Origin of the sequence: Nonomuraea helvata, from assembly GCF_039535785.1 — a bacterium.
GTDB lineage: Bacteria > Actinomycetota > Actinomycetes > Streptosporangiales > Streptosporangiaceae > Nonomuraea > Nonomuraea helvata.
The window spans coordinates 2,070,457-2,126,065 of the sequence record NZ_BAAAXV010000009.1 but is presented as its reverse complement, the minus strand read 5'-3'; the positions used below and the strand labels follow the sequence as shown (position 1 = coordinate 2,126,065).

General features: G+C 68.2%; 57 protein-coding genes (2 of these 57 running past the window's edge). 36 read left to right on the top strand and 21 right to left on the bottom strand.

Going from position 1 to position 55,609, the window contains the following annotated elements; translation table 11 throughout:
• Positions 1–184, bottom strand: partial view of a YdcF family protein gene (locus tag ABD830_RS43310; protein WP_345000465.1) — the 5' portion only. The gene continues 485 nt to the left of window position 1, outside the view; 184 of the gene's 669 nt are visible here — the first part of the coding sequence; its start codon is at positions 182–184; the stop codon falls past the left edge of the window.
• A 214-nt stretch (positions 185–398) separates the two neighbouring features.
• Here ABD830_RS43310 and ABD830_RS43305 point away from each other — a divergent pair, with 214 nt between their 5' ends.
• The 18 genes from ABD830_RS43305 to ABD830_RS43220 all read left to right on the top strand — a co-directional run bounded on the left by ABD830_RS43305 (position 399) and on the right by ABD830_RS43220 (position 18,250).
• Positions 399–653 carry a hypothetical protein gene (locus ABD830_RS43305; RefSeq protein WP_345000463.1) on the top strand — a complete coding sequence of 85 codons (255 nt, stop codon included), beginning with the start codon at positions 399–401 and terminating at the stop codon, positions 651–653.
• Complete coding sequence (locus ABD830_RS43300) at positions 650–1,174, top strand: DUF6879 family protein (protein ID WP_345000461.1); 525 nt, start codon at positions 650–652, stop codon at positions 1,172–1,174. The genes ABD830_RS43305 and ABD830_RS43300 overlap by 4 nt, the downstream gene beginning before the upstream one ends.
• A gap of 23 nt (positions 1,175–1,197) precedes the next feature.
• A complete protein-coding gene (locus tag ABD830_RS43295; RefSeq protein ID WP_345000459.1) occupies positions 1,198–2,076 on the top strand; it encodes a helix-turn-helix domain-containing protein in 879 nt (292 codons plus the stop codon).
• A 126-nt stretch (positions 2,077–2,202) separates the two neighbouring features.
• A complete protein-coding gene (locus ABD830_RS43290; protein ID WP_345000457.1) occupies positions 2,203–3,369 on the top strand; it encodes a radical SAM family protein in 1,167 nt (388 codons plus the stop codon).
• Positions 3,362–3,982 carry a 3'-5' exonuclease gene (locus tag ABD830_RS43285; RefSeq protein ID WP_345000455.1) on the top strand — a complete coding sequence of 207 codons (621 nt, stop codon included), beginning with the start codon at positions 3,362–3,364 and terminating at the stop codon, positions 3,980–3,982. The genes ABD830_RS43290 and ABD830_RS43285 overlap by 8 nt, the downstream gene beginning before the upstream one ends.
• The gene (tmk, locus tag ABD830_RS43280) at positions 3,957–4,625 is read left to right on the top strand and encodes a dTMP kinase (protein WP_345000453.1); all 669 of its coding nucleotides are present in this window, start codon (positions 3,957–3,959) and stop codon (positions 4,623–4,625) included. Before ABD830_RS43285 ends, tmk begins: the two co-directional genes overlap by 26 nt.
• Before the next feature lie 46 nt (positions 4,626–4,671).
• Complete coding sequence (locus ABD830_RS43275) at positions 4,672–5,532, top strand: SAM-dependent methyltransferase (protein WP_345000451.1); 861 nt, start codon at positions 4,672–4,674, stop codon at positions 5,530–5,532.
• Entirely contained in the window at positions 5,529–5,861 is a 333-nt protein-coding gene (locus ABD830_RS43270; RefSeq protein ID WP_345000449.1) for a hypothetical protein, read from the top strand. The genes ABD830_RS43275 and ABD830_RS43270 overlap by 4 nt, the downstream gene beginning before the upstream one ends.
• 491 nt (positions 5,862–6,352) lie before the next feature.
• Positions 6,353–6,703: a hypothetical protein gene (locus tag ABD830_RS43265; protein ID WP_345000448.1), complete on the top strand. Its 351-nt coding sequence runs from the start codon at positions 6,353–6,355 to the stop codon at positions 6,701–6,703.
• Between the two features lie 72 nt (positions 6,704–6,775).
• Entirely contained in the window at positions 6,776–8,047 is a 1,272-nt protein-coding gene (gene fxlM / locus ABD830_RS43260; RefSeq protein WP_345000446.1) for a methyltransferase, FxLD system, read from the top strand.
• A gap of 11 nt (positions 8,048–8,058) precedes the next feature.
• Positions 8,059–8,232 carry an FxLD family lanthipeptide gene (locus tag ABD830_RS43255; RefSeq protein ID WP_345000444.1) on the top strand — a complete coding sequence of 58 codons (174 nt, stop codon included), beginning with the start codon at positions 8,059–8,061 and terminating at the stop codon, positions 8,230–8,232.
• Between the two features lie 74 nt (positions 8,233–8,306).
• The gene (locus ABD830_RS43250) at positions 8,307–11,357 is read left to right on the top strand and encodes a lantibiotic dehydratase (protein ID WP_345000442.1); all 3,051 of its coding nucleotides are present in this window, start codon (positions 8,307–8,309) and stop codon (positions 11,355–11,357) included.
• Positions 11,354–12,493: a lanthionine synthetase C family protein gene (locus ABD830_RS43245; RefSeq protein WP_345000440.1), complete on the top strand. Its 1,140-nt coding sequence runs from the start codon at positions 11,354–11,356 to the stop codon at positions 12,491–12,493. Before ABD830_RS43250 ends, ABD830_RS43245 begins: the two co-directional genes overlap by 4 nt.
• Positions 12,475–13,440: a thiopeptide-type bacteriocin biosynthesis protein gene (locus ABD830_RS43240; protein ID WP_345000438.1), complete on the top strand. Its 966-nt coding sequence runs from the start codon at positions 12,475–12,477 to the stop codon at positions 13,438–13,440. Before ABD830_RS43245 ends, ABD830_RS43240 begins: the two co-directional genes overlap by 19 nt.
• Entirely contained in the window at positions 13,437–14,579 is a 1,143-nt protein-coding gene (locus ABD830_RS43235; protein ID WP_345000435.1) for a hypothetical protein, read from the top strand. Before ABD830_RS43240 ends, ABD830_RS43235 begins: the two co-directional genes overlap by 4 nt.
• A 153-nt stretch (positions 14,580–14,732) precedes the next feature.
• On the top strand, positions 14,733–16,133 hold the full coding sequence (gene fxlM / locus ABD830_RS43230) for a methyltransferase, FxLD system (RefSeq protein ID WP_345000433.1): 1,401 nt from the start codon (positions 14,733–14,735) through the stop codon (positions 16,131–16,133).
• Positions 16,134–16,300: 167 nt separating this feature from the next.
• Positions 16,301–16,804, top strand: a complete 504-nt coding sequence (locus tag ABD830_RS43225) for a P-loop NTPase family protein (RefSeq protein WP_345000431.1) — start codon at positions 16,301–16,303, stop codon at positions 16,802–16,804.
• 204 nt (positions 16,805–17,008) lie between these two features.
• Entirely contained in the window at positions 17,009–18,250 is a 1,242-nt protein-coding gene (locus ABD830_RS43220; RefSeq protein WP_345000429.1) for an MFS transporter, read from the top strand.
• A gap of 1,059 nt (positions 18,251–19,309) precedes the next feature.
• Here ABD830_RS43220 and ABD830_RS43215 read toward each other — a convergent pair.
• The 5 genes from ABD830_RS43215 to ABD830_RS43195 all read right to left on the bottom strand — a co-directional run bounded on the left by ABD830_RS43215 (position 19,310) and on the right by ABD830_RS43195 (position 24,953).
• On the bottom strand, positions 19,310–19,567 hold the full coding sequence (locus tag ABD830_RS43215; protein WP_345000427.1) for a hypothetical protein: 258 nt from the start codon (positions 19,565–19,567) through the stop codon (positions 19,310–19,312).
• Between the two features lie 147 nt (positions 19,568–19,714).
• Complete coding sequence (locus ABD830_RS43210; protein WP_345000425.1) at positions 19,715–21,883, bottom strand: FtsK/SpoIIIE domain-containing protein; 2,169 nt, start codon at positions 21,881–21,883, stop codon at positions 19,715–19,717.
• Entirely contained in the window at positions 21,880–22,179 is a 300-nt protein-coding gene (locus ABD830_RS43205) for a hypothetical protein (protein WP_345000423.1), read from the bottom strand. Before ABD830_RS43205 ends, ABD830_RS43210 begins: the two co-directional genes overlap by 4 nt.
• Positions 22,179–23,066: a DUF2637 domain-containing protein gene (locus ABD830_RS43200; protein WP_345000421.1), complete on the bottom strand. Its 888-nt coding sequence runs from the start codon at positions 23,064–23,066 to the stop codon at positions 22,179–22,181. Before ABD830_RS43200 ends, ABD830_RS43205 begins: the two co-directional genes overlap by 1 nt.
• Before the next feature lie 558 nt (positions 23,067–23,624).
• Positions 23,625–24,953, bottom strand: coding sequence for a recombinase family protein (locus ABD830_RS43195; protein ID WP_345000419.1), 1,329 nt, complete (start codon positions 24,951–24,953; stop codon positions 23,625–23,627).
• Between the two features lie 475 nt (positions 24,954–25,428).
• Here ABD830_RS43195 and ABD830_RS43190 point away from each other — a divergent pair, with 475 nt between their 5' ends.
• Positions 25,429–26,130, top strand: coding sequence for a DUF433 domain-containing protein (locus tag ABD830_RS43190; RefSeq protein ID WP_345000417.1), 702 nt, complete (start codon positions 25,429–25,431; stop codon positions 26,128–26,130).
• Positions 26,105–26,521, top strand: a complete 417-nt coding sequence (locus ABD830_RS43185; protein ID WP_345000415.1) for a PIN-like domain-containing protein — start codon at positions 26,105–26,107, stop codon at positions 26,519–26,521. The genes ABD830_RS43190 and ABD830_RS43185 overlap by 26 nt, the downstream gene beginning before the upstream one ends.
• A 113-nt stretch (positions 26,522–26,634) precedes the next feature.
• Here ABD830_RS43185 and ABD830_RS43180 read toward each other — a convergent pair whose 3' ends face one another.
• The 6 genes from ABD830_RS43180 to ABD830_RS43155 form a co-directional block, all read right to left on the bottom strand.
• Positions 26,635–27,798, bottom strand: coding sequence for a Wadjet anti-phage system protein JetD domain-containing protein (locus ABD830_RS43180; protein WP_345000413.1), 1,164 nt, complete (start codon positions 27,796–27,798; stop codon positions 26,635–26,637).
• Positions 27,795–31,172, bottom strand: a complete 3,378-nt coding sequence (locus ABD830_RS43175) for an ATP-binding protein (protein ID WP_345000411.1) — start codon at positions 31,170–31,172, stop codon at positions 27,795–27,797. Before ABD830_RS43175 ends, ABD830_RS43180 begins: the two co-directional genes overlap by 4 nt.
• Positions 31,169–31,750 (bottom strand): DUF4194 domain-containing protein, encoded by a 582-nt coding sequence (locus ABD830_RS43170; protein WP_345000409.1) that lies wholly within the window; start codon positions 31,748–31,750, stop codon positions 31,169–31,171. The genes ABD830_RS43175 and ABD830_RS43170 overlap by 4 nt, the downstream gene beginning before the upstream one ends.
• Complete coding sequence (locus ABD830_RS43165) at positions 31,747–33,192, bottom strand: DUF3375 domain-containing protein (protein ID WP_345000407.1); 1,446 nt, start codon at positions 33,190–33,192, stop codon at positions 31,747–31,749. Before ABD830_RS43165 ends, ABD830_RS43170 begins: the two co-directional genes overlap by 4 nt.
• Before the next feature lie 252 nt (positions 33,193–33,444).
• Entirely contained in the window at positions 33,445–34,113 is a 669-nt protein-coding gene (locus tag ABD830_RS43160; protein ID WP_345000405.1) for a DUF2637 domain-containing protein, read from the bottom strand.
• 18 nt (positions 34,114–34,131) lie between these two features.
• Positions 34,132–34,464 carry a hypothetical protein gene (locus ABD830_RS43155; RefSeq protein ID WP_345000403.1) on the bottom strand — a complete coding sequence of 111 codons (333 nt, stop codon included), beginning with the start codon at positions 34,462–34,464 and terminating at the stop codon, positions 34,132–34,134.
• Between the two features lie 170 nt (positions 34,465–34,634).
• On the opposite strand from ABD830_RS43155, the gene ABD830_RS43150 reads away from it, so the two are divergent.
• The 4 genes from ABD830_RS43150 to ABD830_RS43135 all read left to right on the top strand — a co-directional run bounded on the left by ABD830_RS43150 (position 34,635) and on the right by ABD830_RS43135 (position 38,471).
• Positions 34,635–35,030: a transposase gene (locus tag ABD830_RS43150; RefSeq protein ID WP_345000401.1), complete on the top strand. Its 396-nt coding sequence runs from the start codon at positions 34,635–34,637 to the stop codon at positions 35,028–35,030.
• A gap of 203 nt (positions 35,031–35,233) precedes the next feature.
• Positions 35,234–35,560: a PadR family transcriptional regulator gene (locus ABD830_RS43145; protein ID WP_345000399.1), complete on the top strand. Its 327-nt coding sequence runs from the start codon at positions 35,234–35,236 to the stop codon at positions 35,558–35,560.
• Positions 35,557–36,369, top strand: coding sequence for a hypothetical protein (locus ABD830_RS43140; protein ID WP_345000397.1), 813 nt, complete (start codon positions 35,557–35,559; stop codon positions 36,367–36,369). Before ABD830_RS43145 ends, ABD830_RS43140 begins: the two co-directional genes overlap by 4 nt.
• A gap of 32 nt (positions 36,370–36,401) precedes the next feature.
• Entirely contained in the window at positions 36,402–38,471 is a 2,070-nt protein-coding gene (locus ABD830_RS43135; protein ID WP_345000395.1) for an alpha/beta hydrolase family protein, read from the top strand.
• A 97-nt stretch (positions 38,472–38,568) separates the two neighbouring features.
• On the opposite strand, the gene ABD830_RS43130 is transcribed toward ABD830_RS43135, so the two are convergent.
• Positions 38,569–39,315, bottom strand: coding sequence for a TetR/AcrR family transcriptional regulator (locus ABD830_RS43130; protein ID WP_345000393.1), 747 nt, complete (start codon positions 39,313–39,315; stop codon positions 38,569–38,571).
• Positions 39,316–39,444: 129 nt separating this feature from the next.
• Here ABD830_RS43130 and ABD830_RS43125 point away from each other — a divergent pair, with 129 nt between their 5' ends.
• Positions 39,445–40,008, top strand: a complete 564-nt coding sequence (locus ABD830_RS43125; RefSeq protein ID WP_192783973.1) for a dihydrofolate reductase family protein — start codon at positions 39,445–39,447, stop codon at positions 40,006–40,008.
• Between the two features lie 48 nt (positions 40,009–40,056).
• Here ABD830_RS43125 and ABD830_RS43120 read toward each other — a convergent pair whose 3' ends face one another.
• The 5 genes from ABD830_RS43120 to ABD830_RS43100 all read right to left on the bottom strand — a co-directional run bounded on the left by ABD830_RS43120 (position 40,057) and on the right by ABD830_RS43100 (position 43,527).
• Positions 40,057–40,341 carry a helix-turn-helix transcriptional regulator gene (locus tag ABD830_RS43120; RefSeq protein ID WP_345000390.1) on the bottom strand — a complete coding sequence of 95 codons (285 nt, stop codon included), beginning with the start codon at positions 40,339–40,341 and terminating at the stop codon, positions 40,057–40,059.
• A gap of 492 nt (positions 40,342–40,833) precedes the next feature.
• Positions 40,834–41,421 carry a hypothetical protein gene (locus ABD830_RS43115; RefSeq protein WP_345000388.1) on the bottom strand — a complete coding sequence of 196 codons (588 nt, stop codon included), beginning with the start codon at positions 41,419–41,421 and terminating at the stop codon, positions 40,834–40,836.
• A gap of 292 nt (positions 41,422–41,713) precedes the next feature.
• The gene (locus tag ABD830_RS43110; protein WP_345000387.1) at positions 41,714–42,175 is read right to left on the bottom strand and encodes a pyridoxamine 5'-phosphate oxidase family protein; all 462 of its coding nucleotides are present in this window, start codon (positions 42,173–42,175) and stop codon (positions 41,714–41,716) included.
• A gap of 256 nt (positions 42,176–42,431) precedes the next feature.
• A complete protein-coding gene (locus ABD830_RS43105; RefSeq protein WP_345000385.1) occupies positions 42,432–42,887 on the bottom strand; it encodes a DoxX family protein in 456 nt (151 codons plus the stop codon).
• Between the two features lie 175 nt (positions 42,888–43,062).
• Positions 43,063–43,527 carry a carboxymuconolactone decarboxylase family protein gene (locus ABD830_RS43100; RefSeq protein ID WP_345000383.1) on the bottom strand — a complete coding sequence of 155 codons (465 nt, stop codon included), beginning with the start codon at positions 43,525–43,527 and terminating at the stop codon, positions 43,063–43,065.
• 256 nt (positions 43,528–43,783) lie between these two features.
• On the opposite strand from ABD830_RS43100, the gene ABD830_RS43095 reads away from it, so the two are divergent.
• The 3 genes from ABD830_RS43095 to ABD830_RS43085 all read left to right on the top strand — a co-directional run bounded on the left by ABD830_RS43095 (position 43,784) and on the right by ABD830_RS43085 (position 45,510).
• The gene (locus tag ABD830_RS43095) at positions 43,784–44,200 is read left to right on the top strand and encodes a LysR family transcriptional regulator (RefSeq protein WP_345000381.1); all 417 of its coding nucleotides are present in this window, start codon (positions 43,784–43,786) and stop codon (positions 44,198–44,200) included.
• On the top strand, positions 44,197–44,352 hold the full coding sequence (locus tag ABD830_RS43090; RefSeq protein WP_345000379.1) for a hypothetical protein: 156 nt from the start codon (positions 44,197–44,199) through the stop codon (positions 44,350–44,352). Before ABD830_RS43095 ends, ABD830_RS43090 begins: the two co-directional genes overlap by 4 nt.
• Before the next feature lie 270 nt (positions 44,353–44,622).
• Positions 44,623–45,510: a sigma-70 family RNA polymerase sigma factor gene (locus ABD830_RS43085; RefSeq protein WP_345000377.1), complete on the top strand. Its 888-nt coding sequence runs from the start codon at positions 44,623–44,625 to the stop codon at positions 45,508–45,510.
• Between the two features lie 599 nt (positions 45,511–46,109).
• Here the strand turns inward: ABD830_RS43085 and ABD830_RS43080 are convergent.
• Positions 46,110–47,114 (bottom strand): hypothetical protein, encoded by a 1,005-nt coding sequence (locus ABD830_RS43080; RefSeq protein WP_345000375.1) that lies wholly within the window; start codon positions 47,112–47,114, stop codon positions 46,110–46,112.
• Between the two features lie 276 nt (positions 47,115–47,390).
• Complete coding sequence (locus tag ABD830_RS43075; protein WP_345000373.1) at positions 47,391–48,665, bottom strand: ArgE/DapE family deacylase; 1,275 nt, start codon at positions 48,663–48,665, stop codon at positions 47,391–47,393.
• Between the two features lie 170 nt (positions 48,666–48,835).
• Between ABD830_RS43075 and ABD830_RS43070 the strand changes: the two genes are divergently transcribed.
• Together ABD830_RS43070 and ABD830_RS43065 are read left to right on the top strand one after the other, a co-directional pair.
• Positions 48,836–49,273, top strand: a complete 438-nt coding sequence (locus tag ABD830_RS43070) for an Lrp/AsnC family transcriptional regulator (RefSeq protein WP_345000371.1) — start codon at positions 48,836–48,838, stop codon at positions 49,271–49,273.
• A gap of 211 nt (positions 49,274–49,484) precedes the next feature.
• On the top strand, positions 49,485–49,688 hold the full coding sequence (locus ABD830_RS43065) for a hypothetical protein (protein WP_345000368.1): 204 nt from the start codon (positions 49,485–49,487) through the stop codon (positions 49,686–49,688).
• A gap of 431 nt (positions 49,689–50,119) precedes the next feature.
• On the opposite strand, the gene ABD830_RS54495 is transcribed toward ABD830_RS43065, so the two are convergent.
• Positions 50,120–50,353, bottom strand: coding sequence for a CocE/NonD family hydrolase C-terminal non-catalytic domain-containing protein (locus tag ABD830_RS54495; protein WP_378521128.1), 234 nt, complete (start codon positions 50,351–50,353; stop codon positions 50,120–50,122).
• A 410-nt stretch (positions 50,354–50,763) separates the two neighbouring features.
• On the opposite strand from ABD830_RS54495, the gene ABD830_RS43060 reads away from it, so the two are divergent.
• The 6 genes in view from ABD830_RS43060 to ABD830_RS43035 are tightly spaced (at most 23 nt apart) and all read left to right on the top strand, a layout consistent with a single transcriptional unit that may run on beyond the window.
• Positions 50,764–51,441 (top strand): response regulator transcription factor, encoded by a 678-nt coding sequence (locus tag ABD830_RS43060; protein WP_345000366.1) that lies wholly within the window; start codon positions 50,764–50,766, stop codon positions 51,439–51,441.
• Complete coding sequence (locus tag ABD830_RS43055; protein ID WP_345000364.1) at positions 51,438–52,844, top strand: sensor histidine kinase; 1,407 nt, start codon at positions 51,438–51,440, stop codon at positions 52,842–52,844. The genes ABD830_RS43060 and ABD830_RS43055 overlap by 4 nt, the downstream gene beginning before the upstream one ends.
• A gap of 23 nt (positions 52,845–52,867) precedes the next feature.
• Positions 52,868–53,395: a hypothetical protein gene (locus ABD830_RS43050; protein ID WP_345000362.1), complete on the top strand. Its 528-nt coding sequence runs from the start codon at positions 52,868–52,870 to the stop codon at positions 53,393–53,395.
• Positions 53,392–54,483: a peptidoglycan-binding protein gene (locus ABD830_RS43045; protein ID WP_345000360.1), complete on the top strand. Its 1,092-nt coding sequence runs from the start codon at positions 53,392–53,394 to the stop codon at positions 54,481–54,483. Before ABD830_RS43050 ends, ABD830_RS43045 begins: the two co-directional genes overlap by 4 nt.
• Entirely contained in the window at positions 54,483–55,169 is a 687-nt protein-coding gene (locus ABD830_RS43040; RefSeq protein WP_345002241.1) for an ABC transporter ATP-binding protein, read from the top strand. The genes ABD830_RS43045 and ABD830_RS43040 overlap by 1 nt, the downstream gene beginning before the upstream one ends.
• On the top strand, positions 55,166–55,609 hold the beginning of the coding sequence (locus ABD830_RS43035) for an ABC transporter permease (protein ID WP_378521122.1). 753 nt of this gene lie beyond the right edge of the window; only the first 444 of its 1,197 coding nucleotides appear in the window; the start codon lies at positions 55,166–55,168; the stop codon falls past the right edge of the window. Before ABD830_RS43040 ends, ABD830_RS43035 begins: the two co-directional genes overlap by 4 nt.

The following is a 55,609-nucleotide window of genomic DNA, read 5'->3' as shown; positions in this document are numbered from 1 at the left end:
CGAGCCGCGGGAACCATCCTGCGAGGTACAGCTCGGCCGCCGCTCGCGCGACCCCCAGATCGTGGCTGCCCAGGCCAATGGCCACATCGCACCGGCGCAGGTCGTGGTGCATCTGGTGGTAGTCCCAGATGGTACGGGCGTGCCGCCACTGCTCGCCGGTAATGGCCTGCTGCTCGACGCTCACTCGGTGACTCCCTGCCTGTACTGGTGGGCGGTTATGTCATTGATCAACCAGTGCCGTGCGCCGCCATCATGACTCGCCTGGTGGTTGGAGTTGACTTCCCGGATGGCCATGTACGACGCCCCAGAGCGATCACGTCTGAAGGGTTGACGGCTACGTCGAGGCCGTAGTCCCCTCATGGTGAATGTTCTCGAATTCTTCTCCACCGGAGGTAGGTATGAGGGTGATGTTCCTCGGTTCGACCTCGCAGAACGGCGGCTCGCCCACACTGTGGGCAACAGACCGGGGCAGCCTCGTGGTGCGCGGCTACCGCATCACTGACCCGCAGGCACTCGTCGATCTGGGGGAGGTGCCTTCCGGTGAGGCCGACATCGAGATCCCGCTGGAGCTGCTGAGCTTCTACCAGGCCCCCGCCGCCTACGACGCCGCCACGACCCCGGCGGCCGGCGGAAGCGCCGAGGAGGGGCGTTGACCCTGGTTTCCGGCGACGCGTTCGGGGATCTGTTCAGGTCGTTCGAGCACACCGCGTTCCGGCTGGAGCCGAGGGAGCGCTACAACTCCCCTGGCGAGCACGAGCCGCTCCGCCGATTCCTCGCCGGTGAGCCCGACGACCTGGTGTGGAATCGGCCCTGGCTCGACCTCATGGCCGAACACGCGGCCAAGGGCAAGTTCGTCCATCGCGTGCGGGTCGTCTCCGTCCCGTTGTCGGACTACTCCCGCTTCGGCTTGTGGTGTGCGGAGTTCGCCATCCAGGCCGGCGAGGACATCCGCTATCTGAACCGGGCGCAGGCGGCCGGTCTGCCGGAGCTCGACTATTGGCTGTTCGACTCCAAGCGGGCCGCTCGGCTGAAGTTCGACGAGGATGACGTACTGCTTGGCGCCGAGATCGTCACCGACCCGGCCACCGTGGTCGAACTGGCGGCAGCGCGTGACGACGCCTGGCATCGGGCGGTCACGCGCGAACAGTTCCTCGCCGACCTGGCACGGGAGTAGGACGGCTGAGTAGAAAAGGGGGCGTGACCAGCGTCCAGCAAGCCCGAGAGGCGCTCGGCAACAAGCTGCGCAGCCTGCGCGCGTCCGCGGGCCTGACCGGCCGTGAGCTCGCCGAGCGTCTCTCCTGGCCTGCCTCGAAGATCTCGAAACTGGAGACGGGGAAGCAGACCCCCACCGAGGCCGACGTCATCGGCTGGGTCGGCGCGACGACCGGCGACGAGCAGGACAGCGCCTCGGTGCTCGCCATGCTGCGCACGATGGAGTCTGCGCACGCGGAGTGGCAGCGCCTCCTGAGCGGGGGCACCCGGCATCACCAGGGCACCTGGGCCGACATGGAACGGCGCGCTGCTCGTCTCCGGGTCTTCGAGCCCGCCTTCGTTCCCGGGCTGCTCCAGACAGCGGGATACGCCCGTCACCGGCTGGCTCAGGCCATCACGGTATTCGGCATCACGAACGACATCGACGACGCCGTTCGCGCCCGGCTGGCCCGTCAGGAGATCCTCTACGACCCGCGGAAGCGCTTCCACTTCGTGATCACCGAAGCAGTCCTCCGGTACAGGCTGTGCCCGCCAGAGCTGATGCTGCCCCAGCTCGATCGGCTGGTGGCCGCCTCCACGCTGCCCAACGTGCGGCTCGGCGTCATCCCGTTCGGCACGCCGTTCGTCATCGCCCCCGGGTGCGGCTTCTGGATCTTCGATGACCGTCAGGTGCTCGTGGAGATCTTCTCGGCCGAGTTGACGTTGACCCAAGCCCAAGAGATCGACCTGCACGAGAAGGTCTTCGGGGCGATGGCCTCCGTCGCGGCCTACGGCGCCAGCGCCCGCGCCGTCATCACCTCGGTGATGGAGGAACTCCGTTCGGCGCTACCCGACGACGATGACGAAAGCGCCGCGACGGCGTAGCTCGATGTTTCGCCTCGTGCCCACCGGCTGGTCAGATTCGAGAAATCTCTAGAACTTTCCTCGCCCTTCTCCTCGCGCCCATGTCACGCTGACAGCGCCATCGACGGTCCTGACCTGGAGATTGTCGTGAGTTCAGCGTTCGTTCCGCTCCTCCCCAAGGAAGCCGTTGCCGCGCTCCCGCAGCGGGCCCGTGAGGTCGTCGAGTACCGGAAGTCGGGGTTGTCCCTCAATCACGTGCAGGGCTGCCCGCTCGGCTGCGCGTACTGCATCCGGCACACCTACGGCCTGTGGGACGCGGACCGGCCGCGGGCGTTGATGAGCGACGATGAGGCGGTCGAGCAACTCGTCAGCCATCGGTACTTCCGGCCGCACGACACCCCGTTGCAGGTGTTCAACCGGGCCACCGACCCGTTCCTGCCGGGCGTGCGGAGCCACCTGTTCGCAGTGCTGGAGGACCTCGACCGGCGCGGGCTCACGAACCCCGTGCTGGTGATCACCCGCGGTCACGTGGACGTCCGCGACTGCGAGCAGCTCAACGCCTTGAAGCACGTGAAGGTGACGCTGCTGTTCACGTACTCGGGGATCGACGACAAGCGGATCGAGCCGCACCCCTCGGGCATCGCCGTGCGCTCCATGCGGCTTGCCACGACGTACGGGCCACGCCGCTATCGGACCATCTTCTACTGGCGGCCCCTGGTGCCCGGCGTGAACGACACCGCGGCCCACCTGGCGCGGGCCGCGGGTCTGTCCAAATGGGCAGACGCCACCGTGTTCACCGGCTTGTTCTACCGGGACGAGATCGCCGACTACTACCGGGCCAACGGCCTGCCCGAGCCGTATCAGGAGACCACGCGCCGCAAGATCGTCCCTGAGACGCTGGAGGAACGCATCCTCGCGGCATTCGCCCGCCGTCCATCGAATGCGCCGCCGCTGTTCCGCAAGACTTCGTGCGCCGTCTCGTACGCCCACGGGCTGCCGGACTACAACGGCCACTACGGCATCAACGAGTTGTGCGACATCTGCCCGGCCGCCCAGCTCGACCGGTGCGCCCAGGTTCATCGAGCGCCGACCGTGAGCCAACTTCAGGAGGCCGCCGCAGTCCTGCCCGAAGCGGCCGGCATGCGCGTCATCAAGGTCACGGAGCGGGCGGCGCAGGTCGAGGGGCTGCCGTCCGAGCAGCCGCGCTATTACCTCCAGCACCGGTTCGGCTTCCAGGTCCATGACGCCGCACACCCGCATCGGCAGCGACGGCATGGCCGAGCCGAGATCGGATGGGAGAACGCGAATGGCTGACATCGACGGTCAGGCCCCATGGACGGAGTTCCGCTACGCGGTCGCGGACGTCGAAGGCAACGGTCAGCAGCCTCCAGATCTCGTTGAGCTGGCCATCGTCCTGATCGACCAGGGCACGGTGGGAGAACCGCTGACGTGGCTGGTGAAGCCTCCGAGGCCGATCACACCGCTGGCCCGCCGCATCCACGGCATTTCCAACCAGCAGGTGGCGTCTGACCCGCCTGCCGCCGAGTACGCCGCAGACATCATGGCGGTCTTCGAGGGTGCCATCTTCGTGGCGCACAACGCTCACGTGGATCTCAGCGTGCTGGCCCGGGAACTGCCCGGCTTCCAGCCTGCCCAGGTCATCGACACCCTGAAGCTGGCTCGCCGCCTTGCGCCCGGGCTCCCCTCGTACAAGCTGGGCACGCTCGCGAAGGAACTCAAGCTCACCGCGAACGTGGCCGCCAGTCTGAAACCCCACCGGGCGGCCTACGACGCTCTCGTCTGTGCCCGCCTCCTCGCGCACCTCGCTGCCGACGCGGGCCCGCTGCCGCTGGCCGCCCTCCTGACCGAAGCGGAAATGACCTCCTGCGAAGGATTGACCGATGACGCAGCTCAGACCCTTTTCTGATCACCGACGCGGCCTGTTCATCAGCATCGACGGGCCCTCCGGCGCCGGGAAGTCGACCATCGTCGCGCACCTGTCACAACTGCTGGTGGCCGATGGCGAGCACGTCCACACCACCGCCGAACCGTCCAACGGAGTCCTCGGCAAGATCGCCCGCGAGATGACCGAGACCATCACCGGCCCCGCACTGGCCTGCCTGTACGCCGCAGACCGCTACCACCACCTTGAGACCGAGATCAAACCCCACTTGGACGCCGGCGAAATCGTCCTCTGCGACAGATACGTACCGTCCGCCCTGGTCATGCAGCGCTTCGACGGAGTGGACCCGACATTCCTGTGGGGCCTGAACTCCCTGGCCGACCGGCCGGACTTAGCTGTGGTCCTCGAAGGCGCACCCGAACTGATCGCAACACGGCTGGCGGAACGAGGAGCGCACAACCGGTTCCAGCTCACCCCCAGCTCCAGCCATGCCGAGGCCCACTTCTACCGGCAGGCATGCGAGCGGCTCATCCAGGCCGGATACGACGTCCTACGCATCGATATCAACTCGGACGACGCGCACCAGATCGCGGTCACGATCAGGAACCGGCTCAAAGACTTCTTCGCCGTGCCCGACGACCAGCCACTGAGGACCGCCGCATGGTGACACCTCGAACCCCAATCCGCCCCTTCCCCTCTGAAGGTCTCAACTTATGGACTCCCGCCGCGCAACCCAGGTGACCTCGACCGGACCAGGAATCCCCGGCGATGCCCCGTCGATCGCCCGTGTCTACGACGCCGTGACCAAGGGGAAGGACAACCGGGCCAGCGATCGGGACGTGGTCAAGGCGATGACGAAGATTGCCCCGGAGCTTCCGGAGGCGGCCCGCGCGAACCTGGAGTTCGTCCCCCGCGGGGTTGAGGCAGTCTCCGAGCTGGGGGTTACGCAGTGGCTGAACCTCGGCTGTGGCCTACCGCAGGTGGGCGAGGAAACCACGCTGGAGACGGCCCGCCGCATTCACTCGAACGCCCGGGTGGCGTACGTGGACAACGATCCCTCCGTCGCCATCTTCGGGCGGGCGCTGCTCGCGGTGGAGGGCGCGACGGTGCTGGAGGCGGACGCGCGGGACGTGGACACAGTGCTTGCACACGTTCGCGGTTTCCTCGACCTTCGCCGGCCTGTGGGGATCGTGGCCACGGCGCTGGCGCACTTCTGGCCGGACGAGCAGAAGCCGGGAGACATCCTGCGCCGGTACATGGCAGCGTTCCCCGGCGGCTACCTCGTTTTCAGCCACGCCCGGGACGACCTCCTGACCGCTGACGAGCGTGATCGGCTTCTCACTGCGTACAAGCGGACCGCTGACATCTACCCGCGCCCGTTCGACACGATCCGAAGCATGTTCCTCGATGGTCTGCCCCTGCTGGAGCCCGGCCTTGTGGAGGCGTCGACGTGGCGGTCCACCGACCCAATCGCGCGCGACGTCGGCAGAGCCCACTTCCTCGCCGCGGTGGCAGCTTTCGGCTCGTGCGCCGAGCAGACGGTCAAGGAGAAGGAACCCGAGGGGGCGGCATGAGGCACCGCCGCTTCGCAGACCTCGACGACCAGCGCATCGACGACGAGCCCAAGTACCTCGACGACGAGGAGGGCGCCCGGTGCGCTGCCGCGCTGCAGGCCGAGTACGGCACAGTCGTATTCGTGCTGTGGGAGGTCGGGGGCAGGCACCTGACCGCGTGGTACCAGGGCCCCACGCCGAAGGGCCTCTACGTCAAAGGCCGCACCAAGCAGGACCTGCGCGAGCGCGTCTCGGCGATGCTCGGCGAGCTGCGGCTCGCCACGTCGATCCCCATGCAGCACCCCATCGTCAACGACATACTTCCCGGCCTCCGAAGGGGGCGCGGGTGACAAGACGAGACGCGGCCAGGCAGGCGAGCCCGCGCGCAGGCGGGAACGTCATGCCGCGTCTTGGCGTGGCCGGTCCCGGACGGCTCGTCCATGGCCGGCCCCGCACTCCGGCGCGGACCCAAGTCCGGAATCCGAGCACCCGTCGCGGTCCGCACCGCCTACAACTCGCAGTCCCACGGTGGAGCCCCTGGCCGCCGTGGGCTGCGAGCTCCACCGCCCGGCCGTCATCCCTTGTATGCGCCGCACCCCCTGGCGCGGCCGGGACCGAGGGAGGCGGATCTAGGCAGCCGTCTGCCCGCCTCCCTCACACCCTCTGGGCTTGTGACGCCCGAACCCCGCACGCGAAGGGCCTGACATGGACGCCGGTATCGCATGCGCTGCCATCCTCACCCTCGACATCGTCAGGAGGAGCCAGCGCCCGCCGCCCGCTGAGGACGGCGCGGACCACTCTCCCGTTACTGCTCACCCCACGGCAGAAGACAGTCAGACCCGTGTGGAGAGTGCAGACGATGGCCAGAGCCCGCCAACCGAAGACGGTTGAGCCGGAGCAGAACGAGCAGGAGGAACCCGCGTTCCCGTGGGAGCCATACAGGACGGTCGGCAGCCTGCTGCGCATCTCACACACCTCGTGCTGCGGCCTGTACGAGTGGGGGTCCGAGGGCGGCCTGTTCTTCGTGCTGCGCCGCACCGGCGACCGCTACGAGGAAACCGGACGCGGCCTCTACCGCTCAGCCCTGGACGTCTACATCGCTCTCGCCGAAGCGCACCAAGACCAGCACCTGAGCCGGGGGGAGACGCCGGAGCCCGACACCTTCCTCAAACGGAAGGGACGGCGTGGCTAACACACCCAGCAGCCCACCGACAGCCACCATCGACCGGTTGCCCATCACGACCAAGAAGAGGGGACTCCATCTGTGACCACCGACAACGACGTCCAGGACGCCGCCGCCCTGCGTGACGCCATGACCACCGCCGTGGCAACCACGTGCGCGGAGTGGGGCTTCCCGCTCCCGGTGCAGGTCGAGGCCGCGTTCCGTACGGTTCCCCGGCACCTCTTCGCCCCCGAGGTATCTCCGGAGAAGGCGTACGCGCTGGACATCGTCGAGGTCAAGCGCAGCGAGCACGGCGTGCTGACCTCCACGATGTCCGCGCCCGAGACCCAGGCCGTGCAGTTGGTGCAGGCTGACATCAGCCCGGGGATGCGCGTGCTGGAAATCGGCTCAGGTGGTTACTTCGCCTCCCTGATCTCGGAGCTGGTTGGCCCGACCGGTCAGGTCACGTCCATGGACATCGACGCCGACGTGATCAGCCGGGCCCGCGCTTGCCTGGACGCGGCCGGCTATGAGCGAGTGCGGGTCGCCACCGGCGACGCCGAGTACGGCTTGAAAGCCGATGCCCCCTACGACCGCATCATGGTCACTGTCGGCGCGTGGGATATCCCTCCGGCCTGGCGTCAGCAACTCGCCCCGCGCGGCAGGATCGTCGTCCCCCTGCGGATGAAGGGCATCAGCCGGTCGCTCGCCCTGGAACCTGCGAACGACCACCTCGTCGCCGTGTCGCAGGTGCTCTCCGGCTTCGTCTGGATGCAGGGCGCCGGCGCCAATGACGGTCACCTGTGGCTGCTGCGCGGGAAGAAGGTTGGGCTGCGCTTCGACGACGGGAGTCTGGAGCGGCCCAGCGCTCTCGATGGCGTCCTGGACAGCGAGCCCGCCGCAGCCTGGTCCGGGGTGACCGTCCAGAGGTCGGAACCGTTCCCGGACCTGGCGCTGTGGATGGCGACCGCGTTCCCTGGCTTCTGCCACCTGGTCGTGGACACCAGTGACGGTGACCCCGGAGTCGCGGTCGAGCCGGGTGGACGCCAGTTCCCGTTCGCCGCAGTCGATGACGACAGCGACTCCTTCGCCTACCTGTCGGTCCGCCCGGCGGGCGAGGGCGTCGTCGAAATGGGCGCGCACGGTTACGGGCCTCACGGGTCTCAGATCGCCGAGGCCATCGCGGAACAGGTGCGGGTGTGGAACCGCGACTACCGCAACGGCCCCAGCCCCGACTTCGCCGTCTGGCCGATCGGCACCCCTGAGACGGCGTTGCCTGAGGGCGCGCTGGTCATCGACAAGCGCCACACGAAGATCACGATCTCCTGGCCCGACGTAGCTGCTCGGAGCCAGGTAGCCCCACCCACCCAGTGAAGGAGGAAGCAGTGTCCATCGACACCATCGAGGCAGCCAACGGGTTGCTTGCCGACGAGTTCGAGCTCGACATGCGCGTGATCGAGGCAAGCATGCCGATGCCCGTGCTGGCGTGCGACACCAGCGACGGCTGTAACCCCTCGTGCGCGAGTTCCTGCGCCACCGCCGTCGCCGACCCGTTCTGACGACGGAGTAACCCCCCGCTGTCGGCGCCTGCCCTGGGCGGCGCCGACAGCCCCACCCCCTGAGGCGGAGGATCATGAGATCAGCACCGTTCTTCCGGCCCTCCGGCCCAGTACTGGCCCGGGTGAGCACCTACCCGGACGGGTTGGAAGCGCCCGACCACCTCAACCATGCGGACGTCCAGGCGGAAGCCGATCGGCGGTGGCTGACCCAGATCTGGGCGCGTCCCGACGTCCGGGCAGCCGTGCGCCTGGCCAGCCCGTCCCTCGCCGGCCAGCTCGACATCGTCACCTCTGAGGAGGCGAGTGCCGATCGGCTACGGCGGCTCACGCTGACGGTGGCGTCCTATCTGCTGCGTTGGCAGCGCCGGCCGGTCCCGTTCGGGTTGTTCGCCGGGATCGCACCGGTACGCGTCGGAGACGCTGCGAAGCCCTGCTTCGGCTCGGACCATCGGGTGGTGGTGCGCGCTGACGGTCAGTGGCTCGCCACGCTCGTTGACCGGCTGGAGAGGCATCCCGAGCTCTTGGCCCGTCTGCCGGTGATGGTCAACAACACATGCTTCGTGCGTGGCGACCGGGTCATCCTCCCCGACCGTCCCAGCGTCGGGCAGCCAGGCCCGCTGACCGAAATCTCGATCCGCCACACCCGGCCCGTACGGCTCGCGCTGAAGACGGCAAGCGCGCCGGTCCCGTTCGGACACCTCGCCGAGCAGCTTCACGCGGCGTCCCCCATCACCACGCTCAGCACGATCGCCACCATGCTGGCCAACCTCGTCACGCAAGGATTTCTGCTAACCGCCTTACGCCCGCCCTCGACCGTCGTCGATGGCCTGCCGCATGTGATCGCCCAACTGCACGCCGTCGGCGACGGCCTTGCCGATATCGCGGACTTGCTGAGGGATCTCGAAGGCATTCAGAACGAGCTCACCCGCCCTCCAGAGGGGGATCCGCTGGCGCACGCCGACATGGCCGCCGTCGCGGAACGGATGCTCTCCGTCTGCGGCGGCACCGATACCGTACTGGCCGCCGACACCGCGGTGGACGGGCGGATCAGCCTGCCGCGCACGGTGCTGGACGAGGCAGCCGCAGCCGCGTCGATGCTGCTGCGCCTGACCACGCGCCCGTTCGGGCCAGAGGTCTGGCGGGACTTCCACCTCGCGTTCCGCACCCGATACGGACCCGGCGCTCTCGTGCCGGTACGAGGACTGATCGCAGACTCAGGGCTCGGGCTTCCCGCCGGATTCCTCGGCGCGGCGCGGGAGCGGCCTCTCCGGCATCTGAGCGAGCGCGACAGCACGCTGCTGGCGCTCGTCCAGCAGGCCGCAGTGGACGGCCGCCCAGAGATCACGCTGACCGAGCCGCTGATCAGGCAGTTGACGGTCGGCGACCCCGCCGAGATGGTCGTCCCGCAGCGCGCTGAGTTGCCCTTCCAGGTGGACGCGGAATCGGCGGACGCGCTCGCACGGGGCGCATTCACCTTGTGGGTCACCGGCGCACCGAGGACCAGCAGCAGCATGGCCGGCCGATTCGCCCACCTGCTACCGCAGGAGGAGCGCGACCTACTGGCGGCCTCCTTCGCGCCTGATGATGACGCGGTCGCGGCGCAGCTGTCCTTCCCGCCCCGCCGCAGGCACAACGAAAACGTCGTCCGCGTCCCGCAACTCCTGCCCGAGATGATCTGTCTGGCCGAGCATCCCGCCACCGGCACCGTCCCGATCAGCGTGGACGACCTCGCGGCGACCGCCGACGCGACCCAGATGTACCTGATCCAGCTTTCGACCGGCCGCCGCGTCGTGCCCTGGGCATTACACGCGCTGGAGGCGTCGCTACACACCCCGCCGCTGGCGCGGTTCCTCGCCGGAGTCCCGCGCGCCCGCCACGCCGTCTACGGGCTGTTCGACTGGGGCGCGGCCCGCAGGCTGCCGCACCTGCCGCGCCTGCGCTATGGCCGTACAGTGCTGGCCCCGGCCCGCTGGGTCCTCAACGCTTCCGACCTGGGCACGCCGCGCGACCCCGCAACGGTGTGGGAGAAGCACCTCGAAGCGTGGCGTGACCGATGGTGCGTCCCCTCCTGCGTCGTGCTGTACCAGGAAGAAGCCCGGCTCCCGCTCGACCTCGACACTCGTCTGGACCAGATCCTGCTGCGCAACCGCCTCGGCCGCGCGGGGCAGATCGAACTCCGCGAACACCCCACCGGGGACTGGACCGGCCGGGCGTGTGAGTTCCTCGCCACGCTGACCGCCGCACCATCTACCCGCCGCCCTGCCCCGCCCGCAGTCCTGGAGCGGCCCACCGCGATGCTGATGCCCGGCGCCGGCAGCATGATCCACGCGCAGCTGCACGGCCACCCCGCCCGCTACGACGAGATCCTGACCGGCCACCTGCCCCGCCTCCTGGAGGCCCTCGACCTCGATGGCTGGTGGTTCCGCCGCCACCGCGACACCCTCCGACCCGACAGCACCCAAGAGCTGTGGCTCTACCTCCAGCTCGCCCACCCCGACCAGTACGGCGCAGCCGCCGCCCACCTGGCCGATTTCGCGGCCAACCTGCAAGCGCGCGGACTGATCGCCCACCTGTCGCTCGCCGCCTACCAGCCGCAGACCGGCCGATACGGACCCGGGACGGCCATAGCGGCCGCGCACCGGGTGGCCGCCACCGACTCCGCTGCAGCGCTGACCCAAATCACGATGACCACGCTCGCCGGGCTTCCCGGCCAGGCGATCGCCGCGGCGTCGATGGCCGATCTCGCCGCCGGCCTCGCCGCGTCCGAAGAGGGGTACGGGTGGCTGGTCAACCAGCTCGACCGCACGTTCGGGGAGCTCGACCGTACGCTGCGGGACACGACGCTGCGCCTGGCCGACCCCGCCGACCGGTATCAGGTCCTGCGCGGCCACCCAGGCGGCGCGGCGATGGCCGACGCATGGGCGGCGCGGCGGGCCGCGCTGAACGCCTACCGCGCCCAGCTCGGCCGCCACCACCGCCTGCCCATCACCGTGCTGCGGTCCCTGCTGCACGACCATCACGTGCGCGCCCTCGGCGTCGACCCCGACGTCGAGGCCGTCACCAACCGTCTGGCCCGCGCCGCCGCAATGCGCCGCCTGGCCCTCATCGAACGGATTGCGCCATGAGCACGCCACCCAATGCACCGGCGCAGTCGCTGGCCAGGGGTGTTGCCGGAGCGGCGCTGCTGCACATCGAACGCGCCCACACGGGAGCGCAGTCATGGCGCGGTGTGCACACCTGGATTCAGGCTGCCACCCGCGACGACATCAGCGCGGGCGACGACGCCGGACTCTACTTCGGCGCCCCGGCCATCAGCTTCATCCTGCACGCGGCCCAGGTCGGCCATGCCCACCGCTATGACACCGCCGCTATCGACGGCTCTGTCATCCGGCTCGCTGAACGGAGGCTGACGCACGCGACCGCCCGCATCGATCGGGGCGAGGCGGCGACGTTCGCGGAATACGACGTGTTCTATGGCCTGACCGGGATCGCCGCGCTGCTCCTCCGCTACATTCCGGACGCCGACGTCCTGCCCTCGATCCTGTCCCACCTGGTACGGCTGACCCAGACTGCCGACGACGGGCTGCCCGGTTGGTGGGTCTGCCACGGCCCCGCTCCAGCCTCACCCACCCCGGGCGGGCACGCCAACTTCGGCATGGCCCACGGCATCACGGGCGTGCTCGCCCTGCTCTCCATGGCGTCGCGCGACGGCATCGCCGTGGACGGGCAGGCCGACGCCATCCAGCGCGTCTGTGACTGGCTGGACCAGTGGCGCCAGGACGGCGAGACCGGACCGTGGTGGCCGCAGTGGATCACCCGCTCGGAGCTGGAGACCGGCCGCGTCCTGCAGAAGGAACCGCTGCGCCCCTCATGGTGCTACAGCACTCCAGGAATCGCCCGAGCTCTCCAGTTGGCCGGCATCGCCCTCCACGACACAGCCCGCCAGCACATGGCCGAGCACGCCATGGCCGCCTGCCTCGCCGATCCCACCCAACTCGGGCACCTCACCGAACCGGGGCTCTGCCACGGCGTCGCCGGCGTCTACCAGACCGCCTGGCGCGCTTCCCGCGACGCCCTCGGCCCCGGGATCACCGCCCGCCTTCCCACGCTGGCCATCCTGCTCAACAAGCACGACGTAGCAGAGCGGTACTACGACGGCAGCCTGCTCGACGGATCCGCGGGCCTCGCTCTGGCCGTGCACACCTCCGCGTACGACACACCCCCGCACTCGGGATGGGACACATGCCTACTGATCACCTGACCGCTGACCCGCCAAACCGGCTAACCGATGCCGTGCTGGCGGTTCTGTCCGGCACCCCCGTAGCCGTGGCCTCGGCAGCGATCGACGCACAGCCCGGCGACCTCACCGACGCGATCGAGGTCTACCAGACGGCTGGACGCGAGGCGCTGGAGGCCCGCGGCGCCGGCCATGCTTGGTACCAGGTCAACGCGGATTTCCCCGACACAGCCGATGCCGCAGCCGCTGCCATCGGCCGGCAACTGGACCGTCTTCACGCACTGGTCGGCGCCTGGTGGTTCATCCGCAAGCAGCCCGGCCTGCGGCTACGGCTACGCCCACGCTCCGACACCACCGCCATGAGAGCGGCAGTCAACGCCGCACTGAACGACCTCGCCACCTCTGGGGTGATCACATGCTGGCGGTCGGCCATCTACGAGCCGGAAACCGCCGCGTTCGGTGGCCCCACCGGCATGGACATCGCCCATGACCTGTTCTGTGCCGACAGCCGCCACATCGTCACCTACCTGCGGCAATCGGCGCCGGACGCGGGGCGCAAGGAGGTGTCGATGCTGCTCCTCGGCACCATGCTGAGCACCTGCCTGGACCGTTTCGAACGCGGCGACGTCTGGCACCGCGTCGCCGAACTACGGCCTCTGCCCACTCCCCCGTCTCCCGGCCAGTTGGAGGCGCTGGCTGACAAGATCCGCCCTCTGGTCGCCTCTCCTCTCAGCCCCATCGCCCCTGCCGGGCCGCTCGCCTTCGCCGCACCCTGGGCGGACGACTTCCGCCAGGCTGGGCAATCCCTGTACGGAGCCGCCACCGCAGGACACCTCACCCGGGGCATCCGCCACATCTTCGTCCACCACGTGATCTTCCACTGGAACCGACTCGGCCTGCCCCCAACCACACAGGGCGTACTCAGCCGCGCAGCCTGCGAAGCGCTCCTCCCCGCCGGAAGCCGGCCATGACGGCAGCCGACATGGCCCAGCTCACCCGCTGGTTCCCGCTGGTCGACCGGCCGCGGCCCACGTACCCGCCCCTCACCGAGCGGGTGGCCGAGGTCCGTACCCTCGCCCGCGACGTCGAGGACGCCGCCGACCCGCTTCTCGGCGCGGCCCGAGCGCTCAATCGGGCCGCTCTGATCGCCAGCGACTGCGGCCTGCCCGAACTGGCGCGGGAACTGTGCTGGCGGCAGATCGCCCCGTATCGCAACGCTGGCCACCTCACCGTCCGACAAGCCATGCACATGCTCGAACCCGTGGTGAACCTGGCACGGCTGCGCATCCGGGCAGGCGACGCCGAGACGGCTTGGGCCTCACTCAGCACCCTCTACCACGCCCTGAAGACCAACACTCATGCCGTCATCGAGGGCCGGTCACTGCCGACCCAGGACCTGACCGGCAGCCCAGAGGAGCATCAGGAGCTGCGCATCTGGGCGTATCGCGTCTACCTGTCCGAAGGCACCCGCGCCCTCGTACGCCTCGACCGATGGCAGGAAGCGCTCGCCCACGTCGAACAGAACAAGGGGATCGGCCTGCACCTGCTGGACGGCCGCCAGGTCAAGATCGTGAACTCCTGCCTCGACGGGAATGCGGACGCCGCCCTGGCCGTGCTGGACGGCAGCACGATCACGCAACCGTGGGAAACCCAGGTTTCCGCGTGCCTGGAGGTGCTGTGCCGCCTCGTGGACAACCCGCACGCCGACCGGGAGGCCGCCCTGATGATCGAACGGTACCTCGCCGGTAGTCCCGAGCCTGGACACGCCGTCTTCCGCGCCCGCCTGGGCCTGGCCGTCGTCGACCTCACCACCTGCGCCGCTCCCGCCAGGGTCCATCCGGCGTACACCCGCCTCGTGGAAGACGCCCTCGACTCAGCGGACGGCTACGTGGCGCGAGAAGTACTCGCCCACGACGGGTGTCGATCGTTCCTCGACCACGTCGACGAGAAAGCGCTCACCTCCGCAGCAGAGTCCGCCGGGCTCGGGATCGGCTCCATCCCGGACCAGCTCATGGCCGATCTCCTCGCGGCCGTGGAGAGAAGCGAGACGGCGATAGAGCGCGTCCTGGACACGCCCACCAGGGTCGCCAGCGAGCACGCCCCGACGTAGGAGCCAACTTCCCCGGCCGTGTTTGCGAACTCCGCGCCAACCACGGCAGCCGCCCCGGTTTCGGCCCCGGTGCTGGCGGCGCGGCTGTGGGACGGCGACGCTGATCGTCGTCCCACGGCCGCTTTCCTCTCGGCCGACGCTGAAGGGCACGCCATGGACCTCCCCCTCACTCCTGACGGCGGCTTCTACGGCTGGGTACCGACCGAAGGTTCACCGCGCTGGCGTTGGGTGGCCTGGCTGGGCTGCCGCGTCGCCTTCGGAGACGACGAGCTGGCCGCCGTGTCTACCAGCCAGTCCGCACCAGCAACCCCTACCTTCAAGCAGATGGAGACGACCATCACTACGACCACCGACCCCGCCGAGCTGCGCAACGCCATGGTGGACAAGTTCACCGACTCCGGCCACCTGCGCACCCCCGCGATCATCGACGCTTTCCGGGAGATCGAGCGCCACCGGTTCATCCCGGACGCCGAGGTCGAGGCCGCTTACGTCGATGACGCCGTGTCGATCAAGCGCGACCAGGACGGAGAGATGATCTCCTGTATCTCTGCGCCGTCCATCGTCGCCATCCAACTGGAGCAATTGGGCGCACAGGCCGGCCACAAGATCCTGGAGGCCGGGGCAGCCACCGGCTACAACGCCGCCCTCCTCGCGCGGCTCGTGACCCCCGGCGGCCACGTATGGACCGTGGACGTGGACACCGACCTCGTCAACACCGCCAGCACGCATCTGGAGGACGCCGGCGCGTCGAACGTGACCGTGCTCCTAGCCGATGGCGCGGCCGGGCTCCCCGAGTATGCCCCGTTCGACCGGATCCAGTTCACCGTGGGCGCCGGCGACATCCCCCTCCCCGTGCTGGAGCAGCTCGCCCCGGGCGGCCGCCTGGTCATCCCGATGCGGATCCGCGGCAGCATCTCCCGCTCCTTCGCGTGGGAGCGCGACGGCGAGACTTGGAAGACCGTCTCCTGCGAGATGGCCACGTTCGTCCCGCTGCGCAAAGGCATCTGCGACGACGTCCGCACCCTGGTCCCCATGGCCGGGGAGGGCAACGTCCGGCTGGAGACCTACAGCGAGCAGTTCGTGGACCGGGAGGCGATGCGGACCGTCCTGGACGAGCCCTCCCATAAGCTCTACACCGGTGTGAAGTTCCGGCAGGGGTCGCCCTTCGAGTGGGTCTACCTGTGGCTGGCGTGCGTCCTGCCCAACGGCCTGTCCCGCATGCCCGGCCAGCGACCCGGGTTCACCCCGCACTTCGGATGGGGTTCCATGGCCGCGCTCGACGGCGACAGCCTGGCCTACCTGACCGTCCGCGAGGGCGACGACGCGGACGGCCGATTCTGGGAGATCGGCGTCATCGGCCACGGCCCGCGCGCCGCCTCCCACGCCGAGCAGGTCGTCGCCGCGATCCAGGAGTGGGACCGCAACCACGGCAACGACGCCCCCGCCCCCGGCTTCCGGATGGCCACAGCCACCCACCGCGATCTGCTGAAGGCCGCCGACCCTCGCTTCGTCATCGACAAGCCCAACAGCCGACTCGTCATCGACTGGCCGTAGAACGGGAGCAGCGTGATGAACCCTGCGATCGCCCGCCATATCCCCCTGGTCTGCCAGTCCGGCCGCGAAGGCCGATTCGACTTCGACGCCGCCGCCCTGGTCGCCTCGTGAACGACACGATGCAACCCCGCCTCGACGCCTCCCCCAGCTCGGTAACCTCGTACGACATGCACAGGATCGCCATCATCGGCTGTGGCGGCAGCGGCAAGACCACTGTGGGACGTCGGATCGCCGCTCTCGTCGACGCCCCCCTGACGCACCTCGACGCCGTCTACTACGACGCCGACTGGAATCCGCTGCCGCCGGAGGAGTTCGCCGCCATCCAGGAGAAGCTCGTCGCCGAGCCCCAATGGGTGATCGATGGCAACTTCGCCTCGACCCTGCACATCCGGCTGGCGAACGCCGACACTGTGATCTTCCTCGATATCTCCCCGCTCGTGTGCCTGTGGGGCATTCTCCAGCGCCGCCTGCGCTACCGCGGCGGTCAGCACGCCGAACAGGGCGTGTACGACCGCATCCACTGGGGCTTCATCCGCTACATCCTCGGCTACCGACGCCAGATGCGGCCCAAAGTCCGCGCCCTCATCGCCGAGCACGCTACCCATGCCCGCGTCATCACCTTGACCAGTCGCCGAGCCGCTCGCCGCTTCCTGGCTCCCAACGCCCCCTGACTGCGGCTTTTACGACTGGGTGCCGCAGCCCGGTGGCTCGCCACGCTGGCCGTGGGTGGCGTTGACGCTCCAGCGTCCGGTCCTTCAGAGGTACGGCCGAGTTGGCCCCCACCGGCAGTTCGACCTCGACGGAGTAGGAGAGGTCAAGCAGCGCCCGAGTGCCCGATGGCCGAACAGCGACGAAGTCGAGGGAGTGGCGTACTCATGATGCATGAACGGCTGAGAGCTCCTGTCGAGCTCCTACGAACCAATCCTGGCTATCGCCGCTATGCCCTAGCGAGGATCTCCTCGACGATCGGCACCACCGTCGCGCCGCTGGGCCTGGCGTTCGCCATCATCGAGTCCGGGGGCGGTGCTGCTGCCCTCGGGTTGGTACTAATGGGTGGCCTGTTCGTGTTCATCGCGGTCACCCCGGCCGCTGGGGTTCTGGCCGATAGGCTGCCGCGCCTGTCCATCATTGTGACCTGCCAGATCGTCTGCGGAGTATGCCAGCTCATCGCCGGTTTCCTGGTGCTGGGCGGTGCGGCGTCGGTCTGGTCGCTTGCCGGGCTGGAGATGCTCGTCGGCGCCGCCGGAGCCTTCTTCCAGCCAGCAGCCAAGGGTCTGGTCCCGCAGCTCGTCCCGCCAGGGCCGATGCTGGTCCAGGCCAACGCCCTGCTCCAGATCGCCAACAACGCCGTGGCCATCATCGGGCCAGGGCTGGCGGGCCTGGTGATCGCGCTCAGCAGTCCCGGCATCATCATCGCCTGGGACGGCATCACCTTCCTTGCCTCCGCCGCAGTGTTTCTCACCCTGCGCCTGCCGCCTTCCCCGCAACGGGAACGGCGGCGATTCCTGGCCGATCTGGTCGAGGGCTGGACCGCGTTCCAGAGCCGCCGCTGGCTATGGGCTCTGACCATGTTGAGCTCGTTGACGTCGGCGTGCTGGGCGGCCGGTGTGAGCGTGCTCGGCCCCATCTACGCCACCCGCTACCTCGACGGAGCCGTGAGCTGGGGCCTGGTCACCTCGGCGATCGGGATCGGACTGGCATGCGGATCGATCACCTCGATCCTCTTCCCCCCGGCCCGCATCGGCCTGCTGATGTGCGCTACCCCGATACCCGAAGCGCTGCTCATGGTCGGCATGGCCACCAACGCTCCGCTGTTGGTACTCGCTGGCGCAGGCGCCTTGACCGGCGCGGCCGGAACACTCCAGTTGATCGCCTGGACCTCCTACCTACAGGAGGCCATCCCCACCGAGCAACTCAGCCGCATCGTGGCCACGAACGCCCTGATCGCCACCCTGCTGGTGCCCGTCGCGTACGCGGTGGCCGGCCCTGCCGCCGAGCTGATCGGCGTGCGGGGGGTCCTCGGGGGATGCGCCGTGATCGTGCTCGGCGGTGCCGCGCTCGCCGCCTGCTCACGCGACGTCCGGCAACTGATCACGGGCCGCATGAACCGTGCCTAGCTCTGCCACCACCCTGGAGCTACCTCGGCCGTGGTCGCGAGCCGCCAGGCATGTAGGCCGCAACGGTGCCGGCCAACGCCCAGCCCGGTAGCACCGAGGGGGAACGGCCGGCGCCGTCATCCGTCACATCCATACCGGAGGTACAGCCGCAGCGCGACGACCACCTCCTAGTCGTCACAAGCGGTCAGCAGGATGACTCGGGTGCAGAGCGGGCACGTCGTCGCCCGTTGGAACATCGCCGCAGTTCTCCACGATGGCACCGTGCCCGAGCAGCGTGGCGGGCGTCTTGGCCCGAGCAACGCGTGCGAGCGCTACCGACCCATCAGCTGTGTCGCAAATCACATTAGTCGAAGTGGTCTGCGGATAACCCCTGATCCGACCGCGAGGTCCCGCGCCCGTCCGCGCCCGTCCGCGCCCAGCCAACACAGCCAACACAGCCAACGCCGAGGGCGATCTCTATAAATCGCCAATGTCTCCCCGCCGCAGGACCGCACGTCTAAGCTCTTGCCTGTCCGCTTCGCACGCGGTCCCAGCAGCAGTCCATCGGGGGGTCGGCTGCTCGATGGCGCCGACCCTGGCACACCATCAACCAGAAAGAAAGGGACAGCGTGCGCAAACGGAAGCAAAAAACCGACCAGTCCAGGTGGATGGAGTGGGCGCAGCTCGCGGTGCGGGCCCTGCTCATCCTCGTAGACCTGGTGGTCAACAGGATCAGGTAACCGCGTCGGTTACCTGATCCCGCAGATGGGTGACCCCCGTCAACGGCCGGTAACCTACGGCGGGGGCGCCTACTTGACAGTGAGGAACGGACCTCCCCATGCTCTCTGCATCGTAGCCGCGGCTGCTGCCAGTCAGGGCTCAGTTTTGGCCAAGTTTCAATACTCGCCCCGATACTGAGAGCGAAAGTCCCCCAGCGCTCTTGCCGCCCCCCGAATCACATGCCTGCACGTCAAGGGCCTGGTCGCGAGCCCTGAAGACTCCACTTCCGCTATCTCCATGGGGCTGCATGGTGTGTGCCGCGACTCGTCGCGAGCCCGAGTTTTGGCCGAGTTTCGATATTCAGCCGAAACTAGTCTCACGTTCGCGTTCGGCCGCCTGCTCGGCACGTTTGAGCGTCCCGGCGGCGTCGGTCTCGCTCTGCTCGGCGCTCGCGCGTGCTGGGCGGCCCGGGACGTCGCAGGCCGCCTTCCCCCGGGTGGTGCGCACCCTATCGGCGTCCGCCGTCTTGGCCTGCTCGGCTTCGCCGCAGGTGGCTTCGACGTCGGCCTCTTCCCGCTCGGCGACGACGGCATCCCGCCGCTTGCCGACGTTTCTCATCGCGCAGTCCTAGCGGATGCAGCCGCGAAGTCTAGCGGCTCAGCTAGCGGAGAAACCCAGTCATGACCTGCGGCCTAGCGTTCTAGCGGCCCCACGCGAACGCCCCTGGAACGGGGTCCAGGGGCGTTCAGTGAGGTGATCGGGATGCTAGGGCTGGGCCTTCCGCTTGCCGTACGCCTCGGCGATGTCGGACCGGTTGAAGCCCTTGCGGTTGCGGCCCTTACCGGCGGCGTCTCGGCCCCATGTGTCCTCCGTGCGGACGTCGTACTCCTTCAAGCGGGCGGTCAATGTGGCGGTCTTGGCGTCGTCTTCCAGGTCCACCCACTGGCCGTAGGCGTCCGGCCGGAACTCGGCCAGTCGGTCCACGACCGTACTGTTCCAGACCTTGTCCTCCTTGGCCGTGGTCACGGTCAGGATGTCGGCCAGCAGGTCGTAGGAGACTCGCTGGGGCCCTTGCTGGCCGATCGCCTGCCCAGACAGCGTCCCGGCCGCCTGGCGGAGCTGGTGGGCGCGCTCGGCGATCAGCTCGGAGGTCGGTCCGTCCAGGTAGGCCGAGCGGACGATGGTCGGGTCCTCGGCGATGCCGACAGCCCAGGAGATGCCTTTGTCGTTGAGGGTGAACATGGTGGCCTTGACCCCGGCCTGGTGCATTCCGGTGCCGAGGATCATGTCGTTCTCCTGCCAGCCCATCACCCGCAGGCAGATGCGGATGCCGGCGTTCGCGCTGATGGCCTTGGGCAGGCTGTCCTTGTCCGGGCGCTGGGTGGCCAGGATGAGGATGATGCCGAGGGCGGGGCCGCGCTTGATGATCGCGGTGGCGTATTTGGCTGCCTCCTCTCCGTACTCATCGTCGGCGAACAGCTCTTGGCACTCGTCGATCGCGACCACCATCGGGTGCAGGCCGAGGTCACGCCGCGCGGCCAGCTCCGGGGTGACCTTGAACTCGGGCGCCTGATAACGCGGAAGGCCGTCGATGACCTCCGCGCGCCGGTCCAGCTCTGCATACACCTCGGCCAGCGAGGCGACGCACGCCGCCTTGGCCGCGTCGGTGGCGCCCTTGGCGTAGTGATGGGCCACCTTCTCCAGTGCCGACAGGTCACCCGTGCCCTTCAGCTCGAACAGCCGCAGCTCGGCCAGCGGGTCGAGCGCGCAGGCCAGCAGTAGCACCCGCAGCGCGAACGTCTTGCCGTAGCGCGGCATGGAGCCGATGAGCACGTTGGCGAACATGAGCAGGATCGAGATCGGCCGGCCGCGCTGGTCGTTGCCGTACGGGACGGGCTCGAACAGGCTGACCTGCCCGGACTTGGCCAGCGGCCAGGCGGGCTGGGTGGCTTTGCGCATCTCCTGATCGCCGACCCACAGCACCAGGCGGCCGGGGTGTTCCTCCGACACCGGCTCGGGCCACACACACCCGAGGGCGCGGCGCAGGCCGGAGGCGAGCTTGTCGCGCTTCTCCAGTACCTCCGCCACGGTCACGCCGAGCGGGAGATCGACCTCGGCCCGCCAGCCGGGACCGTCGCGCATGATCGGGGCGGGGAAGGTGATGCCGCGCCCGTTCTTGCCGAGTGCCTGGTTGATGGCCGAGATGCCGAGTGAGCCGAGCGCGTCCAGCACTTGGTCACTGGTCAGCTTGCGCACGCGGGTAGGGACGACCGCCCGGTCCAGCAGCGGCTGATCGGCAGGCGTTCCGAGTACGCCCGCGCCAGCGATGAGCACGCCGAGGATCGCCCAGTGAACCCAGGTGGGCGCGACCACGGCGACGAAGATGCCGACCAAGACCGCCGTCATCGCGCCGACGAGGAGCGTCCACAGGCGTGCCTTGACCCGGTCGTCACGCTGCCTCGACAGGGCCAGGTACTCCGCGGCCTCCTTCGTGGCCGCCGCCCGCCGCACCGGACGGCCTTCCAGGTCGAACAGCCAACTCGCCAGCGCCACCAGCAGTCGCCAGGCGCCGGCCGGGGAACGCCCCGCGAGCTTGGTGGCGTACTTCGGGGCACGCAGCGCGTGGTAGGCGAGCACGTAGCCAGCGTGCTCGGCCTGCCACTTCAACACTTGCACGGCGTCGGCCCGCGACCGCAGCCACAGCGGGACCAGCGGCTGCCGCTCCTGGCGGCGCGCGGCCAGCTCGGCGAGCAAGTCTGTCGGTTCGGGCCGGTGCGCCTGATCGACGAGAACCACGGTGCCCTCAAGGACGCCGTCGCCCTCCTCCTGGGCCTCCGGGGCGACCTTCTCAGGCGTGGACTCGGCGGCGACGCGCACGTCCTCGTCCTGGAAAGCGATCACCATGCCGTCGTGCAGCTCTTCCGTGGCAGTCATGCCCGCACCTCCGTCCGCGTGACCAGCGAGCCGAGGATCTCGGCGTGCACAGCGAGCGCCTCGACGACGACTCGCGTCCCAGCCACCGCGTGCCCGACAAGGCGGCACAGATCGGCCAGGATGAGCAGCACGACCACCACGGCGACACGCACCGCCGTGAAAGCCGTGCGCCCCCATCCGGCGCGCCGCATGGCCGCCCACATCTGCCCGGCACTCCGGGCGTCCGCGTCCGCCTCTCGCGTGACGCACAGCAGGAACACGAACACGCCCATGGCGGGAATCAGGAAGCTTGTCATCACGCCGCCTCCGCCTGGCTCGTGCCGGTCGGCTGCACGCCGCTCAGCGATGGCGGAGCTACCTCGGAGCCCGGCGCCTCGACCTCCTTGGCTTCGGGCGCCTGCGCACGCTCCTTGTCCACCTCGGCGATGATGTCCTCGGCCTCGCGCTGTTCCAGCCCCCACCGGTTCATCAGAGGGCGGCGGCCGATGCGCTGCTTGCCCTCGCTGAGGCTGTCAAGGTAGGACAGCCGCGCCGCCTCGTACCGGTCGGTGGGCAGCACCAGCACCTCGCGCTCCACCTCGACAACGGTCTCGACGGGCTGGCACACGTGCTCCTCGACCGGAGTCTCGACCGACGGCCGGCGGGTGTTGCGGACGATCCACATCAGCAGCTCGTACGCGCCTGCGAACGCCAGCGGCGCCAGGGCGCTGACCAGGCGCGATCCGAGCCCGCCGGACCAGCCGTGCGCCACGTTCGCCGCCAGCGTCACCGCCCCTCCCAGGGCCAGCGCGACCCACGCCAGGACCGGCACACCGATCCGGCGGCGCGAGCAGTAGACCATCACCAGCGACGCCATGACGATCACGCCATCGGACATCGCCGGGTAGAGGATGGCCATGTCGTGCCGCTCGCCAAGGGCGATGGCCAGACCGTAGAAGTGGTGGTACGAGACGTACGCCGCAGCTGCGGCGACGGCCAGCAGGACAGCCACCGCGAAGCCGAGAATGACCCGGTCTCCGAGTCGGCCCGCACCAGCGTCCACGCGCCACTCGGCGACCGGCACGGCCTCCCTGCGGCGGTGGCGGAAAGGGTTGGGGAAGAAGCGCCCGGTGCGCTTCGGCTGGACCTCGTCGGCAGGATTCGCTTCCCCGACGATCACGGGTGTGGAAGGGTGGTGGCTCATGGCCTGGCTCCTGGTTTGGTCAGGTGGCTGGGTCTAGGCCGGGGCCCGGTGTTTGAGTCACCGGCCCCCGGCCGCCTTACTGCCGCTGGGTTGGCGGGCCAGCGGGGTCGTCTCGTGAGACTGGGCGGGTTCCGGACTTCACGGACACGTCTGCCGCGCGGGCGCGTGACCGAGACCTCGTTCAGGCAGCGACTCTGAATCGCTTTGCCGTCCTCGCCCTCGTCGCGGGTTGCAGGTGCCACAACCTGTGCCAGGAGGTGCCCGCGTCCGATCCTCCGCGTGATACTTCGGCTGATACCGCCGCCCATGTTCCCGGATGTTCCTGGATGCCCCAGCGAAGATCAGAAAACGGCGTACGGGCAGCTCAAGATGGGTGCGGATGCCCGCACATGTACCCCAGTGCCCCCATGATCCTGGGAGTTCAAGTCCCCCCTCGGACACGTAAGTTGTATATGTCTGGATGATTCCGGACATGACGATCGGTCACCCGGGATCGGCTTCTGCTGAGCTCGGGTGATTTCGTTTGCAGGCGCTACCTCCTTCCGGTCCTGTGCCGACTCAGCCTGCCTGGCGGTCCACAACAACCGGCGTTGCTCCAGACACGTCCGCCCGCAGAGCACCACGCACCCGGTCGTAGACCAGGTCAATGTGCCGGGCACGCAGATAGCCGATGATCTCTTCGACTCCGGGCGCCCGGCCAACCGGCTCCCCGGTCAGGAGCAGATAGAGAGCTGGCAGACGGGCCATGAGGTGGTCCTCACCCACGTACAGGTTCTTGGGCCGCTGGGGATCGGCGTGGGAGGCGCTGGTGTGGCCGTGCCGGCAGCGGTAGGCGGCCCGATTACCGGACCAGCAGGACTCCAGCCGCCGGTGGCAGGAGCCGCAGCGCAGCAGCCCGGCCAAGCGGTACGTGCGATTGGAACGGCCGGAGGGGGCACGGATGCCCTGGACGGCGACGAAGTCGCTCTGGCTGACCAGGGCCTCGTGCGCGGGCCGCTCAGAGATGACCCAGTCCTCAGGCAGACTCCACCGCTGAATCTGGCGATGACCCAGGCCGGTGTTCGACGTGTCGATCAGGTCGTACGCCGACGGCTGCCGGTTCCACACTTCATGACCGGTGTAGCGGGGATTGGCCAGGATCGCGCGGACCGTGGTCAGCGTCCACCGCGCGGCACTCCGATGCGCATTGCGCTGCGGGTCCGCCGCCGACGGGCAGGGGATGTCCATGTCGTTCAGGGCACGAGTGATCCGCGCCAGGCTATGGCCAGCCAGTCGCCGGCCGAACATCCACTTCACGATCTCAGCGGTCGCCGGATCCGGCTCCAGCCGATGCGCGCGGCGGCCCCACGCCGCGTGCGCCCGGTTGGGATGCGGTCCCGCGTCCACCAGCCGATACCCGTACGGCGGCCGCCCGCCCAGATACCGGCCCTGCACGCTCACCTGCGCGGCCATCGCCGTCCGTACCCGGATCCGCGTCCGGGTGATCTCCCGTTTCGACTGCATTCCCAGCTCGGCCATCAACCGCTCATGGCCTTCGGCCTGGAAATCGACCCGGCCACCGGCTTCCGGCAGCCACAACTGCACGCCGTAGTGTTCGAACAACGGGGCCATCAGGCTGAACTGATTACCGTAGAACGCGCGCTCGTACTCGCCCACCACGATCGCGTCGAAGGCCCGATCCGGATCGGCCATCGCCAGTACCAGCGCAGCCGCCTGCGTCCGCCGTGACCAGGGCAGTACCCGGCTCTCCCCCACGTCGAAGAACTCCGCCACGATCCGGCCGGACCCCGCCACCAGCGCCTCGGCCTGAGCCCGCTGCCGTGCCCGCGACGTCACCGGATCCTGATGATCCTCCGTCGACACCCGGCCGTAGAAGGCGAACCGCAACGCACCCCCGCGCCGCGGCGCAGGCCGGTTCCGCGACCGCTCAACCCACGCCAGCAGTCCGTCCCCACGTGTACCCGGCAGCGTCATGGCTCTCCCCGACCTCGTCGGATTTGAAGGCACTCGCCCAGAATGAACCAACACACCTCAGCGCACACAAGAAATCCCACTCATATAGCCTTGCCGCCATATGTACAGAAGGCATAAATGACCAAATCACATGAAATGTCATTTATGCAGTCAACCCCCTGTTGATGGCCATGAGCTGGCAGGGAGCAGGACCCGGCACCAGCCCGATACCGGACCCTCAGGCATCCGAATCACGCCAGATACCTCTTTCCCGGGGCTATGATCGCGGCGTGTGCACGAGCCGCTTCAATAAACGTCCGTCCACTTCATCGGCGCAGATTCCGGGCGCCTAAGGCGCCGTGATGATGCATGATAGAGGGGCTCAACGACGTGGACCCAGGAGGTGGGCATGGCCATCGATCGGTTCGCCACACCGTTGTACGGCATCGCCGAAGCGGCCGGCTACCTCTCGATCCCCGCCTCCACCTTCACCACCTGGGCCTTCGGCTACCGGCGCCGCCAACGTGACGGCCGGGCCGTTCACGCCAAGCCGGTCATCACTGCCGTCCGAGCGGGACGGCCGAACGAGGCCTCGGTGCCTTTCATCGGACTGGCCGAGGGATACGCTCTGGCCGCGTTCCGGCAGGCAGGCGTGCCACTCCAGCGCATCCGCCCGGCGATCGACGCACTCCAGCGCGAACTCGGCCTGGAACATGCCCTGGCCAGCCGCCGGCTCTTCACCGACGGCGCCGAAGTCCTCTACGATTACGCCGAGAACGTCGGCGACGACTCGGCGCGCGAACTGGTCGTCGTCCGCAACAACCAGCGAGTCTTCACCGAGGTCGTGGAGAGCTACCTGCGCCGGGTGGACTTCGCCCACGATGGCTACGCCCAGGTGATCGCTCTCCCGCAATACCGCGTCGCCAAGGTCACGGTCGACGCCGACCACGCCTTCGGCCGGCCCCGGTTCGCTCACGGCGGCGCCAAGCTCGAAGACGTGATCGATCTGTTTCGAGCCGGTGAACCCGTCGACGTCGTAGCAGAGGAGTACGGACTCACCCGCGACGAGATCGAGGACGTCCTGCGTGTCGCCACCCGAACAGCCGCGTAAATTCTTCATCGATCGCAGCCTCGGCCGCGTCGCCGTACCCAAACTGCTCCGCGAAGCCGGATGGGACCTGATCACCCTCGCCGAACACTACGGCGTCCCCCAAGACGAGACCATCGAAGACACCCGCTGGATCGAAGACAGCGCCAAACTCGGCTGGGCCGTGCTCATGAAGGACAAACGCATCCGCTACCGGCAAGCAGAGATCGCCGCCGTCATCGAGCATCAGGCCCGCTGTTTCGTCATCACCCGCGGCGATCTGACATCTGCGGCCTACGCCGAACGCTTCATCATCAACCAGCAGGCCGTCTTCGCCGCCTCCAACACTCCTGGCCCCTTCATATACGCCGTCCACGCCGACCGGCTGGAGCGCCTGTATCCCCCACATCACTGACACCCGCACTCGCTGCGCGCTCCTGCCGCTCATCCTTATCGGTTCGGGCATGTTGCGACGCCGAATCCATTGGAGCACTCTTCATACCCAGCAGCTTGGGGTCGCGCGGGTCGTCACGGCGTATTCATTGCTTGGATCTTTTCAGTGATCGCGGAGAAGCGGATGCGTTCCTGTTCAAGGCGGATCGAGGGCCCGTGGCTGTGAGCGCGCAGCTCGTGCCACAGGCCCGCCTCGGCCGCCGTCAGGTGGGCAAGGGGCTGGGTGACCTGGCTGGGTTCCTGGGCCCAGTGCGCTTGGTGGTCCAGGAGGGTGTCCCGGTCCATCAACATGGAGACGACGTGCGGGTACCGGCTTCGGAGCCTGTCGAGGATGGCGAAACCGTGGGTATCGATGTCTCCCCAGTAGATCAGTTCGGTGTTGGCCAGCCACGGAAGTGATTCCAGCACGCCGACTGAGTAACCACTGCCGAAGATGACCATGCCACCAGGCACGGCGGGGAAGGCCAGATAGCTGGTTTCGTTCTCGACGACGTACACGGTGGTCACCGGGGCGGGTCGAGAGGTGAACTCCTCGGTACGCACGGTCAGGTCGGTGAAACCAGCCAGATGCGCGTCGTCCAACAGACGGAAGCGGACCTGCTGGGGCTTCTTGCGGAAGCCGTACCGTCCTTCGAAGTCGGAACGTGGCAGATCGTCGCGGACGCGCGTCGGGTCGAGTTGAGCGTCGAGGAGCGCGGTCAACACCCCCTTGTGGCGTTCGATGAACTTGGTGTCGACGCCAGGTACGTCGATGTGCCGCAGATACAGGCCTTGGCGAGCATGCTGATCGATCCAGTGGACGGTCGCCACGATCGATTGCCAGGTGTCGGCGAGAGCCAGCACCTTCATGGGGTTGGCGGCCATCCAGGCGGCGATCTGAGGTGATCCAGCCGAGTCGGCCTGGAGGACACGGAAGGTGCGGACGTCACCGGTGGTCTTGAGCAGGGCCCAGAGGGTTTCCTGGTCGTCGATCCAGGCGCGGGCGGGGATGGTGTTCGCGCCGATGGTCCGGCCGCCGATCGGTTTGTACTCCACGCGCAGCCGGGTCTGCTTCTCCCATTGGGCGACCCAGGTGCGGACCTCCTCGAACCGAGCCGCCAGCTCGCTCGGGCGGGGTCCGCGGATCGGCACGTCGATCGGCTGCCAGGGTTCTCCTGTGGCGAGCCAGGTCAGGTATCTGCCTGACGACCAGCGCCTCGTGAGCAAGGCCCGGACATCGTCCGGCGTCGTCCAGGTCATGGGCGCAGGCCCGCTGCGTGAGCGATCTGGCGGGCCTTGTACTCCTCGATGGTGAGTGTCTGCAGCCGGGAGTACTGGCCGTTGACATTGTCGACGTAGCCGACGGCCGATACGAACGGCTCGATGATGTGGATCTTCTGCAGCGGTGTGACGATCATGAGCTGCAGTCCGAGGCTGCGAAACAGCTTGAGAGCGAACCGGGTCGACTCGTCCGAGCCGCGGCCGAATGCCTCGTCGATCACCGCGAACCGGAAGGTCTTGGACCGGGTGACGCCCCATTCGAGTTTGAACTGGTAGGCCAGTGAGGCCGCCAGGATGGTGTAGGCGAGCTTCTCCTTCTGCCCGCCGGACTTGCCACTGCTGTCGGAGTACGTCTCGTGTTCCGAATCGTCGAAGCGGTTGCGTTCGGAAGCCGAGAACACGAACCAGTTGCGGACATCGGTGACGCGTTTGGTCCAGACACGGTCCTCGCTGGTCAGGCCGTCGCGACCACGGAACCGTTCGATGAGCCGACTGACCTGGAGGAACTTTTCTTCCGAGTACTGGTCGGAGGCGTTGCCCGACAGCGTCCCGGCGGTGCATTCCCGCAGCTGGGCCTGGAAGTCACGTACGTCGGTGTTGGGGCTTGGCTCGGCCTGCAGGCGGATGTAGCGACCGGGGTTGTACTCGACGGCGAGCAGCGAGTCGTTGATGACACCGACCCGCTGGCGGATCAGGTCGGCCTGCTGGCTGAGCTTGGAGCTGAACCCAGCGATGTCGTTGATGGTGTTGGTGTTGAGGTAGGTCTTGAACTGTTCGCGGAACCGGGGCAGATCGTCACCGACGAGCCGGTCGTGCAGTTCTCGGTAACCAGGCGCTGAGTGAACCGAGTCGTCGAAGTCGGTGGTCTCGTTCGGGTATTTGCCGCGGAAGGACGCCATCTGGGTGGCGATTTTGCCCGCAAGGCTGTTCTGTGACTTGAGCCGGCGGTCGATCTTCTCACTCAGGCCGGCACCTGCCTCGGCCTGGGCCGGGTCACAGTCCGCCGGATCACCGGTGCCGGGGAATGCTTTTTCCAGGTCGCCGTAATGTGTCACGGCCCCGGCAGCGGCCGGTTCGGCGAGGATCCTTACGGACTTGCCGACTTCTTCGGTTGCTGTCTTCAGCTGGCTCTCCAGGCCGCCGATGTTCTTCAGGCAGGCTTCCTGATCGAGCTGGGCCTGTTCCAGATCGCCGTTGACGGCATCGATCTCGCTGGTGAGGCGTTCGAGCTCGCTGGAGGCCTGCCGGAGCTTGGCCAGTTCTGCGGCTAGGTCCTCGACCAGGTTGACCTGGCTGTGCCAGTCCAGCTCGCTGAAGTCGATGGTCTCGGCAAGCTGAGCCAAGACCTTCATGTGATCCAGGCAGGTGTCGTGTTCACCTTGCAGCAGGCCGTGCCGGGTGCTCAGGGTGTTCTGCTGTTCCTGGACGGTGGCCGCCTGTCGGAGCAGAGCGTCGATCTTCTGTTCGTTGGTCCAGCCCAGCACGTACTGGCTGCGGTCGTCGATGCGTGTGGTGTCGTTCTTCTCGTGCCGGCCGCGGCCGCCCTTGATCTGACCGGCAGTGGTGACCGCGTATGCGGCGCGGCGGAATTCGGTCATCGTCTCGGCGCACAGGTGGCCGGCCCGCACCGCCAGCTCCCGCTCCAGCCACGGATAGAACTCACTGTCCTTGATCTCGAGTTTGGCCGCCAGCGCCGGACCGTTCTCCCGGCTGTCCGGGCTCCAGGCCGGGAGGGCGGCCGGGACCCGGTAGTAGACGATCCGGGTTCCGAGATGGTGCTCGTTGATCCAGTCCGAAACCTCGGTGTACAGGTCTTCAGCGACCAGCATCGACAGCGCGAAGGGGCGCAGCAATCGTTCAGCGGCGCCTTCCCACCGGTCTTCTTCCGGTCGGACCCGAATCAGCTCCCCGGCGAACGGTAGGTCGCTCTCCCGTACGTCGAGTTCCCGGCACAGCCAGGCCCGCAGCTCCAAGCTTTTCCTGGGCAAATTGTTCTTGCGACTGCGCAGGCTGAGGATCTCCTTGCCGAGCTCTTCCGCCCGCTCCGCGAGCCGCCGCCGTTTCAGCCCCAGCTCTTCCAGACTTGTCTGGAGCTCTGCGCGCTTCTTCTCGGTGGCCTCCGCCATGACGGTGATCTCCCGGAGCCGTGCGGCGAACTGCTGCGTGGTCTCCACGGGCGCCAGGCCGACACGGATTAGCCGGTCGGCGAACACTCTGGCCCGGCCGGCCCGGTCGTCCCGGTTTCGCTCGGCCTCGTCGATCAGCTTCTCCAGCTCACCGATCCGCGCTCCGCCCTTGCCGTCTCGTTCGGCTACGAGGCTGTCCAGTCGCCGTTTGAGGCCTCTGATCCGGTCAGCGAGTTCCTGTTTTTCGCGTTGCCGGTCGCTCAGCCTTTCACCGAGCTGATCGATCCGCTGCCGTAGCAGCCGGGCCTTCCGGTCGGCGAAGAAGTACCGCAGCGCCACCCGCTGTCCCTCCATCCCACGAACTTCCGTCCGCAGGGCCTCATAGCGTTCGCATTCGGCCAGCAGCGGCGTCAGTGCCGCCAGCTGCTCCTCCGCCCGCTTCACCGCATCATGCGCGCGGGTCAGATCGTCGAAGTGGGCGATCAGCTTGGCCGTCCAGACGGCGGCCTCGAACGGCTCCAGCATGTGGTCGCGGACGAACTCGTTCAAGTCACTGACAGACTTCATGGACACCGTCTGGTGGAACAGCTCCATGGCCTGCTCCGACTCGATCCCCAACCGGCGCCGGAAGTCCCGGCCGTATTCGGGAAAGGCGTCGTACGTACGGGCTCCGACTCCACGCAGCCGCCGCTTTAATGCGGCGATGTCGGTGCCGAAGTCCGCGAAGTCGGCGGCCACCGAAAGGTCACGATCGACGATCGCGTAGAACCGCTCCGGCTGGTTGGCGTCCTTCATCCAGAACACCTGCGCCAGGCTCACGGTCGCCTCGTACCCCTCGTTGGCGAACACGCCGACGATCACTGAGAACGAGTCCGCACCGCGCAGTGCCACCGGCTGAGAGGTACCGGTCTCTTCGTTGCGCTGTGACTTGTGAAAACCCAGGACGTACGAACGCAGGCTGCGTTCTCTGGTCTCCGCACCAGCGGCCTTGTTGTAGGCGATGCGCTGTGCCGGCAGCAGCAGCGTGGTCACCGCGTCCACGATCGTCGACTTGCCCGAGCCGATGTCACCGGTGAGCAGACCATTACGCCCGTCGATCCGGAAGGTCCACACCTTGTCATGGAAGGTACCCCAGTTGTAGAGCTCCAGCCGGCTCAGCCGGTACCCCGCCAGGCTCTTCTCCTCGTCGCCGCTGAGCTCGACCGAGCTGAACAGTGCCTCCGTCACGGCTTCTCCTCCGTCCCCGACAGCTGAACCGCGTACGTGGCCAGGCCCTGCTCGAACCCGGCCAGCCACTGACCGTCCACGAACGCCTTGAGGATCCGCCGTACCTCGAACAGGTTGTCCTGACCGGTGACCCGCCGAAGAAAGCCCAGCTCGACCACCTTGTTGATGTGGGCGTCGACCTGATTGACCAGCCGCGCCTCGTTGCTTCCCTCCGGCAGGAAGATCGCCAGCATCTCCACGATCTGATCCCTGGTCAGCATGAGCCGGATATCGCCGCCGCGCGCGTCGAACTCGGCCAGCCTTTTGCGCAGCAGCGCCAGGAGAAGACTGACGTGGAACGACAACGACCGGCGCGGAATCAGCCGAGGCGGTCCTTCCTCTCCCTCCTGCTCGGGCCGCGAGCGCAAGAACGCGTATCCTTCGGCCTCATCGATCACCAGCAACAGCCCGAGCACTGCCACGTGGTCGCGGACCTGAGCCTGCAGATCGAGCAGATACCGCCACGCCTTCTCATGGGTGTCGCGGTACACCACTCCCTTCATCACCTGAGTGACCGCCAGCGACAACTCCGCGCTCACGGGCTCACCTCCGTACGGGCGAAGGTGACCCGCGGCAGCTTCGCCCGCCGTTCGGTCCCCTCCTCATCGATCCAGTCCACCTCGTCGACGCGCCCCTCATCGAACACCACACAGAACGTGTCGTCGCTGAGTGCCAGGTAACTCACCAGTTCGGCCAGTCCATGCGTCAACGGTCGCTCACGTACCAGGTCGGCCAGCGCTATCTGCGCGCGTCCCTGCAGCGCCCGACGTACACCGGCCGCCAGTTCCGCCCGGTCGACGTAGAACTGCTCGAACAGCGCATCGGCCTCGAACTCCTGCCTGCCCGCCTCGATCGACGCGCTGTTGATCGGCCGCCGCACCCGCGGCGCGTACAAAGGCCGCTCCATCGGCAACCCGAGCTCCGGAGCAGATCCCTCCAGTTCCGTGGTCACCGGCAGGTCCGCGTACGCCCGCACGGTCAGCGCATGCTTCTCGATGCTCCGGACGATCTCCACCACTCGCCGGTTCTCCGCCCACACCTGGTCGTCCAGGAAGCGCCGCAGTTGCTCCGACAGTTGCCGCACGGTCGCCTGAGTACGTTCACCGGCGTCCAGCCAGTCATGGTGTACGTACCGCATCCGCGGATCCGGCTCGGTAATCTCTTCCAGCGCCTGCACCTGCTCCAGCAACCCCGCCAGCTCTTCCTGGCGGGTACTCGACAGCAGGAAGTCATAGAACGCCTGGAAGCTCCTGCCCTGGTCGGTGTCGGCGATGCTCTCCCGGCTCCCGAGAATGTCGTCCAACAGCGCGCCCTTGGACCCCTCCCAGGTGGAGATCTTCTCCCGCAAGCGCCGGTCGAGCGTCCGGAAGTTCGCCTCCACCTCCCGGAAATCCGCCAACAGTTCCCGCGCCGTACTCGTGAACTGCTGATAACGCTCACGCTGCGCGGTAGGCCCCAGCGGCTCGAAGTCCCCGGCTGCCACCCGCGCCATCTCCTCATCGATCTGCCGACGCCGCCGCCTCAGCTCCTCCAGGCGGGCCTCCGGATCAGCCTCGGCCCCGAATACCATCTGCCGCAGCAAATCAAAGATCGTGTTCAACCGTGACTCGGTGCCGACGAACGACCGATCCGTCAGCGACCGCAGCCACGCCAGCGCCTTCTCCACCGCCGGTGTCGCGTCGTAGTACGGCTCGTCCGACCCTTCCGGGTAATACTTGCGCAGATATCCGGCCCGAGGATCAGCCCAGTCATCGAGGTACGCTTTGGCCGTCTTCGGGAAGGTCCCCTCACCCAGCCGCTCGTTCAGCGCGTACAGCTCATCGTCCAGCCGACCCGCCAAATCCGCTGCCGAAACGGACCGCGCGTTCTCATCAACGAACACCCGCCCGAGGAAGCCCAACACCAGGGGCGCGTGATCAGCACGCAGCAACCGCCATGCGACACTCCGCCGTCGCAGCGCACTGATCTCTTCGAACTCCATCCCCTCACCATCCCCGCGCACATGTTAGGCACGAAGACCGACAACGTCAGGCAGATCCGCCGAAGCCCATCGATTCGGAGTTACGAGTGGCGCTGGCGAGCCGAATGAGCACGCGGAGATCCGGCCTCGCCGCTACGCCGGAGGACCAGTCCGCCCACAAGTCGGTCGGCGGACGGCCCCAGCAAGGACACCCAGATCTCCGCCGACACCCTCGCCAAGTTCGGTGACGCAGAGCTGCTGCACCTCGATCATTTATGTGGCAGTAGAGCGATCACGCTCTCCCAGTTTTCCCTCAAGGCCTATTCGCTTGATCCAGCGCCCCCACCGCGCACTCCGCGCGAACTGCTCAGCAATGATCCGACCCGACGGGAGCGCCCCATCAGGAAGGCGATTCGCCACCGCCCATTGCCATGCCGTTCGACGTAGATCTCCCGTCTCACGCTCATGAGAATCTGCCGACTCCGGGGGACTATGATCATCGTCACTGACCGGTTCCTCGGTCCCGATTACATCGACCTGCGCGACGTTGGGCCCCTTGGCAGAAGCTCGGCGAATCTGGGACATCAACAGCTCGTAGCTACCGATCAAGGCGGCGCTTGGCCAAGCCGCGATAACGCGCCCGATCAGGCTCGGCTCGGCCACTGCGGTGTTCGCTCCGAGGCTGGCCAGGCTACCGACGGTCAACATGGTCCACGCCAGGAAATCGCCTCGCGAACCGTACCGGCTGGCCAGGAGGATGGACATCGAGGCCACGACAATCGCGCCGTCCACCGCGAGCGGGATAAGCACCGCTGCCAAGCGATCCTCACCGTGGCGGAGACAGAGCTCGTTCATATGGCGGAACGACACGACCGCCGCGATGCCCGCGAGAAGGAGAACCCCCGTGATCGTCGTGCGCCGAATGCGGCGCACGGCTCGCATGTTCGGCTCCATCGCTGCTCAGGCCTCCTCACCCAGGAGAAGGTCGGCCGCGGCGATCCGGGCATAGTGATTTGGTTCGAGTCCCCCCTCGGACACGTACCTTTTGCACATGTGGAGGTTCGGCTGAAGCTGAGCCTCCACTAGGTGTTTCTGGGGCTGGTAGGTCAGCCGCAAACCCAGTTGCGTGTAGATCTCCGCCTTGTCGTTCGGGTCGGCCTCGAAGAGGACCTGCACAAGGTTCCCGAGAGCATTCACCATGTTTTCGATCTCCTCTCCTGTCATGCGGCGTTTGCCGCCGGTCTGACGCAGTTGCACTTGAGCCGCTACACGTTGAGCCTGCGTCTCGGCCATCCATTGGGTGATGAGAGCCGGGTCGGCGCCCGCCTCCAGGGCCGCGCGATGCTGGGCCAGTTTGCGGTCGCACTCGGCGATGCGTTCGTGAGCGGCTGCGGCGGCCAGGTCATGGGGAGCCTCGCCATGTTCCCGCCTTCAACATCGCCCATGGCAGCGTCATCGGCGAGTTGCACCGCCAGCACCGCGCCGCCGAGTTCAAGAAGTTCCTGGCCACGATCGACCAGACGGTCCCGGCCGAGCTGGACGTCCACCTGATCTGTGACAACTACGGCACCCACAAGACCCCGGCGATCAAAGCCTGGCTGGCCCGCCACCCTCGCTTCCACATGCACTTCACCCCGACCGGTTCTTCGTCGATAACCCAGGTTGAGTGGTGGTTCGGCTACCTGACCGACCAGTTGATCCGCCGCGGAGTCCACAAGAGCGTCCAAGCACTGGAGAAGGACATCCGCGACTGGATGGATCAGTGGAACGACGACCCGAAGCCGTTCGTCTGGACCAAGACCGCCGAAGAGATCCTCGAATCCCTCTCCAAATATTGCCGACGAATTTCAGGCGCATGACATTAGCCACACGCCCAGGTCGCCACCGCCGACGGTGATCGGGGCGGCTTGCCGTACGTGAGCCACATCAGCGCTCAGCACAGGTTTTGCGCCTGGCTGCGGCTCCGGGACCAGGTTCCTGGGCACGCCTTTCGCGGGATTCCCGCCAGGCGCGCCACAGTAGGATTGCTTCACAGACTATCGTTTGACGTATTACGGGGGGCGTGGTGGCGCGTCGTGCCGATCCGTTGGGCTGGGGTAATCCGCCGCTGCTGATCCTGGGCAGCCTCGCCGAGGGGCCCAAACACGGATACGCGATCATCAAGGATGTCCAGGAGCAGGCGGGCATCACGCTCGGCCCGGGAACCCTGTACGCCGCGCTGTCCAGGCTCGAGGCTCAGGGCCTGGTCGAGGGGCTGCCGGGGGAGGAGCGGCGCCGGCCGTACCGGATCACCGCGGCGGGAGCTGCGGCGCTGGCCGAACGTCTGGCCGAGATGTCGCGCTTCGCCACCGTCGGGCTGAGCCGGCTGTCCATGGGCGCGGTCCGATGAGCGCTCTGGCGGCCCGCGCTGTGCTGGCCTGCTATCCGCCGTGGTTTCGCGAGCGCTATGGGGAGGAGCTCGCGGCGCTGGTCGAGGAGGTGGGCGGCGGCTCCCGCGTGGTGATGGACCTCGTGCTGGGCGCCGCGCGGGCGTGGCTGCGTCCGGCACTGGCGGGTGATGGGGAGGCGCGCGCCCGCCGGCGTCTGCAGGCGACGCTGGCCACCACATGGGTGGCCTGGTCGGTGGGGATCTGGTCGGCGCCGGCGCTCGATCGGCTGCTGCTGGATCCGCCGTCGCCGGGGACGCCGCAGCAGGTGCGCACGCTGGTGGGGCTGGCCGGGTGGCTGGCGGTGGCTAGCTGCGTCGTGGCGGCGACCGGCGCGGCGCTGCTCGCGCTGCGGGTGCTGCTGCCCGCGCGCGACCGCCGCCTGCTGGCGCCGCTGTTGCCGGGCGCGCTCCTGGTGGGCGTCGAGGTCGCGGGCGCGTTGCTGCTCGCGCAGCCGCACCGGCTCTCGGCGGGCTTTCTGGCGGGCGTGCTGATGTGGGTGATCGGCTTCGGGGCGATGGTGCTCGCGGTCGCGGTGGGGCCGGTCGTCACCTTGCGGCATGCCCGGCCGCCGGCTGTGGTGATGCGGCGGCCCGTGCTGCTGGCCGGGGTGGTGGCGGTCCTGCTCGGCGCGGTCGCGGTGGTGGACGGCGTCGCGGCCGCCATGGCCGGCCGTACCTTGCTGACGCTGGCAGGCGTCGCGGTCGGCGGGGTGGCGGCCCTGTGCTCGATGTTCAGCGTCGCCCGGGCACTCCATCGCTATTACGTTTGACGATATAACGTCTCGCGTACTAGCGTGCGGGCGTGACGTTCTCCAGAGCCCTGCGGTGGTGCATGGCGTCCGCCGTGGCCTTCACCGCGTTCATCCTGCTGACCACCCAGTTCCGCGCGGTGCGCGCGTTCAGCCCGTGGCAGGACGATCCCTATGACGTCGTGATCTCCTGCACCGAACTCCTCGTCCCCGCCCTGGCGCTGGCCATCGCCATCCGCGTCCGGGTACGGCCCGGCTCCGGCAATCTGCTGCGGGGCGTCCGGGTGGTGCTGGCAGCGGTGGCGGCGACCGTGGTGACGTGCTGGGGGTCGGTCGCCGCGGGGGCGCACGCCGACGTGCGGGGATGGCAGCAGTACCTGCTGATCGCCGGACTGGCGGTCGTGACCCTGTCGGCCGTGCCCGTGACGGTGGCGCTGCGCCGTGAAGGCCCCGTGACCAGGGACGACACCGACTGGGTCGAGGACCTCGTGGCCGCGGCTGAGCGCCTGAGAGTACCGGTCGGCTGGGCCCGCCGGCCGGTCGAGTGGCTGCGCAGGCACCGGATCTTTGCGGCGGTGCTGCTTGCGACCGCCGTGTCGGGCTGGCTGGCGCTGGCCGAGGCGGTCGGCGACGGCCTGGGCCAGCACCCTTTGCAGGCCGCCGCCTTCCGGGTCATCGTCGGCGCGTGCCTGTTGGTCGCGCTGCTCGTCCCGCTCAACGCCCACCTCGGCCTCCTGCACCCGGCCCGGCCGTCCCGTCGCATGCCGGTCGTCGTGGCGGGGCTGTACGGCGGGGCCGTGAGCGTCCCCGTCACCATCGCCTTCCGAGAGGGGATCGGCTACCTGCTCGACTATCCGCTCGACACCCTGGGCGACATCAGCCGGCTCACCGCCGTCCTGGCCGGCATCGTCGCGCTGGTCACCCTGCTGGCGCAGGCGTTCAGAACCCGCAGGCGCCGCATTTCCCGGATCTTGGTCGCGCTGCCGCTGTCGCTCGCCATCCTGATCGTCGGGTACCTCGGCGCCGTGACCGTACGGCGTGTGCTGCCACAGGACCTACCCGCGCCGACCGGCGCGTACGGAGTGGGGCGGACGTTCCGGGAATGGACCGACACCAGCCGCACCGACCCCCTCGCTCCGCGAACAGGCCCGCGCGAACTGTCGGTGTGGATCTGGTACCCCGCGCAGCGGGACACCGACAGCCCGTCCGCGCCCTACACCCCTGGCCCATGGGAGCGGCAGCACATCCCGACCCCGCTTCCCGGGCTCGGCGAAGGCAGCTTCGCCGCGGTACGCACCCGGGCGGTCGACGACGCGAACGTGGCGCCGGGCCGCTTCCCGCTGGTCGTCCTGATGCCGGGGCTGGGACTCAACGCCCCGGTCTTCAGCACCCTGGCCCAAGACCTGGCCAGCCACGGCTATCTGGTGGCCGCCCTGACGCCCACCTACAGCGCCAACGTCAGCGTCATGCACGGGCGCGTCGTGACCAGCACGCCGGCTGGCAAGCCCGAGGATTCCGACGTGGCGCTCTCCGTCCGGGTGCTGGACGTCTGGACGGCTGACGCCCGATTCGTCGTCGCCCGCGCCGCCGAACTCGATCGTGACCCTCGCCTGGCCGGGCACGTGGACACCGGCCACCCCCTCTACATCGGGCACTCCTTCGGCGGCGCCACCGCCTTCCAGGCCTGCCACGACGACCCGTCCTGCGCGGGTGCGGTCGACCTGGACGGAGCCCTGTACGGCAGCGTCGTCCGCGACGGGCTCCGCGCGCCCGCCATGATCCTCGGCGGCGACAACTCCTGCGTCACCGGCAGCTGCCAGGCGAGCGACGCTGACAACGTGGCCATGCGCGACGTGACCCGGCGCCTGGTCGCTGCAAGCACCGGTCCGTTCTGGCGTTACGAGATTCTCGGCACCGGCCACTTCAACTTCACCGACTACGCCGTGATCTACCTGGCGGCGCCGCTCCGCGCCCTATTTCCGCTTGAGTCCATCGACGGGGCGCGCGGGCTGCGGATCCAGGACGACTACGTCGTCCAGTTCGCCGACCAGGCGCTCCGGCACCGCGCCTCACCGCTCCTGTCCGGCGACCACCCCTATCCCGAGGTACGCGCGCTCCGCTGAATCTGATCCGTATATCCGGTGTCACCACATCGGTGGGGTCTGTACGGTCACTGGCTCTGTCGCAGATCGTGTTCGGGAGCCCGCTGGTGGTCGCCGCTTACGGAGGATCTGGGCGCGAAGCCGCTTGTTCATCGCCGTTGTTGTGGGTGCGTTGGGTGATGGTGCGTTCGAGACCGTCAAGGAGGGCGAGGAGGCCGAACTCCCGCGTGGTGGTGGTCGAGGGGATGGCCACGGTGGCGGCCAGCAGCGGGAAACGGCTGGCGTTGAGGAGTAGCAGGTCGCGCATGATGGGGGCGGCGCTGCCGTCCGTCCAGGTCTGAGTGCCTTGGGTGGCGGCCGGGTGGGTGGCGCGGATGTGGTGGGACACCATCATGACCGCGTCGAGCCGTTCGCGTTCGGTCAGGGGGGTGTCGGTGAGGGCGCTGAGGGCTGTTTCGGGCCATGCGGTCTCACGTGGGCCCATGACGCGGTCGCCCACGGTGACCGACGGCAGCCAGGGGTGGCGCCGCCAGGCGGCGGACAGTTCGCGGGCGTACTCCTCCAGCTTGGCCCGCCAGCCGGCCGCCCCGCTCAGGTCGGGGGGTGTGCCGACCGCCGCCTCGATCATGATGGCCATCAGCTCTGTCTTGCCGTTGACGTAGCGGTACAGGGCCATCTTGGTGAGGCCGAGCTCGGCGGCGATGCGGTGCATGGAGACCGCCTCCAGGCCCTCGGTATCGGCGACCTTGACGGCGGTGTCGGCCAGCCGGGCGAGGTCGAAAGCGGGCCGGGGGCCTCTGGTGCGCGGCTTCCGCAGGCCCCACAACAGTTCGGCCAGTGCCCTTGGATCTTCGTTGGCCGACATGTCGCCTCCCACTTGCCATCCGCCAAAACTGTCTCTAGCGTACACAGTGTTCGGGGGACACAGTTAATCTCCGAACTAGGGAGCGGCCGGTGGCCGAGGAGCCACGCCGTTGAAGACAAGGAGTGGGCCATGTCCAAATCAGTGCTCGACATGTCGATGTCCCTCGACGGGTACATCGCCGATCCCAACGACTTCCTCGGCGGCGACGATGGCGAGCGGCTGCACAAGTGGGCTGACTCGGACCAGCATCCCGGGCCGGTCAAGCAGTTCCAAGACGAATGGAACGGGGCTGGTGCGATCCTCGCGGGACGGCGGACCGCTGAGCTCATGGACCACTGGGGCGGCTCTCACGGCGGTCTGCCGATCTTCGTCCCCAGCCACCGGCCGCCCGGCCCGGCCGCCAGGTGGGGCTATCCGCTGGTGACCTACGTGAACGACGGGATCGAAAGCGCGATGGCGCAGGCGAAGGCCGCCGCCGGGGAACGGGACGTCCAGATTCGTGGCGGCGCGTACACGGTGCAGCAGGCCCTCCAGGCCGGAGTGCTGGATGAAGTGCAGATCCACCACATTCCAGTACTCCTGGGTGCAGGGCGCCGGTTGTTCGACGTCCTGCCGTCGGAGATCGAGTTGGAGATCATTCAGGTGATCGACACCCCAGAGGCCACCCACATCCGCTACCGCGTCCGCCGCTGAGCCGATCGGCCACGGTGGGCTGGGCGTTACTGGGCCGGGTGTGTCCAGTCAGAGACGACCGTACAGACCCTCGCCTGGCTTGCCCCCGGTGGAGTCGTTCTGGATGAACAGGTCGAGGATCGTCTGGACGGGAATGGCGCACTGGGTGGGATGCCGCAAATGCTGATCTGGGATGATCGCGTAGCGGTTGCGCCGGCCTTCTCGCAGCCGTTCGATGTAGCCGGCCTCGGGCAGGTCGTTCACGATGCTGCCAGCGGCGCGCTCGGTGATGCCGATCGCAGCGGCGATGTCCCGGATCCGCACGTGCGGGTCGTCGGCGATGATGAAGAGCACGGCGATGAACCGCCAGGCGTTGGCCCCGCCGAATGAGTGATGGCTTGGACTGGATCTGCGCAAAGAACCTGCTTGGCTGAACTGCGTTGTTACGCTGTCGTTCGAGTTCGCAACGATCAGCCCTTACCGGCCTTCTGCCTGGCGGCACCGTGCCGGGGGGCGAGTACCGGATCTCTGGGTGGTGCTACTTCTCACCGACATTCCAGACCCGATACTCGCCAACAAAATCAGCCGCACGTGCGCGGCGGTAGCGGTCGCCGTGTGCGTTGGGAGCGGCCGCGAGCGCCCCTGCACGTGCATTACCTCCGGGGCCGCGGGACTGTACGGTCACTGACTGGACACGCCCGTGTTTTGGCGAGCGGGTCGGGCGAGCACGAGACCTTCGGCCCGTACGAAGACGATGCCGAGCACGTCGTCGAGTCCGAGCGTGTCGTTCGCCGAGATCGACGACATACAACGTCGGAAGGCCCGACAACGCGCAGTGCCTGCCGTTCAAGAGGCATCGGGGTTTTTGCCTGTAGCGGCGGTCCTGATGCGGTCGACCTGTAGCTTGGCGAGCATCTGCATGTCATCGGGCTTGGCAAGGTTCAGACCCGCCAGGAAGGCCACAACAGTGCCGACGCGCAGGACCGCCGTTGAATGCTCATTCTCGGTGAAGGCGTCTGTCTCGTCAGCCCCCGTCTCGATGCTGAGCGCCTTCAGCTTGTCTCCCGCATCGCCATGCTCAGAGGCGATCAATGCTTTCGCGCCCACCTTGGCGTTCTCCACCGTGTCGTAGGCAATCAGCGTGAACCGCATCCTCGTATCTGATGAGCCCGTCTGCTCGTACAGGGTCGAGCCGAGAGAGGTCACTCCTGCGCAGCTCGGGGCGCTTTCCTGCTGGCACCGCTCCTGAGCCCTGCTTCCGTCCACCACCTGCTGTTGGTTGCCCTCCCATCCCTGGGGGACGCTGAGCTTGCTGGGGAGGGCCTGGGTGAGCTGGGATGGGTTGAACTGCGCGGCTGTTGCGTCGTTCGAGCAGGCCGTCAGCCCCAGCAGCAAAATGACCCCCAGGATGGCAGCATGCACTCCCTGATACATCCCTCACTCCTTGCTACTTATGATCATTGCTCCGTATACCTAACACCATGGGGAGTGGCAATCCCGGATAGGGCACCGTTTCCGCTGGGCGCTTGGCCGATAGCCCCGACGTTCCGGCGCTCAAGACTGGCAGCAGGCATCTTCTGCGCACCGTGTCATGGCTGATGAATATGCCCACGCTGACGCGATGGCGATATGGCGCCGGTCGTCGGCTGGATCGACCAGTCGAGGCTGAAAGCCGAGGTGGAGGCAGGTCGTTGATCGTCCCTGAATGATGCCGCTGCTGAGCTGTTCAGGGCACGTGCCAGTGGCCGCCGCTCATGAGTTCCCGGTCCTTGAGCTCGTTGACTTCGCGCCAGGCCTGGATGCGTTGCGGTCGGATGCGGAAGTAGAGGTACGGGCTGGTCAGTTCACGTGGGTCGAAACCGGTCTTGGCGGCGAAGGCGTCCGCTGTCTCGGTGGAGACCTCGGAAACACGCAGAGGCTGGGCCGTGCCCTCGATCAAGATCACGTCGCGGGTGGGGCCGACACCGAGCCGGATCTTCCCTGTCGCATCCAGGTTGCGGCTGGTCACGCTGGCGGCGGCAGTGGCGATCAGCAAGGTGGCGCCGTCCCACAGGAAGGACAGCGGCACCATGTACGGCTCCCCGCTGCCGGGGCCGGCCGTGGCCACCCAGGCATCGACATCATGCTCGAGCCGGTGCAGGGTGTCGACCTTGCGTTGTTCGGGAGTGCGGGCGGCTGGGAGAGTCATCGAGCAGAAGCTCCTTACACCATTCGAAGATCACGCCAAATCGTACAGAGCGGTACGCCGAGCAGCCGCCTGTGGGATGCGGCTGCTCACCGGAGTCAGCGAGGCTTCTCACCCGGCGGGTCCTGGGCGACCCGCTGGGACAGATCAGGCACCAAAACCGGCAATCCCCAAGGCCTCGCTCTACCGGCACCCCCGGCCTGCCTACCGGGTGCCTGAAGAGGGAAAAGGCCGGACTCGTCGCTCAGCGGCCTCACGATCACGTGGAGTCACCATGTTGGGCTGTGAGCGCCGAGCGGGAGCGGAACAGGTCCCGCCAGTCGGCCGGCCAGGTGGCGAGGGCGATGACCGCCATGATCAGCAGATGGGTGGGGGCGGAGACGCTTTCGTAGATCGGGTCGTGGTTGACGATGTGGGTGGTGACCGCGCCGGTCAAGACCAGCACCAGGGTGGCAGCGCCCAGAAACTTGAAGCGCCGGTCCGGCAGTATGAGCAGGATCGCGCAGATGAGTTCGATCGTGCCGACGACGAAGCGTGCGTAGGGCGGGTAGCCCCAGTCGGCGAACTTCGCCGAGTACGCCGGCCCGAAGAACGTCGGGCCCGGCCAGTACTTGGTCACCGCGCCGATGACGAACTCCACGGCCAGGACCCAGTAGAACAGCGTCATCAGCCGACGCGGCCAGACGCGGGTGAGGGTGGTCGATGGGGCGGACATGCTGTGTCTCCTTCAATGGTGACAGCGGGAGGAGCAGAGAAGAGGGGGACCGGGCGCGCAGCGGGGCCGGTATGCGTACGGCTCTGCGCCGGCGGCCGGCCCGTGCAGTGGTAAGGCCACGGCAGATCACCGCCGGACCGTCACACCGACGGCCCGGCGGATTTGAGGATGCGGGTCAGCCCCAGTTCTGGCCGGCGGGCTCCTTGATGGTGGCGTTCAGGCGGTTGAACATGTTGGTGACGGCGATGTTGAGGATGATGGCCGACAGTTGCTTCTCGTCGTAGTGATCTGCCACGGCGTCCCACAGGTCATCCGGCACCGCCTCGCCGGATCGGTCGGCCATGTTGCGGGTCATGGCCTCGGCCAGGGCGAGCGCGGCCCGCTCGGCGTCAGTGTAGAACGGGGCCTCCTGCCAGGCGGCCACGTTGCCGATGCGCTCGTCGCTCTCGCCGGCCTTCTTCAGGTTCCGCAGATGGGAGTGCACGCAGGCGCTGCACCCGTTGATCTGGCTGGCGCGCAGCGCGGTCAGCTCCAGCACCTCCTGGGACGCGCCGGCGGAGTAGACGCTCTTGAGAAGCGTCTGGATCCCCGTGAGGCCGTCGGGCAGAACGTAGGCCGGGTTCTTCATCCGAGCTTGCATGAGTGTTCTCCTTGCTAGGCAGACGCCGGTGCGGGACCGCGCCGGGGTTGGTCGTTGTGATGACCCAGCGCGAGGCGAGAGTGTGACCGCCCGGCCCATGTCATCCGGGCCCGGCACGGTGACGCATGCTGCCAACAGGTCCGCGATCTCCGGCCGGCCCCACGCCCCTCACCCTCCAGCAGCGCGTCTGCCTGCATCAACGCCGGATTCCGTATGATCCCCATAACAGGTGCCTTATGAGGCGAGGGGGGAGGGCATGGAGCTCAGGGATATCGAGATCTTCCTGACCCTGGCCGAGGAACTGCACTTCGGCCGGACCGCTGCCCGCCTCCACGTATCGCAGGCCAGAGTCAGCCAGGCGATCAGTCAGCAGGAACGGCGCCTCGGCGGCGTCTTGTTCGACCGCTCCAACCGGCACCGGATCCGCCTGACCCCACTGGGACAGCAACTGCGCGACGACCTGGGACCGGCCTACCTCGGCGTGCTCGACAGCCTGGAACGTGCCCGCCTGGCCGCCCAGGGCGTCAGTGCCGTGCTGCGGGTCGGCATGATCCCTATCAATGCCAACGAGCTACGCCCCTACTGGGACACCTTCCGATTCCGCCACCCACAGAGGAAGTCCTGGCCCTGGTCAGCATGGGTGAGATCGTCGCCCCCTATCCCGTCCACATGACCCGGTACTGGGCCCGGCCGGACATCGTCTACGTGCCCGTCCGCGACATGGACGTCCTGCCGTACGCCTCGGTGTGGCACACCGGGTCGGAGAACGACCTCATCCGCGCCTTCGCCCGAACCGTCCACGACCTCGGACCACGCCCCACCTGATCCCCTCGGCGACGCTTCGGCCACGAACAGCGATTCCCGATCTGACGAATTTCCAAAGCAGTGTCGCCCGTGCCTCCGGCGTGCTAGCGGTACGTGTCCTCAACCACCTGAGCCGGGGCGCTCTCGTGATCGGTGAGACTGCCTCGGATTGGATGAGACCGAACGCCCACCTCCCACGCGGGATGACACACCGCGAGGGCGGATCTCTGTCACATCGGGGTGGCCGTGCGGGTCAGTGGGGTGACACGGTACGAGGGGAGAGTGTGATCGGTGAACGAAGAGGAGTTCTTGGCGGCGCGGTTCGAGGAGCACCGGCCCCGCCTGCGCGCGGTGGCCATGCGGGTGCTGGGCTCGGCCAGCGAGGCCGAGGATGCCGTGCAGGAGGCGTGGCTGCGGCTCAGCCGCACCGACGCCGCCGAGGTGGACAACCTCGCTGGGTGGCTCACCACGGTGGTGGCGCGAGTGTCGCTGAACATGCTGCGCTCCCGTGGCACCCGCCGCGAGGACCCTTGGGACAGCCACCACACCGGTCAGGACGGGCCCGGTCAGGACGGCGTCAGCCAGGACGGTGCCGACCCCGAGCACCAGGCGGAGCTGGCCGACTCGGTCGGCCTGGCCCTGCTGGTGGTCTTGGACACGCTGAACCCCGCCGAACGGCTGGCGTTCGTGCTGCACGACATGTTCGCGGTGCCGTTCGAGGAGATCGGCCCGATTGTGGAGCGCACCCCAGCCGCCGCCCGCCAGCTCGCCAGCCGTGCCCGCCGCCGCGTGCAGGGAGCAACAGCGGCCGGCGAACCCGACGCCGTCCGCCATCGCCAGCTCGTCACAGCTTTCCTGGCCGCCTCACGCAGCGGCGACTTTGACGCACTGCTCGCATTGCTGGCCTCCGATGCCGTACTGCGCACCGACTCCGCCGCCGCGGAGTCGGGCGCGGGCGCAGCCCGCGGCGCACACGCCGTGGCCCGCAACTTCGCCGGACGCGCCAAGGCCGCGCGACCGGCCCTCATCGACGGCGTACCCGGACTGGTCTGGGCCCCGACCGGACACCCGCACGTTGTATTCGACTTCGCCATCACCGACGGGAAGATCACCGCGATCGACATCATCGCCGACCCCGACCACCTCGAACGGCTCGATGTGCAGCTCCTGGACGGCTGACGGGAACGCGGCTCATCGTGCCCCTGACACGGCCAAGGGTGCACATGTGTGAACAGCCCCTGCACGGATCCGTCGGCGCGTCATCGATGCGTCGATGTGATCGTCGCGTTTAATGAGGGACAGGAGCACCGGTTTTCTCCGGGCCCGAGAGGCTCGGCGGGAACTGGACCACTCGTGGGAGCCGCCATCGGCCCGTTTGGCCCTGGTGTACGAGGAGAGGCGTCCGTGCCCGTCAGCGGGCGCCTCTTACCCGTCGCAGGGCATGGCGGGGGCGCCGGCTCGGGCTCGGGTGCAGCGGCTGCGTGATCACACTCTGCTCAATCATCCGAGACTGCGGCGGCTCGCGAGCTGCGGTAGAACCGCCACAGTAACTGTCCAGGCGGCCCCTTTTCGGCCAGGAGCGTTATCGGCGAGGCCCTCTTCGGAAACGAGGGCCATCGCTCCTATATGTCTCTAACCAGGCGCACCACGCGTCGTCCGGTGTCGGGGCGGTCGACCTGATCCGGCTCAGTGGATCTGATGCAGGGGGCCAGGAATGGTCAGGAACTGATGCCTCGGCTCGGCCCTGATGGTGACGTAGCCCTTCAGCCTGCCGATGGTTAGAGTAACGCGACGTGTCTCACCGCGGCCAACGAGCGAGAAGGGCATCGTGAGCGATCTTCATTCCGAGCTGACCGACGACCAGATTTTTTTTGCTTTTCACGATCGCCCAGCCGTATGCGGAATCGGGAACCTGGCCAACCTGGTACTACGTACAGAACCGGCTCGATGACCGGGACCTCGACGCCCAACAGATCCTCACATCTCTGCCTCGCGCCGGTTTCGCAGGCCTGACCGGTCCGTCCTACGGATTCACCTCCGCACCCCAGCATCACATAGGTGACGCCGACATCGTCAAGTTGACCGTCGGGCTGGTAGGCGGGGTGATCGGGGGCCACGGGAGCCGGTGGCGGCGGGGGTGCCGGATCAGGCTCGGCTGCCAGGACGAGCAGAGTCTTGCGGGTGATCCGGAGGTGATCGAGCTCCTGGTCGAGTTCCTGTAGGCGCGCGGTCAACTCCTCGATCTGGTCTCGTGTCTGTTCGATCTGGCTGGTCAGGGCCCTCTCGCGGGCGTCGATCCGGTTCAGCAGCCACGTGCCGGGGTCCGAGGTGCTCACGTCGAGCGCCAGGTGGGGGGTGGAGGTGCCGGTCAGCCGGCGGGTCATCGCGTCGGTCATCGCCCAGTACACGCGCGATTCGGAGCTGGCTGGATCGTGTTCGTAGTCGCGTACCAGGCGCCGGTGCAGGGACATCGTGCCGTAGGTCTGCTCCACCACCCACCGCTTGGGCTGGGGAACGAACCCAGCCTCGGCAGGGTTCCGCTCGACGATCTTCACGGCGATGCCGTGGCCGGCGCCGTGGGCGACCACCGTGTTCTTGAAGCCCTGATCGACCAGAGCGGTGCGGACGCTGCCGGGCGCAGTGGCGGCAGCGACCCGGTCCAGCAGCGCGTTGCCGATGGCGTTGTCGTGGATCGAAGCTGCCGCGACCACCACCGCGATGACCAGGCCCAGCACATCGGTGGTCAGCCCACGCTTGCGACCCGGTAACCTTCTTGGCCGCATCCTGGCCGGTCGCGGCCTTCGGGACGCCGGCCGCGGCGCGCACGCTCTGAGTGTCGAGCACCACCAGGCCGGGGGTCGGCTAATCGGCCCTTCTTCTCCCGCACCTGGAAGCGCAGCAGGAACACGTCCACGCCCACCAGCTAGGCATAACGCTACAGATTCACCCGATCACACTATGGCATCAGGGACATAGGCCCACAGACCGCCCTATCGCAGGGTTCCTTGGTGTTGACGTGCGCAAAAGCGCTGGCCGGTAGCCGCGCGGGGGTGGCGGTACTACTTGGCGCCGACCGTGCGCAATGTGGCGAGCACCAGTGCCCGGGTGACTGTGACAACTTCGCCCACGCGAACCTGTTCCTGTGGGCCGTGTGCGAGGCGTACGTCGCCGGGGCCGTACTGCAGCGTGGGCATGCCCGCCTCAGAATATAGTCGCAGGTCACTGCCGTAAGGGGCGCCTCGCTCCGACAGTCGTGGGCCGCTGGTGACGTCGGCGTGTGCGTCGCCGACCAGGGCTGCAAGCGGGTGCCCGGCCGGCAGCCGTCCGCTGGCGAACTGGCCGCCGGGCCACGTCACCCTGGCGGGGTGGGAGCGCAGCCACGGGTCGTCCGCGCAGGCTTCGGCCACACAAGCCTCCAGTTCGGTGCGTGCCTGGGCCGGATCCTCGTCCAGCCGGACACCCAGTCTTCCCTCGGCCATCAGCAGGTCGGGCACGCTACTGGCCCAATCGCCGGCATGGACGGTGCCGACGGACAGCGGGTAGGGGATGGGGTATTCGGACATGAGCGGGTCGGCGCCGACGTTGCGGCGGGCTTCCAGACGGGCGAGTGCGCGGTGGATGGGCAGGTAAGCGTCGATAGCGCTCACGCCCACGTACCGGGTGCTGCCGTGGGTGGCCCGGCCGGGTACTTCGATGCGAAAGGTCAGGGCGCCGGCGTTCGCGGTCATGAGCGCACCGCTGGTCGGTTCGGTGATGATGCAGGCGTCACCGGTGTAGCCGCGTTCGAGGGTGCCGAACGCTCCGAGCCCTCCGTCCTCTTCGCTGACGACGAAGTGTGCCGACACTTGGCCGCGCAGCCTTGCGCCCGCCTCCCGTATCGCAGCCAGGGCGGCGAGTATCGCCACTACGCCGGCCTTCATGTCGCACGCTCCTCGGGCGTGCACCACGTCACCGGTGGCCCGCGGGCGGAACGGGTCACCCTCCCATTGCGCCGGGTCCCCGGGAGGGACGACGTCGACATGCCCCTGGAGGACCAGGGTGGGCCCGTCACCCCGGTGCTGCGTGCTGCCTACCAGGCCCCACGCCTCCGTGCGCGGGGCCTCGCTGCCCGGAAAGCGGGGATGCGCGCGCAGCTCGCGCAGGTTCATGGACCACAGGTCGACATCAAGATCCATCAGCTCCAGCTGCCGGGCCAGGAGGTGCTGAAGCTCGGACTCCGCGGCACTTCCCGTCACGCTCGGAACAGCAAGAAGTTCCAGCAACATCCGGGCGATGGCCGCCTCATCCACTGCGGCCAGCGCGGAGGCTTCCACATCGCTCAGGTTTGCTGTCATCGGAACTCTGCTCCCGGCACGTGACATCAGGACAAGCCGGAGACTATGGTGCCAGTGGCAACGCAAACAATCGCCATTTGCTTCTATCTGCTACCGCTTTCTTGCAATGTTGGCAGGGGTATGGCTAATTGTTGCGCTTTGCCGCATCCCCTGACGTCTGGAGTGAGGCTATGGACGCCATCGACGAAGCGATCATCCGCTGCGTGTTGCGCAACGCCCGCGCCACGTACGCCCAGATCGGAAAGGCGGCCGGATTGTCGGCGCCCGCCGCCAAGCGGCGTCTCGACCGACTGGTGGCCACGGGCGCCATCCGCGGTTTCACCGCTGTCGTCGATCCACAGGCGTTGGCCTGGCACACCGAGGCGTTCCTCGAGGTCTACTGCACCGGCAATCCCACCCCCGCCGAACTGCGCCAAGCCCTGGAGGACATCCCCGAGGTCGTCGAAGCCTGGACCGTCTCCGGCGCCGCCGACGCAGTCGTCCACATGCTCGCCAGAGACATCCCGCACCTGGAACAGGCTGTCCAACGGGTGCGCGCCACCGCTCCTGTCGGCCGGACCGAGAGCGTCATCGTGCTCTCCCGGCTGTTGATTCGGCCTGGCATGTAATCGACAACCCGGGCTCACAGCGCGTGCTGGTGACTCGCGGCATCCGCCGGCCAGGCACTGCTCGGTATCGTCGCGGACGTCGCGCTTCCAGCCGCAGGACTCCCCGGATGGGGATGTCCTCCGAGCCTGCGTCGTCCGGACGTTGGAAGGACCCGAACGCTGTCCCGGATACCGTGACGAGCACAGTCTCCTCAAGGGGAGGAACGTTTCGATGCCGCCGAACGCCCGAAACGCAGGAGGGTTCGAGCGCCTAGACCTTCCCCTGGAGCGCAAGAACATCGAGAACACCCGCGCCAAACTCAAACGCCTGGTCAGCCTGGGCATTCTGGTAGAGACCGAGCTCGGACACAAACCGGTCGCCTGTGGGGTCCTGGTCACGCGTAGACGTGACCAGGACTTTCTGTTTGACGGGTGATAGATCAGCCCCAGCTGCCTCTGAGGTAGTACGTGCGCGCGGCAGAGAATTGCTCGGCCGCACGACGTCCGCGCCGGGATGGACCAGTGCCTCGTGACCGGCGGGGCCGAAACGCTCCCGCCAGGGGCCCGTGCAGCCATCTCCCGTATCCCGTGCACGTACACCGCCCTCGTCTCAGCTCTCCGTCCAGCGACCGTAGCAATGACATCGTCGCCCGGTCCGCCCCACCTTCGGGTTGCGCGACTGCTGGTGGCCGCCTGCGGTGCGATGCGGCAGGTCGGCAGCCGTGGACCGGGGGCGGCTGATGGCGTCCTGCCGGGCCTCCGACCAGCGCGCTCAAGATTCTGCGGGAAGATCACATGCGGTCCTGCGGGTTCGGGGACTACCGTCCCCGAACCCCTGAGATCCGCGCCCTGTCATGTTCGGAGGGACTATGGCCAGACGAGGGGCAGTGTCAGGTTGCTGCGGGCGGGGGCCACGGTGATGGAACCGGCGGCCGTGTCCGTGGTGATGTAGTCGCGGTCGTTGGCCGCCAGGACGAGGCCGATGCGGTGACCCTCAGGGAAGATGTAGTCGGTGGCGTGCAGGCGCCAGTCGACGGTGTACGCCTGGCCGGGTTTGATGGGGCTCGGCCGCGTGAGGGAGTGGCGGTTTCTGACATCGATGGAGCCGCGGTGACCACTGGCGATCTTTTCGAGGGATTGCCTGTGGCGGAGGCCGGGTCGGCCGGGGCCAGGTCAGCGGTCAGTGGCCGGGCGGAGGCGGGGGGTTGTGCGGGCGTAGGGCCGTAGTCGATCAGCAGGGCTGTGAGCGGGGTGCGCATTTCACCCAACAACGAGTTTTCATGGGGAGCCAAGCTAGGCCGATCAGCTCGATGCCGGCTGGGTGCCGAAGCAAAGAAGGCTGAGAAGCCGCTCAATGGCCTGGATCCTGAAAGCATCCACGGGGCCGGCGGGCCAGAGCCCCGGGCAACGCAATTGATCGCGATGCTCGGCAGCGCGCGACCGCGCGGGCCGGTGTTCGCGAAGTGAGCGCTTTGAGCCGACTTTGAAGTGGCTCGGGTAGACCTTGAGGCATGGATCGACCGGCCAGGGTGCTCGTTGTGGACGACGAGCCGAACATCCGCGCCCTGCTCTCGCAGACGTTACGACTGGTGTCGTTCGAGGTGCGGACCGTGGAGACGGGCGCGGAGGCGGTGACCGCCGCCAGGGAGTTCAAGCCCGACATCGTGGTGCTCGACGTGATGCTGGCGGACTTCGACGGGTTCGAGGTCGCCAAGCGGCTGGAGGAGCGCATTCCCGTGCTGTTCCTGACCGCGCGCGACCGGGTGGAGGACCGTGTGCAGGGGCTCACGCTGGGCGCCGACGACTACGTGGCCAAGCCGTTCAGCCTGGAGGAAGTGGTGCTGCGCATCCGCGCGATCCTGCGCCGCAGCCGCTCGGCGCCACGGGACGAGATCCTCCGCTACGCCGACCTGGAGCTGGACCCGCACGCCCACGAGGTACGCAGGGCCGGGGTGCCGGTCGACCTGTCGCCCACCGAGTTCAACCTGCTCGAATATCTCCTGATCAACGCGGGCCGGGTGGTGAGCAAGGCCCAGATCCTCGACAGCGTGTGGCGCTACGACTTCGACGGCGACTCCAGCATCGTCGAGTCGTACGTCTACTACCTGCGCAAGAAGATCGACAAGTGGGAGCCGCAGCTCATCCACACCGTGCGCGGCGTCGGCTACACGCTCAGGACCCCGCGGTGAGGCCCGCCACCTGGACCCTGCGGACCCGCCTGGTCATGGCCGTGCTCGGGCTGGCCACACTCGGGCTGGTGCTCTCCAACGTGGCGGGCATCGTGCTCCTCCGCGACAACCTGATGGACCGCGTGGACCAGCAGCTCCAGCAGATCACCAAGGTGGCCACCGCCAAGGGCGTTCAGATGATCCCCCGCAAGCCGATCGTGAACGACGTCTGGGACGTGCTCACGAAGCGGATCGCCGCCGTCCAGCAGGTCATGATCTACAACCCCGACGGCACGCTGCGGTTCAAGTCGTCAGGCGAGCGCGGCCAGCCCGACCCCGTCCTCGACGAGATCAGGACCGACGGCCCCTACACCGTGCCGGGCACCAGCGGGCCGTCGTGGCGGGTCCGCGCCGTGCCGGTGCCCAACGGCAGCACCTGGGTCTTCGCCCAGTCGCTCGCCGAGCTCGAGCAGACCCAGACCTCGGCCATCGCCATCGCCGCCGTGGTAAGCGGGTTCGTGCTGCTCCTGCTCGGCCTGGCCGCCGACGCCCTGGTACGCCTCGGCCTGCGCCCGCTGACCAGGATGGAGGCCACGGCCGGGCACATAGCGCGCGGAGACTTCGCCCGACGCGTGCCCGCCCACGACCCGCACACCGAGCCCGGCCGCCTGGCCGGCGCCATGAACGTCATGCTCGATCGGCTCCAGGCCGAGATCGCCGCCAGGACCGACTCCGAGGCCCGCATGCGGCGCTTCCTCGCCGACGCCTCCCATGAGCTGCGCACTCCGCTCACCTCCGTGCGCGGCTTCGCCGAGCTGCACCGCAGGGGCGGCGACGCCGGTGAGGCGATGCGCAGGATCGAGGACGAGGCCGCCAGGATGGGCGTGCTGGTCAACGACCTGCTGACGCTGGCCCAGCTCGACGAGGAGCGCCCGCTCGAGCGGCGGCCCGTGGACCTGCTGGAGGTGGCCGCCGACACGATCCGCGACGCCCGCGTACGCGTGCCGGACCGGCAGGTCAGGCTCGCCGGGCTGGACGGCTTGCTCGCGCCCGTGACGATCATGGGCGACGACGCCCGCCTGCGCCAGGTGGCCGCCAACCTTGTCGGCAACGCCCTCGGCCACACGCCTTCCGACGCGTCCGTCACCGTCAGGGTCGGCAGATCGGGCGAGCTGGCCGTGCTGGAGGTGTCGGACACCGGGCCCGGCGTGCCGGCCGAGCACGTGCCGCACCTGTTCGACCGCCTCTACCGCGTCGGCCAGGGCAGATCCAGGACCGACGGCGGCGCCGGGCTCGGCCTGGCCATCGTCTCCGCGATCGTCCGCGCCCACGGCGGCCACGTCGAGGTGGACACCGGGCCCGGCGAGGGCGCGACCTTCCGCGTCCTCCTACCTGACTCTGAGACGGCTCCCAGCCCGCATTGAGGCGCGCTCGGCACATTCGGAGCATGACGAGGACACTTATCGCGACGGCCCTGCTGGCCGTTCTGGCGGCCGGTTGCGGCAGCCAGCAGAAAGGCACCGGGGTCGCCTCCGTGGCCGCGGGCGCTTCCACGCGGCCCTCCGCCGGCGCCAGTGCGACCGCGACGGCCGATCCGCAGGAGCAGGGTAGGAAGTTCGCGCAGTGCATGCGCGACCACGGGATCCCCATGGACGACCCTGACCCGGCGAAGAAGGGCGGCGGCCTCACCGCCATCGGCGAGAACGCCGACAAGAAGAAGGTCAAGGACGCCGCGCGGGCCTGCAAGGCCTACGCACCGTTCATGGACCGCAAGAACACCAAGCCGGAGGACGTCGAGCAGCTGCGCGAGTTCGCCAAGTGCATGCGCGACAATGGCGTCGACATGCCCGACCCGAACCCCGACGGCACTCTCGCCAGCGGCACCGTGCGCAACTTCAAGCGCGACGACCCGAAGTTCCAGAAGGCGTTCGAGATCTGCGGCAAGAACTTCCCGTGGCTGGGAGGGAGCAAGTGACGCAGGTCAAAGAGCCGTCCCTCGCCGCGCGTGCCTTACCGCCACGCCGGCGCCGCCCGCTGCGGACGCTGGCGTGGACGGGAGGAGCCGCGCTGCTCGCCGCCGCCGTCGCGGCCGCCGCCCTGGGTTTCGGCGGCAACGGCACCGGTACGGCCGCCGCCGTCCGCACGCCCCCCGCCACCGCCAAGGTGACCCGTACGACCCTCACCGAGACCGAGACCGTGGACGGCACCCTCGGCTATGGCGACACCCTGGCCGTCAGCGGCAAGTCCCAGGGCACGATCACCTGGCTGCCCGACGAGGGCGCCACCATCACGCGGGGCCACGGTGTCTACAGCGTGGACGCCGACCGCCGCCCCCTCCTGTACGGGACCATGCCCCTCTACCGCACCCTGCAGGACGGCGTCGAGGGCAAGGACGTCGAGCTGCTCGAACGCAACCTGAAAGCGCTCGGCTACACCGGCTTCGACGTGGACGACACGTTCACCTGGGCCACCAGGGAGGCGGTCGAGGACTGGCAGGACGACCTGGGCCTCGACGTCACCGGCGAGGTGCGGCCCGGAGACGTCGTGATCGCCGACGGCCCCATCCGCGTCGGCGAGCTGAAGAAGACGCTCGGCGACACGGCGAGCGGCCCCGTGCTGACCGCCACGGGCACCGCCCGCGAGGTGCTGGTAAACCTCGACGTGGCCGACGAGCACCTGGTCAGGAAGGGCATGAAGGCCACCGTCGAGCTGCCCGACGGCACCGAGGTGAACGGCAGGATCACCAGTGTGGGCAAGGTCGCCACCGAGACCGGCACCGGCAACGACACCACCACCACGGTCGAGGTCAAGATCTCCGTGAGTGGGCTGAAGAAGTCGTACGACTCCGCGCCCGTGGACGTCACGATCGTCTCCGACCAGCGCAAGGGCGTCCTGGCCGTGCCCGTCGGCGCGCTGCTCGCGCTGGCCGAGGGCGGCTACGGCGTGCAGGTCGTCGAGGGTTCCGCCACCCACTACGTCGCGGTCGAGACCGGCATGTTCGCCGACGGCCAGGTCGAGGTCACCGGCGTGCAAGAGGGCATGACCGTGGCGGTGCCCAAGTGATCGCCGAACTGCACGACGTCAGCAAGCACTACGGCGACGTCGCCGCACTCCGCGGGGTCTCCATGACCATCGACCACGGCGAGCTCGTCAGCATCGTCGGCCCCTCGGGCTCGGGCAAGTCGACCATGCTCAACATGATCGGCACTCTCGACCGGCCCTCGGGCGGTCTGGTCCGCATCGCGGGGCACGACGTGGGCTCGCTCACCGACAAGCAGCTGTCCGCGCTGCGCGCGAATGTCATCGGCTTCGTCTTCCAGCAGTTCCACCTGGCCGCCGGGGTCTCCGCGCTGGACAACGTGGCCGACGGCCTCCTGTACGCGGGCCCGTCCCTGCGGGAGCGGCGGCTGCGCGCGTACGACGCCCTGGAACGCGTCGGGCTGGGGCACCGGCTCGGCCACCGCCCGCACGAGCTGTCCGGCGGCGAGCGGCAGCGCGTGGCGATCGCCCGCGCCGTCGTCGGCGACCCGAAACTGCTGCTGGCCGACGAGCCGACCGGCAACCTCGACTCCCGCTCCGGAGCCGGCGTGATGGAGCTGCTGCGCGAGCTGAACGCGGGCGGCACCACCGTGGTCGTCATCACCCATGACCGCGACATCGCGGCCTCGCTGCCCAGGCAGATCGAGATGCTCGACGGCTGTGTCGTGCCGGAGACGCGCAGCGGGCTCGTGGACGGGGTACGGCGGTGACCGCCCTGGTAGCGGCCCGCATGCGGCCGCGCGACGTGATCAGGGTCGGCGGGGCGGGCCTGCGGGCCAGGCCGCTGCGGGTGTTCCTGTCGGCGCTCGGCATCGCCATCGGCATCGCGGCCATGCTCGGCGTCGTCGGCATCTCCGCCTCCAGCCAGGAGGACCTCAACCGGCAGCTCGAAGCGCTCGGCACGAACCTGCTCACCGTCTCGCCCGGCCAGTCCCTGTTCGGCGAGGCGTCGCACCTGCCCGCGGAGGCCGAAGGCATGATCGGCCAGATCGAGCCTGTCACCGCGGTCACCGCCACCGGCACGGCCCCGGCCAAGGTGTACCGCAACGACCACATCCCCGCGGCCCAGACCAGCAGCCTCTCCGTCACCGCCGCCCGGCTCGACCTGCTCCAGGACGTCGGCGCCACCGTCGCGAGCGGCGCCTGGCTG

What these genes read in the sequence shown, in the direction of transcription:
- ABD830_RS43305 (WP_345000463.1), top strand. Translation starts at nt 399, where the DNA reads ATGAGGGTGATGTTCCTCGGTTCGACCTCGCAGAACGGCGGCTCGCCC.
- ABD830_RS43285 (WP_345000455.1), top strand. Translation starts at nt 3,362, where the DNA reads ATGGCTGACATCGACGGTCAGGCCCCATGGACGGAGTTCCGCTACGCG.
- tmk (WP_345000453.1), top strand. Translation starts at nt 3,957, where the DNA reads ATGACGCAGCTCAGACCCTTTTCTGATCACCGACGCGGCCTGTTCATC.
- ABD830_RS43275 (WP_345000451.1), top strand. Translation starts at nt 4,672, where the DNA reads ATGGACTCCCGCCGCGCAACCCAGGTGACCTCGACCGGACCAGGAATC.
- ABD830_RS43270 (WP_345000449.1), top strand. Translation starts at nt 5,529, where the DNA reads ATGAGGCACCGCCGCTTCGCAGACCTCGACGACCAGCGCATCGACGAC.
- ABD830_RS43250 (WP_345000442.1), top strand. Translation starts at nt 8,307, where the DNA reads ATGAGATCAGCACCGTTCTTCCGGCCCTCCGGCCCAGTACTGGCCCGG.
- ABD830_RS43245 (WP_345000440.1), top strand. Translation starts at nt 11,354, where the DNA reads ATGAGCACGCCACCCAATGCACCGGCGCAGTCGCTGGCCAGGGGTGTT.
- ABD830_RS43240 (WP_345000438.1), top strand. Translation starts at nt 12,475, where the DNA reads ATGCCTACTGATCACCTGACCGCTGACCCGCCAAACCGGCTAACCGAT.
- ABD830_RS43235 (WP_345000435.1), top strand. Translation starts at nt 13,437, where the DNA reads ATGACGGCAGCCGACATGGCCCAGCTCACCCGCTGGTTCCCGCTGGTC.
- fxlM (WP_345000433.1), top strand. Translation starts at nt 14,733, where the DNA reads ATGGACCTCCCCCTCACTCCTGACGGCGGCTTCTACGGCTGGGTACCG.
- ABD830_RS43225 (WP_345000431.1), top strand. Translation starts at nt 16,301, where the DNA reads ATGCACAGGATCGCCATCATCGGCTGTGGCGGCAGCGGCAAGACCACT.
- ABD830_RS43220 (WP_345000429.1), top strand. Translation starts at nt 17,009, where the DNA reads ATGATGCATGAACGGCTGAGAGCTCCTGTCGAGCTCCTACGAACCAAT.
- ABD830_RS43215 (WP_345000427.1), bottom strand. Translation starts at nt 19,567, where the DNA reads ATGAGAAACGTCGGCAAGCGGCGGGATGCCGTCGTCGCCGAGCGGGAA.
- ABD830_RS43210 (WP_345000425.1), bottom strand. Translation starts at nt 21,883, where the DNA reads ATGACTGCCACGGAAGAGCTGCACGACGGCATGGTGATCGCTTTCCAG.
- ABD830_RS43205 (WP_345000423.1), bottom strand. Translation starts at nt 22,179, where the DNA reads ATGACAAGCTTCCTGATTCCCGCCATGGGCGTGTTCGTGTTCCTGCTG.
- ABD830_RS43200 (WP_345000421.1), bottom strand. Translation starts at nt 23,066, where the DNA reads ATGAGCCACCACCCTTCCACACCCGTGATCGTCGGGGAAGCGAATCCT.
- ABD830_RS43190 (WP_345000417.1), top strand. Translation starts at nt 25,429, where the DNA reads ATGGCCATCGATCGGTTCGCCACACCGTTGTACGGCATCGCCGAAGCG.
- ABD830_RS43180 (WP_345000413.1), bottom strand. Translation starts at nt 27,798, where the DNA reads ATGACCTGGACGACGCCGGACGATGTCCGGGCCTTGCTCACGAGGCGC.
- ABD830_RS43165 (WP_345000407.1), bottom strand. Translation starts at nt 33,192, where the DNA reads ATGGAGTTCGAAGAGATCAGTGCGCTGCGACGGCGGAGTGTCGCATGG.
- ABD830_RS43160 (WP_345000405.1), bottom strand. Translation starts at nt 34,113, where the DNA reads ATGCGAGCCGTGCGCCGCATTCGGCGCACGACGATCACGGGGGTTCTC.
- ABD830_RS43155 (WP_345000403.1), bottom strand. Translation starts at nt 34,464, where the DNA reads ATGGCCGAGACGCAGGCTCAACGTGTAGCGGCTCAAGTGCAACTGCGT.
- ABD830_RS43140 (WP_345000397.1), top strand. Translation starts at nt 35,557, where the DNA reads ATGAGCGCTCTGGCGGCCCGCGCTGTGCTGGCCTGCTATCCGCCGTGG.
- ABD830_RS43130 (WP_345000393.1), bottom strand. Translation starts at nt 39,315, where the DNA reads ATGTCGGCCAACGAAGATCCAAGGGCACTGGCCGAACTGTTGTGGGGC.
- ABD830_RS43125 (WP_192783973.1), top strand. Translation starts at nt 39,445, where the DNA reads ATGTCCAAATCAGTGCTCGACATGTCGATGTCCCTCGACGGGTACATC.
- ABD830_RS43115 (WP_345000388.1), bottom strand. Translation starts at nt 41,421, where the DNA reads ATGTATCAGGGAGTGCATGCTGCCATCCTGGGGGTCATTTTGCTGCTG.
- ABD830_RS43110 (WP_345000387.1), bottom strand. Translation starts at nt 42,175, where the DNA reads ATGACTCTCCCAGCCGCCCGCACTCCCGAACAACGCAAGGTCGACACC.
- ABD830_RS43105 (WP_345000385.1), bottom strand. Translation starts at nt 42,887, where the DNA reads ATGTCCGCCCCATCGACCACCCTCACCCGCGTCTGGCCGCGTCGGCTG.
- ABD830_RS43100 (WP_345000383.1), bottom strand. Translation starts at nt 43,527, where the DNA reads ATGCAAGCTCGGATGAAGAACCCGGCCTACGTTCTGCCCGACGGCCTC.
- ABD830_RS43095 (WP_345000381.1), top strand. Translation starts at nt 43,784, where the DNA reads ATGGAGCTCAGGGATATCGAGATCTTCCTGACCCTGGCCGAGGAACTG.
- ABD830_RS43090 (WP_345000379.1), top strand. Translation starts at nt 44,197, where the DNA reads ATGACCCGGTACTGGGCCCGGCCGGACATCGTCTACGTGCCCGTCCGC.
- ABD830_RS43080 (WP_345000375.1), bottom strand. Translation starts at nt 47,114, where the DNA reads ATGCGGCCAAGAAGGTTACCGGGTCGCAAGCGTGGGCTGACCACCGAT.
- ABD830_RS43075 (WP_345000373.1), bottom strand. Translation starts at nt 48,665, where the DNA reads ATGACAGCAAACCTGAGCGATGTGGAAGCCTCCGCGCTGGCCGCAGTG.
- ABD830_RS43070 (WP_345000371.1), top strand. Translation starts at nt 48,836, where the DNA reads ATGGACGCCATCGACGAAGCGATCATCCGCTGCGTGTTGCGCAACGCC.
- ABD830_RS43065 (WP_345000368.1), top strand. Translation starts at nt 49,485, where the DNA reads ATGCCGCCGAACGCCCGAAACGCAGGAGGGTTCGAGCGCCTAGACCTT.
- ABD830_RS43060 (WP_345000366.1), top strand. Translation starts at nt 50,764, where the DNA reads ATGGATCGACCGGCCAGGGTGCTCGTTGTGGACGACGAGCCGAACATC.
- ABD830_RS43050 (WP_345000362.1), top strand. Translation starts at nt 52,868, where the DNA reads ATGACGAGGACACTTATCGCGACGGCCCTGCTGGCCGTTCTGGCGGCC.